The organism is Streptomyces sp. SX-6, assembly GCF_059089585.1.
The window spans coordinates 263,871-318,969 of the sequence record NZ_JBTHHU010000001.1 but is presented as its reverse complement, the minus strand read 5'-3'; the positions used below and the strand labels follow the sequence as shown (position 1 = coordinate 318,969).

Below are 55,099 nucleotides of genomic sequence, written 5' to 3'. Positions count from 1 at the left end.
TCGCCATGTACCTGGACCGGATGACCGGCGCGCTGGGCACCCGGGTCTCCCCGCAGGGCCGCCGCCGCGCGGCCAAGGCGGCGTCCCCGGCGCGCTCCGCCGCGATCCTGCGCTACCGGCCCGGCACCGCCGTGGCCACCGTGGGCATCGTCGTCCTCGCGCTCGTCGCGGGCGGCATGCACCTGGTGCGCGGCGGCGAGAAGGAGAGCGTGGCGGCCGGCAAGAACGTCGGGCAGGGCAAGACCGTCAAGATCGGCTACTTCCCCTGGGACGAGGCCGTCGCCTCCACCTACCTGTGGCAGAACGTCCTGGAGGCCCGCGGCTACAAGCCCCAGGTCAAGCAGCTCGACCCGGGCCCGCTGTACACCGCGCTGGCCCAGGGCCAGATGGACGTGCAGTTCGACTCCTGGCTGCCCACGACCCACAAGCAGTACTGGGACCGCTACGGCGACAAGCTGAGCGACCTCGGCTCCTGGTACGGGCCCACCTCGCTGGAGCTGACCGTCCCGTCCTATGTGAAGGACGTCGACTCCCTCGAGGACCTCAAGGGCAAGTCCGGTGAGTTCGGCGGCAAGATCGTCGGCATCGAGGCCAGCGCCGGCATGATGGGCAAGCTCAACGGCAACGTGCTCAAGGACTACGGGCTCGACGGCGAGTACAAGGTCGTCTCGTCCTCCACCTCCACGATGCTCGCCGAGCTGGACCGGGCCATCAAGAAGAAGGAGCCCATCGTCACCACCCTGTGGTCGCCGCACTGGGCCTACGGCAAATACAGCCTCAAGAAGCTCAAGGACCCCAAGGGTGCCTGGGGCAAGGGCGAGGAGCTGCACTCCATCGGCAAGAAGGACTTCGCGAAGGACTTCCCGCGCGTCGCGGAGTGGGTCAAGGGCTTCAAGATGTCCGAGAAGGACCTCTCCTCCCTCGAGGCCGAGATCCAGAAGGGCGGCAAGGGCCACGAGAAGGAGTCCGCGGGCCGCTGGCTGAAGGACCGTCCCGGCCTGCTCGACAAGATGGCACCGGTCACGTCCTGACCTCGGTGACGCGGCGTACGGTGGGGCGGTGACCAGCCGCCGTGCCGTACGCCGCGTCGTCTCGCTCGTCCCCTCGCTGACCGAGGCGGTGGCCGTCACCGCGCCGGAGTTGCTCGTCGGGGCCACCGACTGGTGCGGCCACCCGCCCGCGTTGGCCGTCGCCCGGATCGGCGGCACCAAGAACCCCGACGTCCGGCGGATCGCCGCCCTCGCCCCCGACCTCGTCCTCGCCAACGAGGAGGAGAACCGCGCCCCGGACCTGGCCGCCCTGCGCGCGGCGCGACTTGACGTGCTGGTGACCGAAGTCCACACCCTGGAGCAGGCGTTCGCGGAGCTGGCACGGGTGCTGGTGGACGGCTGCCGCCTGCCCGCGCCCGCGTGGCTGGCGGACGCGCGCGACGCCTGGCGGGACGTTCCCGCACTGCGGCCGTCCGTACGGGCCGTGGTGCCGGTGTGGCGCAGGCCCTGGATGGTCCTGGGCCGCGACACCTTCGCGGGCGACGTCCTGGCCCGGCTGGGCGTCTCACACGCGTACGAGGGGCACGCGGAGCGCTATCCCCGCATGCCCCTCGGCGAGTTGACCGCCTGCGGCGCCGAACTGGTCGTCCTGCCGGACGAGCCGTACCGTTTCACCCGCGACGACGGGCCCGAGGCATTCCCCGGGCTGCCGTCGGCGCTCGTCAGCGGCCGTCATCTCACGTGGTACGGGCCGTCGTTGACGCGGGCACCGCAGGTGCTGGGCGAGGCGCTGCGAGCAGCTTTCCGCTGAGCAGACCGGCCAGGGTACGGGTCCCGGCGACGGCCCAGGCGGCGACCAGCAGCACATACAGCGCCACCGCGAGCCAGGTGAGGGCGTGCAGGCCGGTGTGGCGGGCGAGCGCGGCGGTGCCGGTCACACAGGTGCCGATGGGGAACGTGAACGCCCACCAGGTCATCGCGAAGCCCATCCCGCCGCGTACGGCGCGCACCACCATCGCGGTGGCGAACACCAGCCACAGCAGCGCGAAGCCGATCACCGGCACGCCGTAGAGGACCGCGAAGGCGGCCATCCCCGCCGGGTACGGGGCCGGGAACGCGCCCTTGACCGCGTCGGCCAGGTTGTTGACGGCCGTCGTCGACTGGCCGAGGGGGCCGAGGACGAGGAACAGGGTGGGGGTCAGGACGAGCGGCAGCGGGCCGTGGTGCACCAGTCGCGAGAACACCAGCGGCAGCAGCACCATCGTCATCATCAGGCTCAGGCCGAACATCGCGTAGCAGCCAAGGAGCATGGCCTGCCGGCCCTGCCCGGCGGGCAGGTGCCCGGCCAGCGCGGGGCCGAGGGCGGCCGACACCATCGGGGCGACGATCGGCAGCAGCCACACGGGAGAGGCCGTGCCCGCCTCGACGCGGTGCCGGGTCACCATCAGGTACGGAATGCCCGCCGCGGCGATCAGCCCGGTGACCGTGCCCGCCGTCCACAGCACGGCGTCCACCGTCACGGCCGGGCCCGAGCCGATCACATCCGTCCCCACCGAGAGCGTCGCACCGCCGACGGCCAGCAGCGCCATCGCCAGGCAGCCGTAGAACGGCGCCACGGCCGGGTCGCCGAGGTGGCGGTACGCCTGGTCGCGGTGGCGAGCCCAGTGCACGGCCCGGGCGGCGAGGAGGACGGCCAGGGCCGCCACCGACAGCGCCCACACCGCCTGGAGCACCACGGCGGGCGGCCGCGACGGCAGCGCGGCGCCCGCGCTCGCGACGATCGCCGTGCCCATGACGGTGGCGTACCAGTTGGGTCCGAGGTGGCGCACGCCGCCGCGAGGAGTGCTCGCGAGCGGCCGTACACGGGGCGGGGTCAAGGTGCTCATGACTCCACGATCTCCCGCTGGGAACCTCCTCACCAGGGACGATGTGGTTATGAGGGCATAAGCTGGACTGATGAGCAAGCCGATCGCCGAGCGGGTTCCCGACCTCGGGTCGCTGGAACTGCTGCTCGCCGTGGCCCGGCTGGGCAGCCTGGGCCGGGCCGCCCGCGAGCTGGGCATCACCCAGCCCGCCGCGAGCGGCCGGATCCAGGGGATGGAGCGCATGCTGGGCGTCGCCCTGGTCGAGCGCTCGCCGCGCGGATCACGGCTGACCGACGCGGGCGTGCTCGTCACCGACTGGGCGCGGCGGATCGTGGAGGCCGCCGAGGCCTTCGACGCCGGGGCGCAGGCGCTGCGCACCCGCAGGGACTCCCGGCTGCGGGTGGCGGCGAGCATGACGATCGCCGAGTACCTGCTGCCCGGCTGGCTGATCGCGCTGCGTACGGAGCGGCCCGGCACGGCGGTCTCCCTGTTCGCCGGGAACTCGGAGGCCGTCGCGGCCCGGCTGCTCGCCGGGGAGGCGGATCTCGGGTTCGTCGAGGGCCTGGACGCGCCGTCCGGCCTCGACGGTGCCGTCATCGGCCACGACCGGCTGGTGGTGGTCGCCGCCCCCGCACACCCCTGGGCCCGGCGCCGGTCCCCGGTCGGAGCGGACGAGCTGGCGGCCACCCCGCTCGTCCTGCGCGAACGGGGCTCGGGCACCCGGCAGGTGCTCGACGCGGCGCTCGCCGCGCACGGCGGGCTCGCCGCACCGCTGCTCGAACTCGCCTCCACCACGGCGGTCAAGGCGGCCGTGGTGAGCGGGGCGGGGCCGTCGGTGCTGAGCGAACTGGTGGTGGGGGAGGAACTGGCGGCACGCAGGGTCGTGGAGATCCCCGTCGCGGGAGTGCGGCTGCGGCGCGACCTGCGCGCGGTGTGGCCGACCGGACAGCGCCCGGCGGGCCCGGCCCGCGACCTGCTCGGCCTCACCCGCGGCTGAGCCTCAGCTGCGGGACGCGCCCGTCGCCGCCCACACCAGGGTGCCGATCAGCCGCAGATCGTCCCCCACCTCCGGGTGCCACTGCACGCCGACCGCGAACCGGTCCGGGTACTCGACCGCCTCGACCGTGCCGTCCTCCGTGTGGGCCGAGGCGACGAGCCCCTTGCCCAACTGCCTGACGCCCTGGTGGTGATGGGTCGCGACCTGGCAGGGCCGCGGCATGAGCCGCGCCATGAGCGTGCCCGGCACCGCCTCGACCACGTGCTTGGCGAAGGTGCCGACGCGGGGATTGTGCCCCTTGTGGCCCACCGTCTCCGGCAGGTGCTGGTTGAGGACGCCGCCCGCGTGGACGTTCATCAGCTGCATGCCCCGGCAGATGCCCAGCACCGGCACGTCCTGCTCCAACGCGGCCTGCAGCAGCGCCAGTTCCCAGCGGTCCCGCTCGGGCACCGGCGTGCCCGTACGGGGGTGGGGCTCCTCGCCGTAGAGCGCCGGGTCCACGTCCTCGCCGCCCGCGAGCACCAGGCCGTCGAGCCGCCGGACCATGTCGCCCGCCGTGCCCGGGTTGCCCGGCGGCAGCATCACGGCCAGTCCGCCGGCCAGCTGGACGTAGCGCGGATAGTCGGCGGGGAGCAGTGCCGCGGGCATGTCCCAGTTGACGCCCCAGCGGGCCCGGGCGAGATAGGTGGTGACGCCGATCAGTGGCTGGGTGGGCACGGTTCTTCCCTCTTCGTCCGGCGGCGCAAAGGTCGTGGCAAAGGTCGTGGTCACCACCATTGCGGCTCCGGAGATCACCCCGCAACCCCCGGCCATGGCCCGCCCGTTGCTCAGCCGAGGAATCCCCGCAGCAGCGCCGCCGTACCCGCACAGTGTTCGCGCATCATCTCGCGCGCCGCATCCGCGTCGCCCTCCAGCACTGCCTCCACCAGTGCGGAGTGCTGCTGCTGAGAGTGCTCCAGGTTCCTGACCAGCAGGGGAATGCAGTCCAACATCCCGTTGACGGACGCCCGTACGGCGGCGTACTGCGCGGCCAGCGAGGGCGACCCGGACAGCTCGGCCAGCGTCAGGTGCAGCATCGTGTCCAGCCGGCGGTAGTCGGCCAGCGGCGCGTCGTGCGTCGCGGCCAGCGCATCGCGCAGCCGCTCCGCCTGGTCCGGGGTCAACTCCTGTGCGGCGCACAGCTCCGCCGCCCCCACCTCCAGCACCTCGCGGAAGCGCAGAGTGTCCTCGACGTCCACGGCCGCCGCCTCCTGTCCCGCCCGCTCCGTACGGGAACGGACGAACGTGCCCCCGTACCGGCCGCGCCGGCTCTCCACCAGCCCCTGCTCCTGAAGCACCTTCAGCACCTCGCGCAGCGTCACCCGGCTGATCCGCAGCCGCCCGGCCAACTCCCGCTCGGGCGGGAGTCGTTCGCCGTCCGGCACCAGGCCGAGCCGTATGATCTGGAGTATCTGCTCCAGTGCCTCTTCGAAGCCGTTGCCCGCGCGCACCGGCCGCAGCACGGGCGAGAGCCGATCCACCGAACTCCCGTTCACTGGCACCCTTCCCAATCAATGGTCTACCGGCATACCTTAAGGGCTCCGGCCGTACCGACAGGGAGGCACCACCGTGGCAGACCGCACGCCCCCGCTCACCGTCGACGAGCTGCGCCGGCTCGCCGGCACGGGGGAGATCGACACTGTCGTCCTCGCCTTCACCGACATGCAAGGGCGGCTCCAGGGAAAGCGGTTCGCCGCCGGCTTCTTCCTCGACCACGTCCTGGAACACGGCACCGAAGGCTGCAACTACCTGCTCGCCGTCGACACCGAGATGAACACCGTCGACGGCTACGCCATGGCCTCCTGGGAGCGCGGCTACGGCGACTTCGCCCTGCACCCCGACACCGCCACCCTGCGCCGCACCCCCTGGCATCCCGGCTCCGCACTGATCACCGCCGACCTCGCCTGGCACGACGGCTCGCCGGTCCTCGCCTCCCCGCGCCAGATCCTGCGCCGCCAGCTCGACCGGCTCGCCGAACGCGGCTGGAGCGCCCACGCGGGCACGGAGCTGGAGTTCATGGTCTTCAGGGACACCTACGAGCAGGCCTGGAACGGCGGTTACCGCGGCCTCACCCCCGCCAACCAGTACAACTGCGACTACTCCGTCCTCGGCACCGGCCGCATCGAACCCCTCCTGCGCCGCATCCGCACCGAGATGGACGCCGCCGGCATGACCGTCGAATCCGCCAAGGGCGAGTGCAACCTCGGCCAGCACGAGATCGCCTTCCGCTACGACGAGGCGCTCACCACCTGCGACCAGCACGCCGTCTACAAGACCGGCGCCAAGGAGATCGCCGCCCAGGAGGGCATGGCGCTCACCTTCATGGCCAAGTACGACCAGCGCGAGGGCAATTCCTGCCACATCCACCTCTCGCTGCGCGACGAGGCGGGCCGCCCCGTCATGGCCGGCGACGACGACCCGTACGGGATGTCGAAGACGATGCGGCACTTCCTCGCCGGACAGCTCGCCGCCCTGCGCGAGTTCACCCTCCTCTACGCCCCCAACATCAACTCCTACAAGCGCTTCCGCCCCGGCTCCTTCGCCCCCACCGCCGTCGCCTGGGGCCCGGACAACCGCACCTGCGCCCTGCGCGTCATCGGGCGCGGCCACGCCCACCGCCTCGAGAACCGCCTGCCCGGCGGCGATGTGAACCCCTACCTCGCCGTCGCGGGCATGATCGCCGCCGGACTCCACGGCGTGGAAGCGGGGTTGGAGCTGCCGCCCGCCTGCACCGGCAACGCCTACGCCGGCGACGCCGAGCACGTACCCGCCACCCTGCGCGAGGCCGCCGGCCTGTGGGAGCACAGCACCCTCGCGCGCGACGCCTTCGGCGACGACGTCGTCGAGCACTACCTCAACATGGCGCGGGTCGAACAGGAGGCGTACGACACCGCCGTGACGGACTGGGAGCGCTTCCGCTCCTTCGAGCGCATGTAAGGACCCCGCGTTGCAGCACGAGATCCTCAACCCCGCGACCGAAGAGGTCATCGCCACCGTCCCCGCCTCGACCCCCGAGGACGTCGACGCCGCCGTCCGCAAAGCCCTTACGGCACAGGCCGCCTGGGCCGCCCTGCCCCCCGGCGACCGCGCACGCCAACTGCGGCGCTTCGCCGCGGCCGTCGACGACAGGTTGGACGAACTCGCCGCCCTCGAGGTCCGCGAAGCCGGCCACCCCGTCGCGAACGCCCGCTGGGAAGCGGGCAACGTCCGCGACCTGCTCGACTACGCCGCCGGGGGAGTGGAACGGCTCGCCGGACGCCAGATCCCCGTCGCCGGTGGCCTGGACGTCACCTTCCACGAACCGCTCGGCGTCGTCGCCGTCATCGTCCCGTGGAACTTCCCCATGCCGATCGCCGCCTGGGGCTTCGCCCCCGCGCTCGCCGCGGGCAATGCCGTCCTCCTCAAACCCGCCGAGACCACCCCGCTCACCGCCCTGCGCCTCACCGAACTCGCCCGCGAGGCCGGGCTGCCCGACGGACTCCTCACGACCCTCCCCGGCGCCGGACCGGTAGCGGGCGACGCGCTCGTACGCCACCCCGGCATCGCCAAGGTCGTCTTCACCGGCTCCACCGCCGTCGGCAAACGCATCATGGCCACCTGCGCCGACCACGTGAAGCGCGTGACCCTCGAACTCGGCGGCAAGAGCCCGAACATCGTCTTCGCCGACGCGGACGTCGAACGCGCCGCCGCCACGGCCCCCGGCTCGTTCCTCGACAACACCGGCCAGGACTGCTGCGCCCGCAGCCGCATCCTCGTCCAGCGCTCCGTGTACGACCGCTTCATGGAACTCCTCGAGCCCGCCGTCCGCGCCGTCACCGTCGGCGACCCCGCCGATCCGGCCACGCAAATGGGCCCGTTGATCTCCGCCGCCCAGCGCGAGCGCGTACGGTCGTACGTCCCCGAGGCCGCGCCCGCCGCGATCCGGGGCGAGGCCCCGGCGGGCAAGGGGTTCTGGTACCCCGCCACCGTCCTCGAGGGCTCGCCGGACGACCGCGCCGCCGTGGAGGAGGTCTTCGGCCCGGTCGCCGTCGTCATCCCCTTCGAGGACGAGGCCGAGGCGGTGCGCCTCGCCAACGCCACGGACTACGGCCTGTCCGGCTCCGTCTGGACCCGCGACATCTCCCGCGCCCTGCGCGTCTCCCGTGCCATCGCGGCGGGCAACCTCTCCGTCAACTCCCACAGCAGTGTGCGCTATTGGACGCCGTTCGGCGGCTTCAAGCAGTCCGGCCTGGGCAGGGAGCTGGGCCCGGACGCGCTCGCCGCGTTCACCGAGACCAAGAACGTCTTCATCAGCACCGAGGAGTGCCAGTGACCGACCAGCCCCCCGTCTGCCGCCGCCTCGTCGGCCGTACCGCCGTCATCACCGGAGCCGGCGGCGGCATCGGCCTGGCCACCGCCCGCCGCCTCGCCTCCGAGGGCGCGCACGTCGTCTGCGCGGACATCGACGAGACCGCGGGCAAGGCGGCGGCCGACGAAGTCGGCGGCCTCTTCGTCCGTACGGATGTCACCGACGCCGGCCAGGTCGAGGCACTCTTCAAGGCCGCCTTCGACACCTACGGTTCCGTCGACATCGCCTTCAACAACGCGGGCATCTCCCCGCCCGAGGACGACTCCATCCTCACCACGGGCCTCGACGCGTGGAAGCGCGTCCAGGACGTCAACCTCACCTCGGTGTACCTGTGCTGCAAGGCGGCACTGCCCTATATGCAGCGCCAGGGCAAGGGCTCCATCATCAACACCGCCTCCTTCGTGGCCGTCCTGGGCTCCGCCACCTCGCAGATCAGCTACACCGCCTCCAAGGGCGGCGTCCTCGCGATGTCCCGCGAACTCGGCGTGCAGTTCGCCCGCGAGGGCATCCGCGTCAACGCGCTGTGCCCCGGCCCCGTCAACACGCCACTCCTGAAGGAGCTGTTCGCCAAGGACCCGGAACGGGCCGCGCGGCGGCTCGTCCACGTCCCGTTGGGCCGGTTCGCCGAGGCGGACGAGATCGCCGCAGCTGTCGCCTTCCTCGCCAGCGACGACGCGTCCTTCGTCAACGCCGCCGAATTTCTGGTGGACGGGGGTATTTCGGGGGCTTACGTCACGCCGCTGTAGGGTCCATGATCAACACCGGGGCCAGCCACTTGACCGTACCGGCCCCGGTGCACGACCCACCCCCGTACGTAAGAGGATCCATGCGCACAACGACGTCCGCCCTCGTCATAGGCCTCGCGGCCGCCGCGACCCTCGCGGCATCGGTACCCGCCGCCACCGCCGCCCCGGCCGCTGCCCGCCCCAACTGCCCGCAGCTGAGCAAGAACCTCCCCTGGTCCGGCGACAACCGCGCCAAGCTGCAGAAGATGATCGACGAGCGCGGCACCTGTTCCGGCAAGGGCGGGCTCCGCCCCGTCGCCGCCTTCGACTGGGACAACACCATCGTCAAGAACGACATCACGGACGCCACGCTCGCCTGGTCCCTCAAGCACGACAAGATCCTCCGCCCCAAGAGCTGGCGCGACACCAGCAAGTGGCTGACCCCGGCCGCCGACCGCGCCCTCACCCGCGCCTGCGGCACGTCCGTCCCCGTCGGCAAGCCGCTGCCCACCTCCCGCAACACCCGCTGCACGGACGAGATCTTCGAGATCCGCGAGAAGTCGCAGACCATGCGCGGCGAGGCGGCCTTCGCGGGCGACTGGAACCACCGCCGCACCGTCCCCGCGTACGCCTGGATCCCCCAGCTCTTCGCCGGTCACACCCCCGACGCCCTGCGCTCCTTCGCCCGCCAGGCCCGCACCGAGCAACTCGCCGCCCCGCTGGGCAGCAAGCAGAAGGTCGGCACTCACACCATCGCCGGGTACGTGCGCTACTACGCGCAGCAGAAGGACCTCATCCGCGCTCTGAAGGCCGCGGGCTTCGACGTCTACATCGTCTCCGCCTCCTCCGAGCCGATCGCCGAGGAGTGGTCCGGCGGCGTAGGCCTCGACCGCGCCCACACCATCGGCATCCGCAGCATCGTCAAGCACGGCCGCCTCACCACCGGCATCAAGGGCTGCGGCGGCGTCAAGGACGGCATGGGCGAGGCCCTGCCGTACATGGACGGCAAGCGCTGCCTCATCAACCAGGAGATCTTCAAGATCAAGGGCGCCAAGGCCTGGCAGCAGCAGGACTGGTCCCACCGCATCGCCCTGGGCGCCGGCGACGCCGACACGGACGTCACCTTCGTGAACGACGCCACGGGCGCCCACGTCGCCATCAACCGCAACAAGGCCGAGCTGATGTGCCGCGCCTTCGACAACGCGGACGGCCGCTGGGTCGCCAACCCGATGTTCATCGACCCCATGCCGCGCAAGCAGGGCAAGTACGCCTGCTCCACCACCGCCTACACCCGCCCGGACGGCACCCACGGCCCCGTCCGCCGCGCGAACGGCACGGTGATCCCGGACCAGTTGGACCGGGTGTAGTGGGCTGATGCGGGGCGGCGGCGCCGTGCGGTGTGGTCGTACGGCGCCGCCGCCGTGAACGAGCTGTGGTTACGGGCGGTTTGACGTGGTGGCCGCCCTCTCGGCCAGTTGCCCGGCCGCGGCTTCGAGGGCGTCACGAAGGTCCTCGGTGCCGGTGAGTGCATTCCACTGCTCGCTCTTCGGGTCAGGGGTGACCCAGACCCGGTCGCCGAGGAACTTGTCCGGGGGCGGGGTGAAGAGTTCCGACCCATGAGGGCGTACGCAGACACCGGGCATCCGGGCGAGCCGGTGCGCGGTGCGGAGCGGCAGCAGCCACCACATGAAGGGTTCCATGCAGCCCATTAGGTATGGGCCGATGCGCCGGTTGCGCTCCTTGAGCCAGGCGATGGCAGCGGTGGCAAGCGTGAAGTCGACCTGTGCCATGTCCCATTGCCGCCCGACCAGCAACGGGGCTGTCTGATCTGCTTGCCAGTGCTGGACGGCGTCACGAGGGTGACGGCTCGCTTGTGAGAGCCAGGTGGTCAAACGGGTCGGCGGCTCTTGGGCTGATGGCGTTCGGAACACTTCTCTCCTCTGGTTGAGTTCGGCCCAGACGACGGCGCCCTGTCTGGTCCGGTCGTGTCCGTACCGGTCCGCGTCAACGAGTCCAGCGAGGACGGCGCGGCGCGCCGGTTCGCTCAAGTCCGGGGGAAGGGCCACCTCGACGCGGATCCGGTCGGCGGTCTCATCAGTGCGCGGGGTGCGCCCGGTGGCTGCCGCGAATCGGGCGGCGATGGCCATGGCCTGGACTCTTGCGGTGCACACAGATGTCCTCGGGTGAGCAGTCGGTCACCTAGCGTATTTCTAATGCATTAGAATCCAGCTAATGCACTAGGTTGTCAACGCCGCCGCAACCGAGCCCTGGCAGGGCAGCACCGAGAGAGCTCCATGGCCGCACAACAACCGCCGTACATGCGAGTTGCCGACGACCTGCGTCGTCGCATCACCGCAGGTGAGTGGTCCGAAGGTGAGCGTCTGCCCTCTCGCGCCCAACTCGCCGTGGAGTACGGTGTCGGTTCGAACGTGCTGCAGAAGGCTCAGGAACGCCTCATCGTCGAGGGGCTGTTGGAAGGCCGTGCCGGGTCCGGTACGTACGTGCGCAGACCTCGTGAGCGCTTCCGCATGGTCCGTTCACGCCACCGTGAGCAACGGCATGACTCGCCGTTCCGCTCGGACATGCGCGAGAAGGGGCACATCGGCTCGTGGGAGTCCCACTCCGAGGCCCGCGTCGCGGCACCTGAGCGCATCGCGCGGCGACTTGCCATCGAACCCGGCGATCTGTGCGTCCGTACCGTCTACGAGTTCTTGGCCGATAGCCGGCCGGTACAGCTCTCCGAGAGCTGGGAGCCCATGGCCATCACCGCGGGTACCCCGGTGGTGCTGCCTGAACTCGGGCCGTTGGCGGGTACGGGCGTTGTCGAGCGGATGCGATCCATCGGGGTTCTCATCGCAACGGCCGTCGAAGTGCCTCGCCCCGCCCGCGCCACACAGGTGCAGGCGAACCTGCTGGGCATCAGTCTCGGCGACCTGGTCACGGAGATCGAGCGGACGTACTACGACACGGATGGTCGTCCTGTTGAAACCGCCGACATCGTTGTGCCGGACGCACGTTGGGAGATCGCCTATGAGATTCCGGTGGACCCGACGGGTGGTTGACCTCGCACCGACTGGCGCGGCGTAGTGACAGAAGGGCACCTCACCATGAGCACTGGAGCACCCCGGCCCGCGATCGGCGCCATCGTCTTGACGATGAACGACAGGCCGACCGAATTTCCCAGTGCCATGGCCTCGCTCCTCGCCCAGGAAGGCGTGGACCTCGACGTCGTTGTGGTCGGTAATGGATGCGAACCGGCCCAGGTGCCCGACGGTGTCCGGACGATCGCTCTGCCCAAGAACGTGGGCATCCCTGAGGGCCGCAACGTGGGCGCCGAGAACGTCAAGGGACAGCTCCTCTTCTTCTTCGACAACGACGCCGTCCTCCCCGAGCGCGACACCCTGGCCCGTCTCGCCGCAGAGCTCGAGCACGATGCACACCTGGCGTACGTCCAGCCGCGGATCGCCGACCCCATCACAGGGGTCACACTGCGCCGTTGGGTGCCCCGCCTGCGCGCCGCCGACGCCACACGGCCGGGAACCGTGACTGTCATGGCCGAAGGCGTCGTCATGGTCCGCCGCGACGTCTTCGAACTCGCCGGAGGCTGGCCGGGCGATTTCTTCCTCTTCCACGAGGGCGTCGACCTCGCGTGGCGGCTATGGGGCCACGGATACACCGGCCTGTACAAGCCCGACGTCATCGTCCACCACCCGGCGACCGACCCCGCCCGCCACGCCACCTTCTACCGGCTCAATGCCCGCAACCGGGTCTGGGTTGCCCGTCGCAACCTGCCCGCACCCCTGATCCCCTTCAACCTCGCCATCTGGGCGCTGATCACCCTGTGGCGCGTACGCGACCGCGGCGCCCTACGCACCTCGCTCGCCGGCTTCCGCGAAGGACTACGTACCGATCCCGGTGCTCGATTGCCGATGGGTTGGCGCACGGTCGCCCGACTGGCCAAGGCAGGCAGACCGCCAATCTTCTGACGGCCCACATCGATAGGGGGACATGACGCCTTTGCCGGTGTGGGTGGTATGCGCCGCCATGAACGCGTTGTGGCTACGGGCGACTTGGCGTGGTGACCCCTACCGCAATGCGTGCAGGCCGCCGATGATTACGGTGATCCCGAGCTCGAACCCGGCGTCCCGGACTTCCCGGGCGATGCCCGTCTTGCGGGCCTGCTCTTCGATCGTGAAGCCGTTGACGTAGCTGGTGAGTACGTCCGCACCGCCCTCGGCCTCGTCGGTGCTCAGGCCGAGGGCGGTGAGGGTGTCGACCGGTCGCCGGATGAACTCCAGGGCGATCGGGCCGGGAGTGCTCATCTGGGCCACGATCCGCGCCCCGTCGGGGTGGCCGAGCATCGCGTTCCGCAGGGCGTGGGCGAACGCCCGCAGGGACGCGTCCCCTTGCGGCTCCGGCACGGGTACGGCCATCGCCTCGCCGAGGATCCGTTCCGCGATCGCGTCCAGCAGTGCCTGTTTGCTCGGGTAGTGCCAGTACAAGGCGCCCACCCGGACCCCCAGTGAGTCCGCCAGTCTGCGCGTGGACAGGTCGTCCAGACCCACCTCGTCCAGCAGTTTCATTGCCGTGTCCAACACGACGTCCCTGTTCAGCGGCACGCCCGACCTCCTGTGTACGTCCGTGGCCAAGTCCATCATGCCTTGTCTTGAACACTGCTCAGGTATAACTTGAGCAGTGTTCAATTGAGCGGTGTTCAGGAGGGTGGGCGCATGAAGGTCATCGTGATAGGGGCGGGGCTGGGCGGTCTCTGTCTCGCGCAGGGACTGCGGGGTGCCGGGATCGACGTCGATGTCCATGAGCGTGATCCCGGTATCACCGCACGGTTCCAGGGCTTTCGGATCGGGATGAACGAGCGCGGCCTCGCGGGGCTGCGCGGGTGCCTGCCCGAGCGGTGGCACGCCCTGCTCGACGCGGTGCTCGGCGACCTGGCCGGGGAGAGTCATTTCCTCGACCCCCAGCTGAAGCCCGTCGAGACCTGGCTGTCCCGGCGGGCAGCCGCCGCCGACCGGCACGTGCTCCGCCGCCTCCTGCTGACCGGGCTGGACGGACATGTGCACACCGGCAAGGAGTTGACCGGCTATCAGGTGCTCCCGGATGGCAAAGTGCGCGCCGCCTTCGCCGACGGGACCGATACCACCGGCGACGTGCTGATCGGCGCGGACGGCGTCGGCTCGGCCGTGCGCCGCGTGCTCGCGCCCGAGGTGGTACCGACGGACACGGGGGTGCGCGCGGTCATCGGCCGGACCCCGCTGACCGAGCGGTTCGCCCGGCTGGTGCCTGGATTCGGCACCGGCATCAAGGGGCCGGACGCCACGCTCATGCTGGGCCCGATGCGATTCCGTACGCCGCCGCGAGAGGCGGCCGCCCGGTTCGCGCCGGAGGTGGAACTCCCGGACTCCGGCGACTACTTGCGCTGGGCGCTGACGCTGCCGCCGGGCCACCCCGGAGGCAGCGCGGTGGACGCCGCACTGGGCCTGATGGACAGCTGGCATCCCGAGCTGCGCGCACTCATCGAGGCCGCCGACGCGGACAACAGCATGCTGCTCTCGATCCGGGTGACCAGGCCCGGGGCGCGCTGGCCGGCCGGTCCGGTCACCCTGCTCGGCGATGCCATCCACGCGACCTCGCCCAGCGGCGGCAACGGGGCGAACACCGCCCTGCACGACGCGGATCTCCTGCGCCGCAACCTGATCAGTGCCGCCGAGGGCCGCACGACTCTTGCCGCGGCCCTGGACGACTACGAGACCCGGATGTTCGAGTACGGCCGCCAGGCTGTCGACGACAGTGTGGCCGCCATGGACAACTTCCTCCCCGCTCGGCGCGTTTGCTGACGAAAGTCAGTCGGCGGGACGGAGGTCGTACAGATACGAACGGTCGTCCTTGAAGCTGCGCCAGACCGTGGCAGGAGGCTCCGGTTCGTCACCGGAACCGTCCAGGGGGCGGCCGTTGACCACGCCGTCGGCATCCTCGCAGCGCCAGCCCTCGCCCGGCGCCCACACGCACCACACCTGCGCATCCGCCCGGCGATACGCGGGCCGGCCGTGACGTTCGCCGTCACGCTCGAACCGGTAGACGCGGCCGTCGAGTTGGCGTACGAGGGCAAATGTGGGAAGAGCTGTCGTCATGCCGGCACAGATTACGTGGACCACCTCACCCCCGTGGAGGCGGTCCACGACCGTACCGACGCTAACGAGGCCCCGTGTAAGCAGGATTGGAAAAATGTAGGATTCGCGGTGCGGGGACCCGATGTCTGTGCTTCCGAAGGGAGCAATGTGGACATCCAGGACGCTGCGCCCAGCATCCGGACGGCCGATGAGGCCGAACTCGCCTACCGAGCCCCCCATCCCCTCCTGGTCGGCTACGTGCTCGCGTACACAGGACAGGACTGGACGCTTGCCCGGCCGCTGTTGCGGCGGGTGACGGCGTTGGCGAGCGTTGTCCTCGTCATCGACTTCGAGCCGCCCGTACGGCGGTTCGGGCTGGGCCGGAATGTGGAGGTCTCCCCGGTGGCCGGGCTGAGGGAGCAGCCGGTGGTGATCGAGCAAGTCGGGCGGATGTACGGCGTGACGGTACAGCTGACTCCGCCCGGGGCCCGCGCGTTGTTCGGTCTTCCGCTGCACGAGCTCGCCAATACGACCGTCTGTCTCGCCGATGTGCTGGGCGTGGGCGCCCGACTGCTGGTGGAGCAGCTCGCCGAGGCCCCCGACTGGCACACGCGGTTCCGGATGCTGGACAGCTATCTGGTCAGCCGGATCACTGCCGGCCCGGAGCTGGCGGCGCCGGTCGAGTGGGCCTGGCGGCGGCTGATGGCCGTTTCCGGCGATGTGAGGATCGGCGCGCTCGCGGACGAAGTGGGCTGGTCCCGCCAGCACTTGAACGCCCGGTTCCGCCGGGAGATCGGCTTGCCTCCCAAGACCGTGGCCCGTATCGTCCGGCTGCAGCGAGCCCTGACCCTCATGCGCGGCACCGGGCTCTCATGGGCCGACACCGCAGCGGCATGCGGCTACACCGATCAGTCCCACCTCAACCGGGACTTCCGGTTGCTGACCGGCTGCACCCCGGACGGCATCCGGGCGCTCGCGGCCGATTGGCGCGGGGTGCTGACGGGCAACCCTGCCATGACCCACCGGCCTTGGCCCTTCGGCAAGCTCCTCGACCCCAAGCTCGCCTAGCTCGCATCGGCGCCGTCGTCTGTTGCGGACTCATAGGTTCCGTTATCGGCCAGGTAGTAGCTTCCGGTGGCGAAACCGTCGAAGGACCTGTGCTTGAGCCACTCCCTGGACATGCGGTGCAGAAGCTTGTACCGACGTTCCCAGACCATGGAATGGCCGGTGCAAGCCACCCGGAACATGAGCTTCTGCGGGCCGGGAATGGCGTCATAGAGCGCGGGAACCGAGAAGTGCAGCAAAGGGCCCGAGGACGGAGGTGTGTTGGCCTGGGTGTCGAGGTCGCCGTACACGATGAACACGGGCACTGTCCGGCCGAGCGTGGTGCCCAGAGGTACGGTGCCGTCGTTCCAGCCCCACCAGAAGGCGTTCCGGGTCCGCATCACGCCCTCGGTCGCTCCGGACCGCGTGGGGCCCCATTGGCTGCCGAGGACATCGTTGTCCATGATGGCCTGCCAGACGACGTCGACCATTCCCGGGTCCCGTTGCTTCGGGCATTGCTGTTCCCTGTCCCATGTGGCGGTGAAGGCATCCTTGCTGCCGATGTTCATCGGGAAGCCGAACACGGCGCGCGGAACGGAAACCGGCAACGGAACAGGTGGGTTGAAGGGGCCGGGGCTGCCGGCCCTGCCCTGGGGCGGGAAGATCGGCGCGAGCAGGAACAGGCTCCCGACCTTCTCAGGGTGCTGCAGCGTATAGGGGCCGAGCTGGAAGGCGGCCGCGGACCAGCCGATGAGCGCGAGCTGCGGCACGCCGCGCAGCCCCAGGATGTAGTCGACGACCGTGTTCACCTCGCTCCAGTCGCTCTGGGAGTTGTTCAACTGGTGCGGGTAGGCCGCGGCGCACGGGCCCGGCAGTGGGTTGGGGACGAGCAGGGTCGTCTGCTGAGCCGGGTTGGCATTGCACGGATTGTCCATCGTGGGCCGGGGCGAACGGCCGGATCCCTGGAGATCCATGATGAAGACGTCATGGCCGGCGTCCGCGAGGTCGGCGGCCCAGCTGTAGTCACCGTGCTGGAGATCGAACCCTGCGAGAGCGGGGACGCTCCTGCCGTGCAGCATGAGCACGGGATCGGGTGGATGGTTCGGTCTGGTGCCGTCGTATTCCCGCACGAAGAGGTCTACGGAATCCCCTGCGTTGGCGGGGACGGTGGAGGTGTGCGGGACCGCGTGGTCAAGAGGGGCGATGCTCATTGTCATCATCCGATCTCTCGGCTTCTCACGTGAGGTGGACCCAGCGCGCGCACGAAGGAAGGCGGTTGTGGTCCACGACCGTGAGCATCCACCATCCGGGCGGGGCCAGGTTCCGCTCCTGGGTCAGGGTGATGCGCAGCTCGCACAGGCCGTGCACCTGGAACGGCACGTCAACGATTCGCTGCTGGCTGTCGGTTGAGTGGGTGGTCGCCATCGGGCGCATCAGCTGGACCCACATGATGTCGCGGGCCTGCGGTGTACGGACGACGTACTCCCCGCCGTAGCCGACCTCCGCCGGCGCGTCCTCGATCTGCGGGCGCGTTCCGCGGAAGAGGTACGGGGGATGGAAGACCTCGATGCGCAGCTCGTCGTCGCCCCGGTTCGGGTTGGATCCGGCCGTGGCGACGCGGCCGTCCGGCAGCAGTGCCGCCACCGAGTGGTAGAGGCGGGGCACCGTGGCGGTCGCGGCGAGCGTCCACATGCCGGTGGCCGGGTCGTAGATCTCCGACTGCAGGACTGGATTCGACTCTCCCTGGGCGCCGCCGCCGCTGACGAAGACAGTGCGGTCGGGCAGCAGCACCGCGTTCAGCCGGGTCCGGCCGAAGTGCATGGGCGCGGTCGGGGAGTAGGAGGGGTGCGGCTGCGACAGGTCGGCGATGTCGGCGTTGGGGGTGGCACCGGCGCTGCCCAGGCCACCCATGACCATGACCTTCTGGTCCTGGGCAGGCGGCAGGAGCACGCTGGCGGCCTGGTCACGGTTGCCGGGCACGGTCAGCCCGGGCACCGGTGTGGTGGCGGCCGAGCCGAGGTCGATGATCTGGGCGGTCAGGTTGGTGTTGCCCAGCGAGGCACCGGTCCAGAAGATCCGCCCGTCCCGGAGCAGGAACAGGTGCGGATACAGCGGCCAGCCGGGCGTCCGCGCGGTGACGGCCGTCCACGTGTTCGCGGCGGGGTCGTACACCTCGGGCACGGAATTGACCGCCGTGCCGGCGGAGTTGGTGCCGGAGAGGGCGAGGACGTGGCCGTCGGCGAGAGTGACCAGCGTGGGGTACCAGCGGCCGTCGGCCATGTCGGCGACGTTCTTCCAGGTCCCCGTGGTGGAGCTGAGGATCGCCGCGTTGGGCAGGCCCTGGAAGGGGTCGTACTGGGCCGTGCCGCCGGCAGCGAGCAGATCACCGTTGGACAGCGTGGCCTGACCGCAGCAGAACGTGTCGTAGGAGATGGGGGGTTGGGTGAACGTGCCATTCCGGTAGTCCCACAGGACGGATCCGTAGGTGTGGGAGGTGTGCCGGGGGATGAAGTTGCCGGAACCCGAGAAGATGGCCAGTTGCCCGGTGTGCAACAGGGCGAAGTGGACGGCAAGGGTGATCGAATCGCAGGGCAGCAACTCCCACGCACCGTGCGCCGCGGCGTCCGCCAGGACCATGCCGCTGTCCATGGTGCCCATGTCCTGCGCGGTCATGCCGGTCATGCCCCCGCCACCCATGCCCGGCATCTCGTCCCTGCCCATGCCCGGCATGGTGTCCATGCCCGCCATGACGGCGCCCGGGCAGCCACGGGTGCCGTCCACATCGGGGCCGCAGTCGTCCGCGTCGGCGTAGGGGAGCACGATGTCGAGCGCGTCGACCGCCGCGGGCGTGAGCAACACCTGCTGGCGCGCCCGGACCAGGCCGGCAAGGCCCTGCATCATGTGTTCTTCGATGTGGCAGTGGAAGAGGAAGTCGCCGGTGACGGTCTCCAGGCAGGCGTCCGGCGGTGGTTGATCCTGCGCGGCGGCCACGACGGCAGGCAGGTCCGGCAGCGGCGTGGGGACGACGGTGTCGATGGTGAACCCCTCGGTGGGGCTCAGCGGATGCACATCGGCCGCGCCGCCCGGTGGGGTGGGAATCTGCCACCGCGCGGCGTGGGTGTGCACGTTGTGCCACTCGCTCGCGAGGTCGAGGTTGACCAGGTACCAGCGCAGCTTCTGGCCCGCGTCGGCGACGATGGTGGGCGTGTTGCCCACGTAGCCGCGTCCGTTGAGACAGAACGACTGGGCCCCGCCACCGGGGGCGTAGACGATGTGCTCGTGCTGGCCGTTGTTCGTCCATACGACCGTGCCACCGGGGCCGACCTGAACGGCGACCGGGGAGAAGAAATTGTCCTGGATGCTGACACCCACCGTGCTCGCCGCGCCCGAAACCACTTGTACGGTGCCGGACATGGTCGTGCCGTGGATCTTGCAGTGGTACGGGTAGGTGGTCGGCGTGCTGCCGAAGACGTGCTGGTACTGCTGCCCCGTGGCCAGGGTCGGGCTCTCGAAGCCGCTCACGGCCAGGTCCCCGGCGAGGGAGTGGACGAACAGCGGAATCTCGTGATCGACCCTTGGCGCGGCGGGATTTCGCACGATCAGCGCGCCGAACAGACCGCGCTGCACATAGCGCTGCACGCTTTGGCGGTGATCGTGGAACGCCCACACGCCGATGGTGTCCGCGGTGGCCGTGAACCGGTACGTCCAGTCCTGGCCGGGAAGGATCTCGTCGCTCCGGCGCCCGTCACGGCTGCGTACGCCGAGGGGCCAGGCGCCGTCGGAGTCGACTCCGTACGGCAGTCCGTGAAGATGGAAGCTGTGGCAGGCGTCCGGGTCGGCATTGCGCACGTGGACTGCCAGCGTCTCCCCGACGTCCGCGAACAGCACACAGCCGGGTACCCGCCGGTCCCATGGAGGCTCATTGATGTCGGCCTCGACAAGTTTGTCGGTGACCGGTTCGGTGTACTGGGCATTCTTGTACTGGCGGTACACCACCGCGTCGAAGGTCGAGGCGAAGATCTCTCCCGCTGTCACCCGCCCGAGCTCATGGCCGGGATTCCGCATGAAGTCGCGCCCGTAGCGCCGTGCGTAGAGTTCGGGAGCCAGCGGGCTGTATCCGGCCAGCGGCTCGATGCGCAGATAGACATCCCGATGAGCCATTGAAGATTCTCCTTCGCCCCTCGGGCCGGTAACCCCATCTTCTGCGACGCCCGGAAGTCGCGCATTTCGGGCGGCTTCACACAGCTCAGGTGATCGTGAGTGTCGTCACTCCGCTGACATCGGTGATGCCGGTGGTGAGGCACTGCAGCGCGCTCGGCTGCGGCAGGACGACGATCTCCAGCACGTTCCGGCCCTTGAAGAGGCCGTCGGTGACGGTGCCGGTGATGGTGGTGATCACCTGGCCTGCCACGGCCGTGCTGCTGCCTTGGACATCGGCGACGCTGAAGCCGCCGGTGTTCCATGCGTACGTCCGGCTGTCATGGAATCCCTCAAGAAGGTTGTTGCAGCCGGTGTAGAGGTTGAAGTGCTCGTGGTACCGCCCGCTCGCCACCTTGCCGCCGATACAGGACGTGAGCTGTCCGTCGACCGTGAAGCCGATGCGCCGTGCCGCGAAGGTGATGCCCGGGGTGTAGGAGACGGACTCGGTTCCCGCGCACTGCAACAGGGCGGCGGACGGGCCCTGATGAGCCGAAGCCGGGGCCGGTACGGCCGTACCGAAGACGGCGACGGCTGCCAGGGCGACTGAACGCATCCATGATCTGCTGACGGCCACGGCCGGCCTCCTTCGCTGCGTGCAGGGTGGCGTGAGGTAGGCCATGCCCCGCCCAGGTGCCCGGGAGACAGGCGCCCGGTTGCACACGGCCGCGCGAGCAGCATGCGCACGCCTGCCGGTGACGGCCGCGCCGCGCGTAGTCTCATGGGGTGACGGATGCGCTGAAGGCCGGAACACTGGCGGTGCCGGGCGCGAAGCTGTACTTCGAAGTGCGGGGCAGCGGGCCGCTGTTGCTGCTCATCCCGGGCGGTTCCTGCGACGCGGAAGTCTTCCGGCGTCTGGCGGGCATCCTCGCCGCGAACTACCGCGTCGTTTCCTACGACCCACGGGGCAATTCGCGCAGCACACTCGACGGGCTGTCTCCGCGGCAATGGGCCGAGGCGCATGCCGATGACGCGTACCGGCTGCTCGAACACATCGCCGGGACGGATGAGCCGGTGCGGGTGTTCGGTGGCTGCTCGGGCGGGCTGACCGCACTCGAACTCGTGGTGAGGCATGAGCGCAGGGTCCGGCTGGCGGTCGTGCACGAACCACCGGCGATGCGACTGCTGCCCGACGCGGAGGACCAACTGGCCGTCCTCGACAGCGTTCACGAGACCTACAACCGGCAGGGCGTAGCGGCGGCCCTGTGCAGGCTCCGGGCCGTCTTCAGCGGCCGCGCGGCACCGCCACTGCCTCAAGCCGCCGACAACAGCGCGTATTTCCTGGCTCATGTGATGCCGGAGTCCACCCGCTGCGTTCCCGACCTGGCCGCGCTCGCGGGCGTGGCGGACCGGCTCGTGGTGGCCGGAGGACGGGAGTCGCGTACCCACGTCGTCCACCGGCCGGCGGTCGTCCTCGCGCGGCGGCTCGGCCGTGAACTGGTGGAGTTCCCCGGCGGGCACGCCGGCTACGCCACCCGCCCCGCCCCCTTCGCCGAGCGGCTCGTCGAGGTCCTCGCCTGATGCGCATCCTCATGGGCGCCCAGAACTGCGGCTTCGGCCCGGCCGCCGAACTCGTCGCCGTCGCCCGGCTGCTCCGCGGACACGAGCGGGTCTTCGTGGGCGACGGAGTGGCGGCGTTGTTCGCACGCCGTCACGTGGACGCCTTCGATGACGTCGCGGACCCCCAGCTGCTGGACCACCTGCTGGAGAACAGTGATCAGGTGGTCTCCGTCATGGACGCCGACCTGGCCGTACGAGCCGCCGTGGCGCGGCGGCCGGTGGTCATGGTGGACAGCCTGTTCGGCTTCTGGCAGCTTCGGCGGCCGCTCGAGCAGATCCGCGATACCTCCATAGCGGCGGCCCGGCTCTCGCCGCACGAGCGCATCGTGGCGGCCCACTTGCTCGCTGAGCACAGCGTGGTCCAGAACTTCCCCGGAGTCGCGGAGCGCATGGCCGATTTCGCCGGTATCGGCGCCGGATCCGCGATGCACCTGACCGGTCCGATCGTCGACCTCGAAGGCCTGCGGGAGGCGCCTCGTGGCACCGGGCCGGAACCGGAGTACGAGCTCCTGATCAACATCGGCGGCTTCAAGAACTTCCTGCTGGACTTCGACGTCAACAACGACTACGTCCGTCTGATGCACCGGTGGATACCCGATCTGCTGCGTGACTGGCGGCAGTTCACCCGGGTCCTGGTGTGCGGTGGCCCCTTCGCCGGGCACAGGGAGACGTCGTTCTCGGCCGCAGGACGCCGCGCCGACTGCCGTTTTCTGCCACAGCGCGAACTGCTGCGCCACGTGGCGGGAACCCCGCACTACCTGCTCACCCCCGGGCTCACTGCGCTCCATGAGTCCCTGCTCCTCGGCCGGTTGCCGCTCGCGCTCCACGAACAGCACTACGCGCACGTCCACACCGTGCGGCAACTCGCCGGCACGGTCTTCGGCCGCACGGCCGCCCGGTTCGCGGACGTCCTCCCCGGCCATCCGCTGCCCGAGGACGACCACGCCGGAACCGTGGCCCTCGTGGACATCGCCGGCCGGGTCCGGGAGGACGAGGAGCTCTACGCACGCTTCCGCAGGACGTCCAACGAACGGATCGAACACCACCTTTCGCTCACGCGGGAACAGCGGAAGCAGGGCGTGGAGGAATTGCGTGACCTGCTGGACGGACCCCCGGTCTCCGAGGTGATCAACGGGATCGTCACGGCGTAGGCCGAAAAACGCCACCAGGCCGCCGGTCATGTCGCATTGCGGCCAGTTCGCCGGGCGCGAATGGTGCAGCATGCCGTCGAATCCGATCATGGCTGCGTCACTCCACCACAAATCACCTCACAGGGACGGCACTTCATGCCCACCGCCTTCGACCCCATCGCCCTCGGCCCGCTCACCCTCCCCAACCGCATCGCCATGGCGCCGCTCACGCGCCGCCGCGCCTACGGCGAAGGGCTGTCCGCCACGCCCCTCATGGCGGAGTACTACGCGCAACGGGCCTCTGCCGGGCTGATCGTCGCCGAGGCGATACAGCCCAACGAGGTCGGCCAGGGCTACACCGACACCCCCGGCCTGCACAGCGAGCAGCAGACGCGGTCGTGGCGGCAGGTCACCGACGCCGTGCACCGCGCGGGCGGGCGCATCTACGCGCAGTTGATGCACGCGGGCCGCAACAGCCACCCCGAGCTGCTGCCGGGGAACGGGAGCCTGTATCCGCTCGCCCCGTCGGCCGTGGCCGCGTCCGGGGTCGTACGGGTGTCGGGGGAACCGGCCGTACGCAAGTCGTACCCCGTGCCGTCGGCCATGACCGCACACGACATCCGGGACACCATCGAGGCGTTCGCCGACGCCGCGGGCAACGCCCTGCGCGCGGGTTTCGACGGCGTCGAACTCCACGGGGCGTACGGATACTTGATCCACCAGTTCTTCTCGGAGAACGCCAACGACCGCACCGACCGCTACGGCGGGAGCATCGCCAACCGCATCCGCTTCGCCCTCGAACTCGTCGACGCGGTTGCCGCCGTGACCGGGCCCGAGCGGCTGGCGCTGCGCATCTCGCCCGGCTGCACCCCCTTCGGCCTCACGGAAGGCGACACCGGTGCGCTGTACACCGCGCTGCTCGGCGAACTGCGCGACGACCTGTCCTATGTGCACGTCTTCGAATTCCCCGGCAACCGGGCGCTGACGGAGAAGCTGCGCGCCCTGTGGCCAGGGACGTTCATGCTCAACCCGCATGAGACCGACCAGTCGTGGCCCGCGGGCCATGGCGACCTGCGTCTGGTCGGGGACGGCCTGGCCGACATCCTGTCCTTCGGCACGCTGTTCATCTCCAACCCCGACCTCGTCGAACGGTTCCGCGCGGGCGGCCCGTTCACCCCGGCCGACGAGGAGACCTACTACCGCGGCGACCACCGCGGGTACACCGACTATCCGGTGCTTCCCGCGGTGGCCGCGTCCTGACCGCGTCAGCCCTGACCGCTTCAGCTGAGCCCGGGCAGGCCCTTGACGGGGACAGCGCCGGAGGCCGGCAGGTTCCGTGTCGGGAGGCCGCCGGGGGCGGGCAGCTCCTGGGTGGCCGACCTGGTGGTCTCGCCCAGGATGTCGCCGGCCGAGCCCGCCGTGTCGCCGACCGCGCGCCGGGCGGCGGCGGTTGTCTTCTTCACGACCGTGCCGCCCGTACGGCCCGTGGCGGGCACGGTCCGCTTCAGGGCGTTGCCCCCGGTCTCGCCCGCGACGTGCGTCGTCTTCTGCGCGGCCGAGTCGACCGTGTCACCCAGGCTGCCGGTGTCGAGGACGGTCAGCCCGCTCACGTCCGTGATCTTGGGCAGGGGCGCGGCCTGGGCGGAGGCCGCCGATCCCAGGGTCAGGGCCGTCGCGGCCATGGTGACCGCGGTGAGGACTCGTCGCATCAAGGCTCCTTCAGGGAGACGGGACGGGCATTCCTGCCACTAGAACGAGTGGGGAGATTGCCGGACACGTCCCGGTAGTGTCACGGCGCGTCGGCGTGCAGTCCTGCGATCAGCCACTCGACAGCCGTGCCCATGCCCGGATTCACCGGCCAGCCGTTGATCACCGAAATGAGCTGCCAGTACCGCTCGTAGCCCGACGTGTGGCCGATCTCCATCCGCTCCAGGAGCCACGCGCGGAACTCCGGTCCGTCCTCGCGGCCGGCCAGTTCGGCGCAGCGGCGCGCGAGTTCGTCGATCACGGGCCGTCCCGCTGCCGAGCCGGGGGCGATGCCCGCGTCCCGCGCGGCGGTCACGTGCTCCCGCACGAGCTCCGCCAACTGCCGTGCGGCGTCCGCGTCCGGCTGCCCGGCTTCCGCGCGGGCCCGGACCTGGTCGGCGGCGGCGCGGCGTATGCGCGTACGGAAGCCGTCGTCCTGGACGAGCCCGGCGAGCTCCACCCAGGCGTCGATCTGCTCCGGCGACGGGTCGTCCGGCAGGACGGGCATCGCGCCGCGCATCATCACCATGAACTCGCCGTCGACATCGAGTCCGTCGAAGGCGTGGTCGATGAAGTCGTGGATCAGACGGCGGCGTTCGTCGTCCGTGAGGTGGGCGAGTGTGTTCATGAGTTCCAGCTCCTCGGATGTCGACCCGCGGCCGGCCACCGCTCGCAGGACCGCCTGGCGCAACCGCAGCGTGCGGATGTGCGCGTCCAGCGCCTCGGCGTGCGCGGCGGCGACATCGGCGACGGTCACCTCGCGAGCCAGCACGCGCTGGACGGTGGTGAGGCCGACGCCGAGCTCGCGCAGCGTACGGACGAGACCCAGACGGGCCAGGGCGCCCTGGTCGTAGAGCCGGTAGCCCGCGGGAGTACGGGCGGTCGGCGGCACCACGCCCTCGTCGGACCAGAACCGGATGGTCTTGACCGGAAGACCGGTCAGCCGGGCCAGTTCGCCGATCGAGTGGAGAGTGCCGTCGTCCATGCCGCCCACTGTGGAGTCTCCCGTCGCTGGAGAGTCAAAGGCTATGGCGTGATCACAGGAAGGTGTGCCCCTCGCCCCGGTACGTCGGCGCCGTCCCCACCACCCGGTCGCCGTCGACGAGATGGAGCTCCGCGAAGCGCTCGCACAGCTCGCCCGCCTTCGCGTGCCGGAACCACACCTTGTCGCCGATCAGCAGATCGTCCGCCGGCGTGCCCAGCAGCGGGGTCTGGACCTCGCCCGCGCCCTCCCGCCCCGCGAGCCGCAGGCCCTCCGGGAGGTACGGCACCGGGAGCCGGTCCGCCCCGGCCGCGCCCGACGCCGGGTAGCCGCCGCCCAGGACGGTCACCACGCCGGGCCCGGGGCGGCGCACGACCGGCAGGGCGAAGAGCGCCGCGGGGCTGCCGCGGAAGGAGGTGTAGCCGTCGAACAGCCGCGGCACGTACAGCCCCGAACCGGCGGCGACCTCCGTGACCGCCTCCTCGGCGGCCGTGTGCTGCACGCTGCCCGTACCGCCGCCGTTGACGAACTCCAGCTCCACGACCGCCCGTACGGCCCGTACGGCCTCGGCGCGCAGGACGGCCAGCTGCCGGCGGGCGGCGGCCTGCAGCAGCCGGACCGCCCGCGAGGTGACCGGCCGGCCGGCCACGGCGTCGCCGACTCCGGCGATGTGCGCCTCGTACGCCATCAGCCCGACCAGCCGGAAACCGGGGCGGCGGTCGACGGCGCGGGCGAGCTCGGCGAGCCGGTCCGCGTCGTGCAGCGGCGAGCGCAGCGCGCCGACGCGCAGCCGGCCGCCGAACAGCCGCAGCGAGGTGTCCAACTCCAGGCAGACGCGCACCACTTCGCGGCCGCTCCGGGCGGAGTCGATCAGCGCCAGCTGCGCCGGGTCGTCGACCGTCACCGTGACCGCGCGGGCGAGGGCGGCATCGGAGGTCAGCTCGGCGAAGGCCGCGCGGTCGGCCGAGGGGTAGGCCAGCAGCACGTCGTCGATCCCCGACCGGGCCAGCCACAGCGACTCGGCGAGCGTATGGCTCATCACCCCCGCGAAGCCGTCCCGCGCCAGCACCCGCTCCAACAGGGCCCGGCTGCGTACGGACTTGGTCGCCACCCGCACCGGCTTGCCCCGCGCCCGCCGCACCAGATCGGCGGCGTTCGCGTCGAACGCCCGGAGGTCGACCACGGCCAGCGGGGCGTCGAGGCGGGCGGTGGCCCGGTCGTAGCGGGCACGGTCCATGACGGGGCCGACGGCGTGTGCTATCGCGGGCGACATGCGCGCAGCCTGCCAGAGCGCGTTACCGAGGGGTAGAGGTGTGCTGCCCCGCGAATGGCCGGGGCGGCGGTCCGGACCGTAAAGTGGCGCGGACGCCGTGGACCACGTGGATCGCCACGCCGTGGCGGGATGTCCGGATACGAGGGGGAAGCGCACGGTGACCACCGAAGCGGACCGGGCGCCTGCGTTCGTGCCCCCGCGTCCCGCCCACCCGCCGGCGGCCGTCGCGGCACCGGCCGGCGGCGCCCGGCGCAGGACGGCCGCGGCCGTCTGCGCGGTGCTCGGATCGGGCCTCATCGCCGGTGCGGCGGCCGGGAGTTGGCTGACCGGACCGCCCGAACGCACTGCCGCCGAACGCGCCTACGTACGCGGCGGCACCCAGTGGCACAACGTCCCCGTGGACGACATCTTCCCCCGCACCGTGCGCGCAGAGGACGCGGGGCCGGGCGGTGCGGCACGCGCCTGGACGCGCATTGGTGTCGCCCCCGACGACGGCTGCGCCGGCGCCTTCGACCCGCAACTCGCCGACGCGCTGGCCCCGGTGGGCTGCCGGCGCCTGCTGCGGGCCACGTACACCGACGCCACGTCGACCAGCGTCACCACGGTCGGCCTGGTCGTCACGGACGCCGAGGAGGACGGCATGCGCGACCTGCGCAAGCGGTTCGCCGCCGAACGGCTCGACGAACGTGCCGACTCGATGCCCCGCGCCTACGCGCCCCCCGGCACCGTCGCCGAACGGTTCGGCGACGCCCAGCGGGCGAGCTGGCGGATCGAGGTGCTCACCGACGTCCCGGCGGTCGTCTTCGCCGTGAGCGGCTTCGCCGACGCCCGTACCGGCGTCCCGCCGCAGCCCGCCGCGCAGGCGGTCGCCCCGGGCGCGACCACCGCCCCGGCCCAGGCGGGCCTCGGCCACGACGCGACGGCCCTCGAGGAGCGGGTCGAGCACGACTACCGGGCGGCGGCACGGGGGCCGGAGCGGCAGGAGGAGGACCGGTGAAACGGGTACGCCTGCTCGCGCTCGTCGTGGCCTTCGCCGCGGTCGGCACCGCCCCCGCGCGGGCCGACGCGATACGGATCCAGGAGTGGGCCCTCGACGCCCTGCACACCGAGGACGCCTGGCGCACGACCAGGGGAGCGGGGGCGACGGTCGCGGTCCTCGACACCGGGGTCGACGCGGGCCACCCCGACCTGCGCGGGAGGGTCCTGCCGGGCAAGGACCTCGTCGGGTTCGGCGCCGGGCGCGGGGAGCGCGCATGGGCGCGGCACGGGACCGCGATGGCCGGGATCATCGCCGGCCGCGGCCACGGCCCGGACAACGCGGACGGGGTGATCGGCGTCGCGCCGGAGGCGAGGATCCTGCCGGTGCGGGTGATCCTCGAGGACGCCGACCCCTCCCGGCCCCGCGCCCGCGGAGCCCGCGGCGGCGCGCTCGCCGAGGGCATCCGCTGGGCCGCCGACCACGGCGCCGACGTGATCAACCTGTCGCTGGGCGACGACAGCGACACCGCGCACCCCGACCCCGGCGAGGACGCCGCCGTGCAGTACGCGCTGCGCAAGGGCGCCGTCGTGGTCGCGTCGGCCGGCAACGGCGGCGAGCACGGCGACCCCGCCTCCTACCCGGCCGCCTACCCGGGCGTGATCGCGGTGACGGCGGTGGACCGCTACGGCGACCGGGCGCCCTTCTCCACCCGCCGCTGGTACGCGGCCGTCAGCGCACCCGGCGTCGGCGTCGTCATCGCCGACCCCGACCGGCGCTACTACGAGGGCTGGGGCACCAGCGCCGCCGCCGCGTTCGTCTCGGGCGCCGCCGCGCTCGTCCGGTCCGCCTACCCCGGCCTCGCCCCGGACAGGGTGCGCCGGCTGCTGGTCGGGACCGCGCGGAACACCTCGCCGGGCGGGCACAGCGACGAGCAGGGCGCGGGCCTGGTGGACCCGGCGGCCGCCCTGGCCCGCGGCATCACCGCCGAGGCCGCCCCGCAGGCGCCCCCGCCCGCGCCGCGGTACTTCGGCGGCGGGCCCCTTCCGGACCGCACCGGGCGCGGCGGCTTCGGGCCCGGCCCGGTGGCGCTCGCCGCGGGCGCGGCGGGGGCGGTGCTGCTCGCGGCCGCGGCGGTGCTGTGGCGGGGCGGGCGGCGGCGCGACCCCTGGTCCTGACCTCTAGGTTCCAACCCCTGGTCCTGGGCCGGACGGGGCCCCGATACCCTCGTCGCGTGGCGCTCAAGAACATTCCCGACCCCGGTTTCTCCGACGACGACGGCTCCGCCGACCCCGCGCTGACCGAGGCGCTCGCCGCCTGGTCCGCCGACCCGGCCGCCGAGCCGCGGGTGCTCGCGGCACTGCCCGGGGCGCGGCTGCTGGTGCCCGTGGTCGCCGTGCTCGGCGAGGTGGAGGAGGGGCCGGACGGTCTCAAGCGGGAGAAGACCAGCGACATGGCCGTCCCGACCCTCGAGGCGAACGGCCGCCGGGCCCTGCCCGCCTTCACCTCGGTCGCCTCGCTGGCCGCCTGGCGCGCCGACGCCCGCCCGGTCGCCGTGCCGCTGCACCAGGCGATGCAGGCCGCCGCGCACGAGAAGGCGGACACGATCGTCCTCGACCTCGCCGGCCCCGTCACCTACCAGCTGACCGGCCCGGCCCTGCTCGCCCTGGCCGAGGGGCGTACGAACACCGACCCGCTGGCCGACCCGGCCGTCAGGGAGGCGCTCCGGGGGGCGCTGGAGGCCGAGCCGGGCATCGTGCGCGCGTACCTCACCCCCGGCGGGGAGGCCGACGGCACGATCACGCTCGCCCTGGCCGAGGACGCCTCACCGCACCCGGTCGTCGAGCGCGTCGTCAACGTGCTGGCGACCGACGAGGTCCTGCGCGCCCGGCTCGTCCGGGGCCTCGACCTGGCCCTCCTGCACCCCGGCACGGAACTGGACCAGGAGCCGCTGCTGCGCCGCTGATCCGCCCGGCTCCGACAGGCGCTCCGGCTCCGACAGGCGCGGGGGAGTGGGCCGTCCGACAATGCGAGGACAGTCCACGAGTTTCCCCGGGAGGACGCCATGGACGTGAAGCTGGACACCTGGAAGCTGGACCCCGTGGAGACACGGACCGTGGCGGCGGAATTCATCGGCACCCTGCTGCTGGTCTTCTTCGCCGTCGGTTCCGCGGTCCTCGCCGCCGACTACATCGGCGCGCTCGGCATCGCCCTTGCCTTCGGTTTCACTCTTGTGGCCCTCATCTACGCGCTGGGCCCGATCTCGGGCTGCCAGCTCAATCCGGCGGTGACGCTCGCCTTCCTCGTGGAGGGCCGCATCGCGCTGCGCACGGCGATCGAGTACTGGATCGCCCAGATCCTCGGCGCCATCGTCGGCGCGGCGCTGCTGCTCCTGCTTGCCAAGCAGGTGCCGGGCCTGAAAACCCACGGCGCCTTCGGCACCAACGGCTACGGCGACCGGTCGGCGGTGCACCTCAGCACCGGCGGCGCGTTCCTCGCCGAGGTCGTGCTGACCTTCCTGCTGGTCTTCGTCTGGCTCGCGGTGACGCACAAGGTCGCGGTGGTGGGCTTCGGTGCCATCCCGATCGGCATGGCGCTCGTCGTGATCGAGCTGGTCGGGGTCCCGCTGACCGGGGCCTCCGTGAACCCGGCCCGCAGCCTCGGCCCGGCGGTCTTCGCGACCGGCGGGGCGCTGTCCAACCTGTGGCTGTTCATCGTGGCCCCGCTCGTCGGCGGCGTGCTCGCGTCCTTCGTGCACCAGATCACCCAGCCCCGGGGCGCGCCCGTCCTGATCGCGGACGAGCGCGCGGTGCCGCCCCACCACCGGCCGGGGGAACCGACCGTGAGGGGTGGGACGGACGAGGAGCCGGGGAAGTCCGCGGACTGAGGGCTCAGTCCTCAGTCCCCGGTCCTCAGCCGAAGACCGGCCCGGTGAACTTCTCGCCGGGGCCCTGGCCCGGCTCGTCCGGCACGAGGGAGGCCTCGCGGAAGGCCAGCTGGAGCGACCGGAGGCCGTCGCGCAGGGGCCCCGCGTGGAAGTTGCTGATCTCGGTGGCTCCCGCGGTGACCAGCCCGGCGAGTGCCGTGATCAGCTTGCGGGCCTCGTCGAGGTCCTTGTGCCGCTCGCCTTCCTCGGCCAGGCCGAGGTTGACGGCGGCGGCGCTCATCAGGTGCACCGCGACCGTGGTGATCACCTCGACGGCGGGCACGTCCGCGATGTCACGGGTCAGGTCGTCGAAGCCGGGGTTGCCGGCCGGCTCGGGGGTGGCGTCGGGGGTGGCGTCGCTCATCACTGTTCTTCCGCTGGTTTCCGCTGTTCTGTGACCGTCAGCCTAGGGCCCGCGCTCACTCGGGTGGGTACCGCCCCGGAGCGCTGGTATGCTGGAGTGCGACCGGCCGGTCACATGGTGTCCGGCCCACAAGTGGAGGCTCCGAACTCCCACCTCGCCGGCCCCCGGGCCGACAGGTCTCCGGTCAGGCGGCGCCCATCGTTCCGTACGGACGATGGAGCCGTCCGATGCGCCCCGCGGGTTCACCGTGGCGGTTCCGGTTTTCCTTGGAGCCCCGCCTGTGTTCCCGTCCGGGGCATTTTTCGTGTACCCGGCGCGGTTGGTCTCACTGAAAGACGTTGCGCGGCAGTCACCCAGGCAGCCGCGTGGTGCTACCGAGGAGGATCCATCAGCGCCGAGCCCCGCATCAACGACCGGATTCGCGTTCCCGAGGTGCGACTTGTCGGTCCCAGTGGCGAGCAGGTCGGCATTGTGCCGCTTGCCAAGGCCCTGGAGCTTGCGCAGGAGTACGACCTCGACCTGGTCGAGGTGGCGGCAAACGCACGCCCGCCGGTCTGCAAGCTCATGGACTACGGGAAGTTCAAGTACGAGTCGGCCATGAAGGCCCGTGAGGCGCGCAAGAACCAGGCGCACACGGTCATCAAGGAGATGAAGCTCCGGCCGAAGATCGACCCGCACGACTACGACACCAAGAAGGGTCACGTCGTCCGGTTCCTCAAGCAGGGCGACAAGGTCAAGATCACGATCATGTTCCGTGGTCGCGAGCAGTCCCGGCCCGAGCTGGGCTACCGCCTGCTGCAGCGCCTCGCGGAAGACGTCCAGGACCTGGGTTTCGTCGAGTCGAACCCCAAGCAGGACGGCCGCAACATGATCATGGTTCTCGGTCCGCACAAGAAGAAGACCGAGGCGATGGCCGAAGCCCGCGAGGCACAGGCCGCCCGCAAGGCGGAGCGCCAGGGTGTCGCCGCCGCGGACGCCGCCGAGGGATCCGCTGCGGACACCGCCGAGGAACCCGCAGAGGCGTGAGCCAAGGGCCCCGGCCCGGTTCGCCCCCCGCCCGGGGCCGCAAGGTCCCGGACAGCAATCGAAGAAGCTGACGCTCCCCTGCGCCCGCACCACGGGCAAGGGGAGCGCCACTGACGAGGAGATACGGCGCGATGCCGAAGAACAAGACGCACAGCGGTGCCAGCAAGCGCTTCAAGATCACCGGCTCCGGCAAGGTGCTGCGTGAGCGCGCCGGCAAGCGCCACCTGCTCGAGCACAAGTCGTCCAAGCTGACGCGTCGCCTCACCGGCAACGCCGAGATGGCCCCGGGCGACGCCGCGAAGATCAAGAAGCTTCTCGGCAAGTGACGCCACGCACCCCGCCCGCGGGGTGCGCGTCAAGACCGGGACCCAATCGTTTCCGGGCCGCATGAGAGACCACCGCGGCCCCGCTACAAGGAGTTAACAAGTGGCACGCGTCAAGCGCGCAGTCAACGCGCACAAGAAGCGCCGGGCGATCCTCGAGGCGGCCAGCGGCTACCGCGGCCAGCGGTCGCGCCTGTACCGCAAGGCCAAGGAGCAGGTCACCCACTCGCTGGTCTACAACTACAACGACCGTAAGAAGCGCAAGGGCGACTTCCGTCAGCTGTGGATCCAGCGCATCAACGCCGCTGCCCGCCAGAACGGCATGACCTACAACCGCCTCATCCAGGGTCTGAAGGCCGCCAACATCGAGGTGGACCGCAAGATCCTGGCCGAGCTCGCGGTCAACGACATGAACGCGTTCGCCGCGCTCGTCGAGGTTGCCCAGAAGGCGCTGCCGGCCGACGTCAACGCGCCGAAGGCCGCCGCCTGAGGCACCGAGCCGCAAGGCTTCCGCCCGGACCCGCAGGCCGTTGGCCTGCGGGTCCGGTTGTTCTCCGGTTCTTTCTCCGGTTGTTCTCCGCACCGCCACCGCTTTGAACGAAGTGAGCCGCCGCCCATGGGCACCCCCGAGCTGATCTCCCCGCGCTCCCCCCGCGTCATCGCCGCCCGCCGGCTGGCCAAACGCAGCTTCCGGGTCAAGGAGCGCCGGTTCATCGCCGAGGGCCCGCAGGCCGTGCGCGAGGCGATCGAGCACCGCCACGGCGGCGAACCCACCCTCCTCGAGCTCTTCGCCACCGTCGAGGCCGCCGAACGCCACGCCGACATCGTGGCGGCCGCCCATGCCGCCGGGGTCCGCGTCCACCACGCCGACGACCAGGTGGTCGCCGACATCTCGCAGACCGTCACCCCGCAGGGCCTCGTCGGCGTCTGCCGCTTCCTCGACTCGCCCTTCGAGGACATCCTCGCCGCCCGCCCCCGGCTGGTCGCCGTCCTCGCGCACGTCCGGGACCCCGGCAACGCCGGCACCGTGCTGCGCTGCGCCGACGCCGCCGGAGCCGACGCCGTCGTGCTCACCGACGCCTCGGTGGACCTCTACAACCCCAAGTCGGTCCGGGCCTCCGTCGGCTCCCTCTTCCATCTGCCGGTCGCCGTCGGCGTCCCCGTCGAGCGGGCCGTCGGCGGCCTGCGGGAGGCGGGCGTACGCATCCTCGCCGCCGACGGCGCGGGGGAGCGCGACCTGGACGCCGAGCTCGACCAGGGCACGATGGGCGGCGCCACCGCCTGGGTCTTCGGCAACGAGGCCTGGGGACTGCCCGAGGAGACCCGGGCGCTCGCGGACGAGGTGGTGCGGGTCCCGATCCACGGCAAGGCCGAGAGCCTCAACCTCGCCACGGCCGCCGCGGTCTGCCTCTACGCCTCGGCGCGTGCGCAGCGCGCGCACGGAGGGTGCCGCTCCGTGACCTCCAGCTAGTAGGGTGTCGCGCGCGGGGGCCGGAAGGGGGTGTCGGGTGTGACCGTCAGAACGTCGTCCAACAGTGTGGCCGCCCTGTTCGAGGACGGCGCCGCCCCATGCGGCCTGCACCCCGACGACCTGCCGGACGGCCTGGTCGTCGCCGATGCCTCGGGCCGCGTCACCTGCTTCAACGCCGCCGCCGCCCGTATCACCGCCGTCCGCCCGGCGGACGTGCTCGGCCGGCCGCTGGAGAGCGCGCTGCCGCTGGAGGACCTGGACGGCCGCCGCTGGTGGGCGCTGACCGATCCGTACGGTGGGCTCGCCATCCGGGCCGGCCAGCCCGAGCGGAACCTGCTGCTGCCCGGCGGCCGCGAGGTGCTGGTCTCCGCGCGGTACGTCCGTGAGCGGCCGACCGGGCCCGTGGTGCGCGTCGTCGTCCAGCTGCGCGGCACCGAGGCGCGGCGGCGCACCGAGCGCAGCCACGCCGAGCTGATCGCCACCGTCGCCCACGAGCTGCGCTCGCCGCTGACCTCCGTCAAGGGCTTCACGGCGACGCTGCTGGCCAAGTGGGAGCGGTTCACCGACGACCAGAAGCGGCTGATGCTCGAGACCGTCGACGCCGACGCCGACCGCGTCACCCGGCTCATCGCCGAGCTGCTCGACATCTCCCGCATCGACTCCGGGCGGCTGGAGGTGCGCCGCCAGCCCGTGGACATGGCCGCCGCCATGCGCCGGCACGTGGCGGCCCGGGTGGCACGCGGGCAGCGGGCCGACCGGTTCGCGGTCCGCGTCGTGGACCCGCTGCCCCCGCTGTGGGCGGACCCCGACAAGATCGACCAGGTGCTCGGCAACCTGCTGGAAAATGCGGTGCGCCACGGCGAGGGAACGGTGACCATGGAAGTGGCACCGGCACTGACACAGACCCGTACGGAGGGGACGGCGGTCACCGTGAGCGATGAGGGACCCGGCATCCCCGAGGACGCGATGACCCGCGTCTTCACCCGCTTCTGGCGGGGCAGCAAGCGCGGCGGCACCGGGCTGGGTCTGTACATCGTCAAGGGCATCGTCGAGGCGCACGGCGGCACGGTCACCGTCGGACGGGCCCCGCACGGCGGCGCCCAGTTCCGGTTTACCCTGCCCGTGGGAGCGCCGGCCTTCCTCTCCCAGAGCTGAAGCGCCAGCCCACGGGCTCATCAGGACACCTGCTCCCCTTAGACTCGACCTTTGGCACCTTTTTGGCACCAACGTCGTAAGCCAACGTCGTAAGGCGAGCTGCTCAGCGGAGCGAAGCCCGGGGGGTACCCCCCGGGACAATCGGAAGCACGGGAAGAGATGTCCGCACCCAACAAGTCGTACGACCCTGTAGAGGTCGAGGCACTGAAACCGGAAGAGATCGAGCGCATGCGGGACGGGGCGCTCGCCGCCTTCGCCGCGGCCGCCGACCTCGACGCCCTGCGCGAGGCGAAGGCCGCCCACATGGGCGACCGCTCCCCGCTCGCGCTCGCCAACCGTGAGATCGGCGCGCTGCCGCCGCAGGCCAAGGCCGAGGCCGGCAAGCGCGTGGGCATGGCCCGCGGCGCCGTGAACAAGGCCTTCGCCGCCCGCCAGACCGAGCTGGAGGCCGAGCGCGACGCCCGGGTGCTGGTCGAGGAGGCGGTGGACGTCACCCTGCCGTACGACCGCGTCCCGGCCGGTGCCCGCCACCCGCTGACCACCTTCATGGAGCGCGTCGAGGACGTCTTCGTCGCCATGGGCTACGAGGTCGCCGAGGGCCCCGAGGTCGAGGCCGAGTGGTTCAACTTCGACGCCCTCAACTTCGAGCCCGACCACCCGGCCCGCGCCATGCAGGACACCTTCTTCGTGGCCGGCGCCAAGAAGGACGAGTCCGGCGTCGTGCTGCGCACCCACACCTCCCCGGTGCAGGTCCGCTCGATGCTCGACCGCGAGCCGCCCGTCTACGTGGTGTGCCCCGGCCGCGTCTACCGCACCGACGAGCTGGACGCCACCCACACCCCGGTCTTCCACCAGGTCGAGCTGCTCGCCATCGACGAGGGCCTGACCATGGCCGACCTCAAGGGCACCATCGAGCACATGGTCCGCTCGCTGTTCGGCGAGGGCCTCACCACCCGGCTGCGCCCGAACTACTTCCCGTTCACCGAGCCGTCGGCCGAGCTGGACATGCAGTGCTACATGTGCCGCGGCGAGTCGATCGGCAACCCCGACCGCCCCTGCCGCACCTGCTCCAGCGAGGGCTGGATCGAGCTCGGCGGCTGCGGCATGGTCAACCCGCGGGTGCTGATCGCCGCCGGCATCGACCCGGAGCGGTACAGCGGGTTCGCCTTCGGGTTCGGTATCGAGCGGATGCTGATGTTCCGCCACAACGTCGAGGACATGCGAGACATGGTCGAGGGTGACGTGCGCTTCACCCGGCCGTTCGGGATGGAGATCTGATGCGCGCCCCGCTTTCCTGGCTGCGGGAATACGTCGACCTGCCGGCCGACGCGACCGGCCGCGACGTCCAGGCCAAGCTGATCGCCGCCGGCCTCGAGGTCGAGCGGGTCGAGCACCTCGGCAGCGACCTCACCGGTCCCCTGGTCGTCGGCAAGGTCCTCACCATCGAGGAGCTGGAGGGCTTCCGCAAGCCGATCCGCTTCTGCACCGTCGACGTCGGGTCGGCCAACGGCACCGGCGAGCCGCAGGAGATCGTCTGCGGCGCCCGCAACTTCACCGTCGGCGACAAGGTCGTCGTCGCGCTGCCCGGCGCCGTGCTGCCCGGTGACTTCGCGATCGCCGAGCGCAAGACCTACGGCAAGGTGTCGCGCGGCATGATCTGCTCCGGCGACGAGCTGGGCATGGGCGACGACGGCTCGCACGGCATCATCGTGCTCACCCCCGAGCACGAGGTCGGCACCGACGCGATCGCGCTGCTCGAACTGCGCGACGACGTCCTCGACATCGCCGTCACCCCGGACCGCGGCTACTGCCTGTCCCTGCGCGGCATCGCCCGCGAGGTCGCCACCGCCTACGGTCTGCCGCTGCGCGACCCGGCCCTGCTGGACGTCCCTGCGCCCAACAGCTACGGCTACCCGGTCAAGGTCGCCGACCCGGTCGGCTGCGGCCGCTTCACCGCGCGTACGGTCACGGGTCTCGACCCCGAGGCGCGCTCCCCGATCTGGCTCCAGCGCCGTCTGCAGAAGGCCGGCATGCGCCCGGTCTCGCTCACGGTCGACGTCACCAACTACGTGATGCTCGAGCTCGGCCAGCCGCTGCACGCCTACGACCGCTCGCGCGTCGACGGGACCATCGGCGTCCGCCGTGCCGAGCGGGGCGAGAAGCTCACCACCCTCGACGGCACCAAGCGCGTCCTGGACGCCGAGGACCTCGTCATCACCGACAACAGCGGCCCCATCGGGCTCGCCGGTGTGATGGGCGGCGCCGACACGGAGATCGCGGACCACACCGAGGGCCGCGGCACCACCGAAGTGGTCATCGAATCCGCCCACTTCGACGCCGTCTCCATCTCCCGCACCGCGCGCCGCCACAAGCTGTCCTCCGAGGCGTCCAAGCGCTTCGAGCGCGGCATCGACCCGGAGGCCACGTCCGCCGCGGCCCAGCGCACCGTCGACCTGCTGGTGCTCCTGGCCGGCGGCACCCCCGAGGCGGGCGTCACCGAGATCGTCGCCCCCGGCGCCCCCCGCACCATCGCGCTGCACGCCGACCACCCGGACCGCGTCGCCGGTGTCGAGTACGGCCGTGAGACCGTCGTCCGCCGCCTCCAGCAGGTGGGCTGCGACGTCTACGGGCAGGACGAGCTCATCGTCACCGTCCCCAGCTGGCGGCCCGACCTCACCGACCCGAACGACCTCGCCGAGGAGGTCATCCGGCTCGAGGGCTACGAGAACCTGCCCTCCACCCTCCCGCAGCCGCCCGCCGGCCGCGGTCTGACCGCGCGGCAGCGCCTGCACCGCCGGGCCGGCCGCGCCCTGGCCGGCGCCGGGTACGTCGAGGCCCTCAACTACCCGTTCATCGGCGACTGGGCCCTCGACCACCTCGGCCTGGAGGCCGACGACGCACGCCGGGTCACGGTGCGCCTCGTCAACCCGCTCTCCGAGGCCGAGCCCGCGCTGCGCACCACGCTGCTGCCGGGGCTCTTCGCCGCCCTGCGCCGCAACGACAGCCGCGGTGAGCACGACCTCGCGCTCTTCGAGACCGGCCTGGTCTTCCGGCCCACCGGCGAGGAGCGCCCCGCGCTCCGCCTGCCCGTGGACCGCCGTCCCACCGACGAGGAGATCGCCGGCCTCGACGCCACGCTGCCCGCGCAGCCGCGCCACGCCGCCGTCGTCCTCGCCGGGGCGCGCGAGCGCACCGGCTGGTGGGGCCAGGGCCACCCGGCGACCTGGGCCGACGCCGTCGAGGCGGGCCGCACCGTCGCCCGCGAGGCCGGGGCCGAGCTGATCGTCCGCCAGGACCAGCAGGCACCGTTCCACCCCGGCCGCTGCGCCGCGCTCCTGGTCGTCGTCGACGGCGAGGAGGTGGCCGTCGGCAACGCCGGTGAGCTGCACCCGCGCGTCACCAAGGCCTTCGGCCTGCCGGAGCGCACCTGCGCGATGGAGATCGACCTCGACCTCCTCGAGCGCGCCGGTGCCGGCGTCGTCGAGGCCCCGCGCGTGTCCGCCTTCCCGGTGGCCACGCAGGACGTCGCGCTCGTCGTGGACAGCTCGGTGGCCGCCGCCGACGTCGAGCGCGCGCTGCGCGCCGGCGCGGGCGAACTCCTCGAGTCGCTGCGCCTGTTCGACGTCTTCACCGGCGAACAGCTCGGCGCGGGCAGGAAGTCGCTGGCCTACGCCCTGCGCTTCCGTGCCGGGGACCGCACCCTGACCGCCGACGAGGCCTCGGCCGCCCGCGACGCCGCGGTGCGCGAGGCCGTCGAGCGCACGGGCGCGGTGCTGCGCGGCGCGTAACCGCACAGGCGTGTAACCGCACACAGGGTGAGGGGCGTTCCGGTCGGCCGGAACGCCCCTCACGCGTGTCACGAACCGTCACAGCAGCCCGTGCCAGCACGTTCCGAATATCACTCAATAGGGTGGAATCCGGTTAGTAGGTCCTTGCGCGCTCGTTACTGATCGCGAGAATCGTGCACGTCATTGCGCTGCATAGGGGGACCGACGGAAATGATCCGTGCCGGAGCTCTGTGGTGCCGACGGGCTTTCGTGTTCGTACTGCCCGGTCTCTGGGTGTTCGCAGTGGTGACCTGGGAGTTCGTCAGCCCTCTCGGTGCGCAGTTCGTTCAACTGCTGGCCGCCGCACCCGCCATCGCCTGCGCCGGAACCGGCCGCAAACGGTGCGTCCTCCTCGGCGGCGGCTGCGCGCTGTTCGCGCTCGTGCCGCTCGGCTCCGTCAACCCCGAGGGCCCCGTCAACCGCCTCGGCACCTGCTGCGCCATCCTCGCCGTCATCGTCGCCAGCTACCTCACCAGCGGCCGCGGCCTGAAGGTCCTCGAGGAGCTCGCACGCGTCCGCGAGGTCGCCGCCACCGCCCAACTCGCCGTGCTGCGGCCCCTGCCGCCCCGCCTCGCGGGCATCACCCTCGCCAGTGTCCACCTGTCTGCCAGCCAAGGTGCCCTCATCGGCGGGGACCTCTACGAGGCGCTCTCCACCCCACATGGGGTGCGCCTCGTCATGGGCGACGTCCGCGGGCACGGCATCCCCGCCGTCGCCACCGTCGCCGCCCTGCTCGGCACCTTCCGCGAGGCGGCCCACGACGAGGCCGAACTGCCCGGCGTCCTGCGCCGCTTGGAGCGCGCACTGGACCGCCACCTGCGCGACCGCATGCACACCGACCCCCCGGACCGGCAGGACACCGAGGAGTTCGCGACCGTACTGCTCCTCGAAGTACGCGAAGAGGGCCAGGTCATGGCCCTCAACTGCGGTCACCCCTGGCCCCATCGCCTCTGCGGCAGCACCGGCACGGCCGTCGTCCTGGCCTCCGCCGAACCCCTGCCCCCGCTCGGGCTCTTCCCCCTCCCCGCCGACCTCCCCCTGATGTCGCTGACCCAACTCCTGCCCGGCGACGCCCTGGTGCTGCACACGGACGGCGCCGAGGACGCCAGGGACGCGGCCGGCGAGTTCTTCCCGCTCGCCAGAACCCTCGCCGAAGCCGCCCGCCACGCCCCGCTCGTCCCCGCCGCGATCGTCGAGCGCGTCAAGGCCGCCCTGCTGCGCCACACCCGCGGACTGCTCACCGACGACTTCGCCCTGCTCGCCCTGCGCAACGACCGCCGGCGCACCTCCGCACCCCTGGCCCTGCCCTGCGCCGCCCGGCAGTAACGCTTGTTCGGCGATGGCGGCCGCCCGGCCCGATTCGCACCCGGCCCGATTCGCACCCCGTGCGAACGGACCCCCACTACGCTGAGTCCACCGAGCGCAACGGAGGGCGGGCAATGGAGCCCAACACACTGCTCGACGCCATCCTCGACGAGGCCGGGATCTCCCACGCCGGCCTGGCCGCCCACGTCAACGCGGCGGGCCGGGTCCGAGGACTGGCGTTGCGTTACGAACACACCGCCGTGGCCCGCTGGTTGAAGGGCCAACGCCCGCGCGGCCAGGTGCCCGACCTCATCTGCGAGGTCCTCGGCGAACGCCTGCACCGCGCCCTGACCCTCGACGACATAGGCCTCGGCACCCCCGGCACCTCCCGGACCCCCGGCACCCCGCTGTCCGGCTTCGTCGAGCGGGCCACCGCCCTGTGGCGCTCCGACCAGCAGCAGCGCGAACACGTCGTACGCGCCCCCGCGGTGACCGGCACCCACGCCGTGATCCCCGTCTGGGAGTGGGAGAACCCGCCCGAGGACGCCGACGTCTCCCGGCGCGGCCTCACGCGGGTCTCCATGGACGACATCGACATGCTGCGCGCCGCCCGTACGCACTACGAGCAGATGTACCGCAAGGCCGGCGGCATCGGCACGCGTGCCCGCGTCGTCGGATTCCTCAACGCCGAGGCCGCGCCCCTGCTGCGCGGCAGCTACTCCGACGCCGCCGGGCGCCAACTCCACCGTGCCACCGGGGGGCTGGTGGCCGTCGCCGGTATCTGCGCCTACGACTCCGACGCGCACGGTCTCGCCCAGCGCTACTTCCACCAGGCGCTGCGGCTCGCCAAGGCCAGCGGCGACCGGGGCCTCGGGGCGTATGTGATAGCCCTCATCGTCAACCAGTCGCTGTTCCTGGGGGAGTACCGCCAGGCCGTCGCGTTCGCCGAGTCCGCGCTCAGATCCGCCGGCCCCCACATGACCCCCGCTCTCTCCGCGGACCTGTACGCGATGCAGGCCAAGGCCTACGCCCGCCTCGGCGACGGCGCCGGAGCACTCGCTTGCATCCGCCGCGCCGAGTCCGCGGCCGAGCGCATCCACCGCGGCCAGGAACCCGCCGAGACCGGCTATGTGCAGCCCGGCCTGGTCAACGTCCAGGTGGCGGAGGCACTGCTGAGTCTGGGCGATCTGAGGCCCGCCCGTGAGCACGCGGACCGGGCCGTCGACACCCCCGCCCACGACCGGGGCCGTGTCCACCGGCTTGCCATGCTCACGCATATCGAGCTGCGTCAAGGAGACGCGGACAAGGCGGTGGCCACCGCTCAGGAGATGACCGAGCAGGCGCGGGGCATGGAATCGCAGCGCTTACGCGACCGCCTCCGCGCGGTGCGCGAGCACCTGATCGAAAGCAGGTGCGCGGCCACCGCCGAGGCCGCCGAAATGATCGACGGGGCGTTGCGCGTGCCCTGGTGAGGGCCATGGCCGGCCAGCGCCCGGGTAGGTGGCCACCTCGGCGGAAGGTGGCAGACACGTGCGTTGGAAAAACCTCAACGAAGCAACCGTCTACGAGAACCGCTGGTTCCAGGTCAACCTCGCGGACGTCGAACTCCCCGACGGCCGGCACCTCGACCACTTCCTCATCCGGCTGCGGCCGGTCGCCGTCGCCACGGTGGTCAACGCGGCCAACGAGGTCCTGCTGCTGTGGCGGCACCGGTTCATCACCGACACCTGGGGCTGGGAGCTGGCGGCCGGAGTGGTCGAGGACGGTGAGGACATCGCCCGCGCGGCAGCCCGCGAAATGGAGGAGGAAACGGGATGGCGGCCCGGCCCGTTGCAGCACCTGATGACGGTCGAACCGTCCAACGGGCTCACCGACGCCCGCCACCACATCTACTGGACGGACGAGGCCGAGTACATCGGTGACCCCGAGGACGGCTTCGAATCCGACCGTCGCGAATGGGTGCCGCTCAAGCTCGTACCCGACATGATCGCCCACGGCGAGGTACCGGCCGCCAACATGGCGGCGGCACTGCTGCTCCTGCACCACATCCGGCTCGGCTGACCCGGGCCCCCGCCGCGTTCACCGGCTCATGGCCGCCTGCCACAGGGCGAGCACCAGCGCGGCCACGCCGGTGAGCGCGGCGATCGACGGCAACGGCCACCTGCCGTGCTCCAACGCCTTGACCCGATCCGCCACTTCGGTGATCTCGCGCTCCGTCTGATCGCTGCGCTGGGTCAGCAGGGCGAGATGCCCGTCGATGCGGACGACGCCCACATCGACCCTGCGCCGGAGCTCCGCGAGCTCACCCGCCTTGGCGGCGTGCTCGGGGTGGATGGTCACGGTCCGTACTCCTTCCGGGAAGCCCCCGTACGCTGTGTTGCCTTGGTTGCCTTACGGCATGAGTCAACCGTGTGGGGGCGCGCGGCGGGAGCGTGTGCGGAGGGTATCTGCGAGTCACATGCGCACACCCCGTGCGAACTCCCGTGTGCGGCGGTCGTATTCGTCGTATTCGGCGAGGAAGTCCAGGACGAGCGGCCCGGCCGTGGCACGGAACTCCTCGAAGTAGGCATGGCGCGCACCGGATATGAGATGGAGCCGCGCACCCGGAATACGCCCCGCGAGCAGCGGGGCATTCGCCACGGGATTGAAGACGTCGTCGTCGCCGTGCACCACGAGCGTGGGCGCCTCGATGCGCGGCAGTACATCCCACGCGTCGTGCGCGTTGCTGGCCGCCAGATGCCGTCGCCGCGCGTACGGCGGCATCGCGGGGTCACCGAGCGTGGTGAACGGCCCCGTACGGGTTGCCGTCCAGGCCGGCGTGTACATCAGCCCGAGCAGCGCCTCCCGTGCCGCCGGCCCCGGTTGGGCCAGCGCCCTGCGTACTTCGTTGCCGCGCTCCACGCCGTGCGGACCACCCGGCGACGTACACCCGAGCACCAGCGCCCGCACCCGATCCGGGTACCGCGCCGCGACCCACTGCGCCACCCGCCCGCCCATGGACGTGCCGTAGACATGAGCGCGCTCCACACCGAGATCGTCCAGCACCGCGATCACATCCCGCGCGAACCCCTCGGTGCTGTAGGGCTCGTCGGGCTTGTCGCTGTCCCCGGTGCCCCGGTAGTCGAGCGTGACGGTGCGGTGCGTGTCCTCGAAGTCCTCCCGCACACCGTCCCACCAGCGATGGCTGTTCGCCTGCCCCGCCAGCAGCACGAGCGGCACGCCGGTTTCGGCTCCCCGGGGCTGGTAGGCGATACGGATTCCATCGGTGCTCTTGGCATACAGCGGCATGCCTGCCACAACCCTGCTGCCCGCACGCTAATTCCGGGACAGCACGAGATGCGATAGTTGATCATGAACCAGCCGCCCTGCCGCAGCACGACAAGGAGCCGATCACCATGCCGCTGATCCCCGCCGACCCGACCGTCCTGCACCCGATGCCGGAACAGCCGCGCGTCGTTCTGCTCAAGCCCCTGGTCACCTCACCGCTGATCGAGGTGGGCGAGTTCACGTACTACGACGACCCGGACGACCCGACCGCCTTCGAGACCCGCAACGTCCTCTACCACTACGGCCCGGAGAAGCTCGTCATCGGCAAGTTCTGCGCCCTGGGCGAGGGCGTCCGGTTCATCATGAACGGCGCCAACCACCGCATGGACGGCCCCTCCACGTTCCCCTTCCCGGTCATGGGCGGCTCCTGGTCCGACCACTTCGACCTCATCACGGGCCTCCCCGGGCGTGGTGACACCGTGGTCGGCCACGACGTCTGGTTCGGCTACCGCTCCATGGTGATGCCGGGTGTCCGCATCGGCCACGGCGCGGTCATCGCCTCCGGCGCCGTCGTCGTCGACGACGTCCCCGACTACGCCATCGTCGGCGGCAACCCGGGCCGCGTGATCCGCCGTCGCTACAGCGACGAGGACATCGAGCGCCTGCTGGCCGTGGCGTGGTGGGACTGGCCGCTCGAGCACATCACGAAGCACGTCCGCACGATCATGTCCGGCACGGTCGAGGAGTTGGAGGCGGCGGCGCCGGGGGAGCGGTAACCGCGCTGCTCAGCTGGAGCGCAGGTCCTCGACCAGGCGGAAACGCTCCAGGACCACCATGGTCCGGTCGTCGACCGTGAATTCCGGGTCCCCCAGCGCGTCCCGCACATCCGCGCCGTGCCAGAACTTCTCGTGGTTGGCACGCCATTCGGCGATCGACGCGTCCCCCTCTCCTTCGTCCACGACATGGGCGAAGTCCACATCGGCCAGCGGGACCACGCTTCTGCCCGTCACCTCGATGACACCGACCGGCCGGTTGCCGGAGTCCACGACGACGTAGCGGTCGCCGGGCTCCGGCAACGGCTCGCCGGTGTACTCGTAGTCGGCGACCAGGCCGGTGGTGGAGGTCTTGGTGCCGTCGAGGACGGCCGCGACGAGGCGGTCGCGGAGGGGACCGGGGAAGGCGAATTCGACGGTGGGAAGGGACGATTCGGATGTCATGTGCACACGCTAGCCGTCTGCGGCACCAGCCGCTCCGCTGATTTATGCGTTGTACAAGCGGAGCAACAGGCCGTGGAGAAGAGCGCGTTCGTCGGGGTTGAGAGGCGCGAGGATCGCCTCCTGAACGGCTACGGCGTCGTCGGTGAGGACGGCGAGAGCCTCGCGACCCTCCGCCGTGATGGCGACCAGAAGCCGGCGGCGGTCCGCGGGATCGCGTTCGCGCGTGACGTGTCCGCGGCCGTCGAGTTCGTCGAGAAGCTTGGCCATGTCGCTGGCGTGGATGTCCAGCCGCCGCGCGAGGTCCCGCTGGGGGTGCGGGCCGAAGTCGGCGAGGGCGGCGAGAGTCGCCATGTGCCACAGCCTCAGATCCTTGGCCGCGAGGCGTTCGGCGAGCATCCCTCGGGCGTTCTTGCCCACCTTGGACAGCAGATAGCTGGTGAGCGAAGTGAGGCTCGGTGGCGTCGTGGACATGTGATTAGGATAGGTCACCACCAATCGTTGGTGTGTTCCTATCGTTTGGGGGATGTACATGGATGCCATGCACCCGCGCCTGCTCGTGACCCGGTTCGGCGCATGCTTCCGGTTCTACGACACCGTCCTGCCGAAGCTGATCGGCGCGCACCTGGCGCGCGGCAGCGAGGAGGGGCCGTACGCGAGTTGGGATGTGGGGGAGGAAGGCGTGGTCAGTCTCTTCGACCGCGCCGCGATGGCCGCGGCGGTGGGGACCTCCGATCTGCCCGGGTCCTGGCCCGCCCAGGACGCGGTGATGCTGGTCAGCAGGGTCCCCGATGTCGACGCGGCCCACGCCCTGTGCCTGGCACACGGCGCACAGGACGTCGCCGGGCCGACCGCGCGCCCCGAATGGGGGTCGACGTGCCGTACGGCCCATGTCCGTGACCCCGAGGGCAACTTGCTGGAGTTCCAGTCCTATTGAGGGAAGCATCCGGCTCAGGGTTGAAAAAACCTTTTGAGTTGTCTTTTACCTCTTTGTAACGTTGACAGGGTGGATATCACCCCAAAGCCTCTCTGTACGGCCGACGCCCAGGACCTCGCAGCCTTGCGCGAAGAGGTCGAACGAGCCGACAGGACGGGCCTGCACGAGGACGAGGCGGATGTCCTCCACGAGCTCACCGACCCCAAGGTGGACTTGGCGCACAACACCGTCGGCCTGTGGCACGGGCCGCGGCTGGTGGCGTACGCGATGGTCTACGGGCCGGAGCACGTACAGGACATCGCCCGCTTCGGGACCAGCGCCGCCGTCCATCCGGACTGGCGCAGGCAGGGGATCGGCGCCCGGCTGGTCGACTGGATGCGCAGCCGCGCGGATGCGATCCGGACGGAGCGCCATCCCGGCGTACCGGCAGAGCTGTTGATCGACGGGGCGGCCGCCAACGCAGGGCTGGCGGCCCTGGCTCGGCACACCGGATTCGAGCCCCGCCGCTACTGGTTCGGTATGACGCACGGCTTGCGCGCTGACCGGCTGCCCGCTGCGGAGGTGCCGGACGGGCTGCGCCTGGTGCCCTTCGAGACGTCTCTCGACGAGGCGACCCGCAGCGCGCACAACGACGCGTTCCGCGACCACTGGAATCACACGGAGACGGACAAGACCGACTGGGAAACGTGGTTCACCGGGGACCGTTCGTTCCGCCCCGCTCTGTCCGCCCTGCTGCTCGATGCCGACGGCCGCGTCGCGGCGTACCTCCTCGCCGACGAGTACGCCGCCGACAACGCTGCCACGGGACACCGCTCGTGCACGATCGGCCACTTGGGCACCCGGCCGGCCCACCGGGGCCGGGGCGCGGCGCGCGTCCTGCTGGCGCACACGCTGGCCGAGGCCGGGAACCAGGGGTACGACAAGGCGGAATTGATCGTCGACGCCGCCAACCCGACCGGCGCACTGGGGATCTACGAGACGATGGGCTTCGTGGCGGAGCGGAAGTTCGTGACGTATGCCCGGCCGTTGGGCTGAGCGGGAAGGCGGCCTTACCCGACCGTGATGCTTCCCGTCATGTCCGGGTGGATCGAGCAGTGGTACGGGACTGTCCCGCTCTGCGTGAAGTCGTGGTCGAACGTTCCTTTCGGGGGGATGTGGCCAGAATTGAGGGTTGTTCCGACGTTCGACGTCACCGTGTGGTCGGTGCCGCCGTTGTTGGTCCAGATGACCTTGTCGCCGACCGCGATCGACAACTGGTCCGGCTGGAAGGCGAAGTCCACGATGGATACGTTGAACGTGGCCATGGGAGGCCCCCTTCGTCTTGGGGTGGAAGGCCTCGGGACAGCGGGGAATTGCCCTGGTCCATGCGGTTCAATCACCGTTTCACCCGGACGTGTTAGGTATCTCAGCCGTTTAAGGATGAGCGGTACGAAGACGGACGTAACGACTACACGGCTGCTTCGCCGGTGACGTGGACGGCCGGTTCGAGTACTTCCTCGCACCATTGACGGAAGCCGGTGGGGCTCGTGGACTCCAGGGTTCGCGGCTCGGCGTCGTAGATGCCGTGATCGATCGCCGTGAGCAGGTCGGCCACGCCCTCGGCCCAGGCCTCGCTCACCCCGTGCCGCATCAGGTTGGCCTTGCAGGCCTCGGCGGGGATCTGCCGGAAGCGGACCGGCTGTTGCAGCACCTCGGACATGATCTGCGCCATGTCGTCGTAGGACAGGTCTTCGGGGCCGAGGACCGGGACGTCCTCCTGTCCGCTCCAGGAATCGTCGAGCAGCAGCCGGGCCGCGACGGCCGCGATGTCACGGGTGGCGCAGGTCGGGAACTTGCGGTCCCCGGGCACGGGGGCGAACACGGTGCCCTCGCTTCTGATCGACTGGAGGTGTCCGAGCATGTTGTCCATGAACGGCGGTAGGCACAGCGCGCGGTAGCTCACGCCCGTACTCTCGACCAACTCGTCCATGGCCAGCGACACCGAAACCTGTCCTGCATTCTTGGCGATCCCGCGCCCCAGGCTCGACACCGCGACCACGCGCTTGATGCCCTGGCTCGTGATCGTCTCGCACAGCGGCCGTGTGAAGTCCAGGAAGTGTTCCTCGACGCTCACGGCGCGCGGGTTCGGGGGTACCAGCCAGAACACGGAGTCGGCGCCCGCGAACGCCTCGGTAAGGACAGTGGAGTCGGAGTGCGACCCTGCGAACACCTCGACGCGATCGCGTACTTGCGCGCTCAGTCGGCTGGGATCGCGCGCGATGACCCGGATAGGGGCGCTGCTGTCCAGCAGGTGGTCGAGGAGCTGGCAGCCGATCTGGCCGGTGGGGGCGGTGACGACGATCAAAGGAAACTCCACGGGATTGTTCGGGATTGTCATTGCCTGTGCTGGCGTTTCCCAGTCAACTCGGCGTAAACGTCAGACCTGAAGGACCGATCCGATCGCCATTGATACCCTGCGGCTATGAACGACCTGGAGGCGCGGCAGCTCCGCTACTTCGTCGCCGTCGCCGAGGAACTGCACTTCGGGCGCGCGGCGCAGCGACTCGGCATGGCGCAGCCTCCACTGTCCCGGGCGATCCGGGAGCTGGAACGTCAACTGGGCGTGCAGTTGCTCGAGCGCACCACACGCAGGGTTGCTCTGACGGCCGCCGGAGAGGTCCTCGTACGGGACGCCCGTACCGCTCTCGACGCGATCACCGCAGCCGCCCGGCGGGCCCGGCAGGCCGGTCGGCCCGCGCCGCGCCTGCGGCTCGCGCTCAAGGCCGACTACGACGCCGGGCTGCTGCCGCAGATCCTCGCCGCGTACCGAAACGAACAGGCGTCGATTCCAGTGGAGTTGCTGATGGGCGGACGGGGCGAGCAGAGCCGGGCGCTGCGCGACGGCCGGGCCGATGTCGCGCTGTTGCCCCTGCCCTGCGACGAACGCGGCCTGGACACCGAACCGCTGCTGACCGAACCCTGCCTGGTCGCCCTGGCGGCGACCGACCCCCTGGCCGCCCGGCCGGACCTCCGCCTGGCGGACCTGGCCGGCAGAACCCTCCCCGACGGCACCCCCGCGGACCACGCCAACGCCACGCCTCATCCCGGCACTCTCACCACGACCCACCACGGGCCCGTGGCCGAGACCCGTCAGACCATCACCGACCTGTCCCAGATCTTCAAATTGATCGAGCTGGGCAACATCATCTGCTTCCTCCCCGCCTCGGTCGCGCACCGCAACCCGCGCCCCGGCATCGCCTACCGGCCCGTGGGCGACCTCCAGCCGGCCACCCTCACCGTCGCCTGGCCGCAGGACGCGCACTCGCCGGCCGTCGCTGCCTTCGTACGCGCGGCAACGACCGTCGCTGTCACGGGCGACGGGGGACGCGGTGGGCTCCCGTCACCGACGTCACCAGTGAGTACAGGGATGTAGTGGCGGTGATGAAGAGGCGGTTGTTCTTCGGGCCGCCGAAGGTGATGTTGGAGACGGGCTCGGGGACGAGGATGCGGCCGATGAGAGTGCCGTCCGGGTCGTAGCAGTGGACGCCGTCGCCGAGGGCCGCGGCCCAGAGCCGGCCGTCGCTGTCGAAACGGATGTTGTCGAACCGGCTGTTGGTGGCCTTGGCGAAGACCTTGTCGTTGCCGAGGGTGTCGTCCTCGCGGATGTCGAAGACGCGGATGTGTCCGGCCCTGGTGTCGGAGACGTAGAGCCGCTGTTCGTCATGGGAGAGAACGACTCCGTTGGGCCCGGCGAAACCGTCGGCGGCGAGGCTGACTTCGCCGCTGTGCGGGTCGATCCGGTAGACGTTGCAGGCGCCGATCTCGCTGTCGGCGCGGTGGCCCTCGTAGTCGCTGATGATGCCGAAGTCCGGGTCGGAGAACCAGATCGAGCCGTCGGAGCGAACGACCGCGTCATTGGGCGAGTTGAGCCGCTTGCCCTGGTAGCGGTCGGCGAGAACGGTGATCGTGCCGTCGTGCTCGGTGCGGGTGACGCGGCGGTTTCCCTGCTCGCAGCTGATCAGACGGCCCTCGTGGTCGAGGGTGTTGCCGTTGCTGTGCCCGGCCGGGGAACGGAAGACCCCGACCGCGCCGGTGGCCTCGTCCCAGCGCAGCATCCGGTCGTTGGGGATGTCGCTCCAGACGAGCTGGCGCCAGGCGGGCAGGTAGAGAGGCCCCTCGGCCCAGCGGCAGTCTCCGTGCAACTGCTCCAGCCGTGTGTCCCCGAGGGCGCACCGGCGGAAGCGGTCGTCCAAGACCTCGTACAGCCCGAACTCGACCGTGCCAGACATCATCCACATCCAATCGCTGAACGCCGAACGTGATCCAGATGATCTGGAGTATTGCAGAACGAGATATGGTTCCACCATGGCGACTGGGAACCTGGACGACACCGACCGCGAACTGCTGGCGCTGCTTCAGCAGGACGCCGGGCAGGCGTATGCGGCACTGGGCAAAGCGGTGGGGCTCTCCACGGCGGCCGCCCATGAGCGGGTGCGCAAGCTGCGGGAGCGCGGCATCGTCCGCCGTACGACGGTGGACGTCGATCCGAAGAGCCTCGGGCTCGCCGTGCTCGCCTTCGTGATGGTCGAGTCGTCGGCCTGGATGGGGGATTCGGCCGAGGCGTTCGCGGCCATCCCGGAGATCGAGGAGGCGCACATCATCGCCGGCAGCGCGTCGGTGCTCGTCAAGGTGCGCACGACGACCACCGAACAGCTCCAGGACGTGCTCCGGCGCCTCTACGCGATCGACGGCGTGAGCGGCACCCAGGCCACGGTCGCCCTGGAGACCTTCTTCGAGCGCCCGCCGTCGCCCGCGCCGTGATGGTCATCGCCCTGAATGGCGTTTGCTCGGCGTCGAGTTGGTGGTCGGCCCAGACGTAGCTTTCGGTCAGCAAGTCGGCGATGAGGATGGTTTGGATTTATCCGAACCTATGGCGCTCGTAGGGCCGCAGGGGCTCGACCACCTACCTCAGCCCGGCTCTCGCCCTCCAGGCGATCGTGCGGGAGCAGAGACAATCTTGGGCCCCGTGCCGTCCAAGCAGGACACTAGACGTAGAGGTTCATTCAAAACGTCTCCGCCTCGTATCGAGATTTGGCCCAAAAAAGGAGGCGGCTATGTCAGATTACGACGATCCCGCCACTTGGGAAGAGATGGCTAAAAGGCTCCGAGAACGAGCTAGCAAGCTTCAAGCAAAGAACGATCTGAGCTATTCAGAGAAGAGAGAGGTCGCTCACTGCGAGGAGGAAGCAAAAAGGGACGAACAAATAGCCTTCAACATGCGTTATGGCGGCAATGCAACCAGCAACACGAGCTATGCCGCAAAGCAGGCGGCCAGGTTCACGCAAGAGATGCGCAATCTAGAGCGTGACCAGCAGCGCAATCGGCAGATGCGCGATTACTAAATTGGTTCGGTCAACATGATGCGGCCGCCTTCGCCGACGATGACCTTGAGGGAGGGAAAGTAGTCGAGAAGAACCTGGCGGCACCGGCCGCATGGAGGAACAACCCCCGATTGTGGTCCCCACGGCGACGATCGTGTCCAGGTCGTAGGCGCCCTGGGCGGCCGCCTAGCTCGGCCCGGCCGCCTGCGGTATGCCCATCCCGGCGAACTCGATCTGATGGCGCAGCTGGCCGAGCTGCGCCTGGAGGAGCGCTGGGCGGATTGGGAGGGGGCGCCGTTCACCGCGTCGAGCACCCGCCATGTGTCCGTCTACCGGCCGCTGCCGGGGCAGGCCCCGGTGGAGGATCACTGGCGTGAGCGGCAGGGCTATTCGTTCAGCGCCGTGTCGAGGTATGCCTGGACCGGCTCGAAGAGGCCGTAGGGGACGTATGCGGGGATGTCGGTCAGGCGGGCCCAGGCCAGGTCTGAGAGTTCGTCGGTGTCGGCAACGTGAGCTTCTCCGGAGACGAGGGCGCAGGCGACGTAGGCCATGCGCCGTCCGGTCTTCGGGTGCGTGCGCTCGCCGAGGAGCTCGGTGGGCTTCACGGTCACGCCGGTCTCCTCGAGCGCTTCGCGTGCTGCTGCTTCCTCGGGGGATTCGCCGGCCTCGACTTTGCCCGCGGGGAACTGCCAGAGCAGTTCGCCTTCTTTCGCTCTGCGCTGCACCATCAGGACGCCGCCGTCGTGCACCACGATCGCGGCGGCGATGGCGGGCTGCTCGGGTGCCGGCTGGGTCATTGTTCCTCCAGGGCTGCCAGGATCGGGGATAGATCATGTCGGTCGGTATGAAGCGGGTCACTATGAGGAGGGAGAACCGTTCGCGGGTCTCGGGCGTGGCCTTCTCGAAGGCCCTGTCGAGCACTTGCTGCATCTCGGTACGCGGGACGACATTGGGGTTGGCGTGCCAGGTAGCAACCGTGCGGACGGCGACGCCCAGGTGATCGGCGAACTGCTCGTTGATCATGCGCAGGGCGGTCTGGAGCGTACAGGCCAAGGCGCCGATCCACACGCCGACCACTTTCATGGGACCCCCGGCCCGTCATTGTCGATGAAGTGCAGGGCAAGTGCACTGGATCTGCTGCCCCGTTGCACTGCGCGTTCCTTGCCGTACCCAACAGCTCCCGGTTGACTCAACCGTGACGCTGACCCGACGAGGGCCGGTAGGCGCACCAGCGGGTTGCCGAGCAGGCCGGTGCTTTGAGGGTGCGGATGATGGAGTGCCTCTCGGCCGAGGAGTACGAGGTGTTGATGGGGCTGCTGCAGCGGGTCTCCGGCCGTCTTGATGCCCTGGCAGCCCAACAGTCTTGAGCGCACTTCCCTTTGCATGAGTGGCAATGCGTGGCCGTACTCTGGGCGTTGAGCGCTTGTGCCCAGCAAGGGGAGCCCATGAACGACGCATCAGTCATGACCACCGGGCAGCGGATCAGGTACCACCGCAACCGCAAAGGGATGCCGCAGGCGGTCCTCGCCGGTCTTGTCGGCCGGTCCGAGGACTGGCTGTCGAAAGTCGAACGCAACGTCCTTCAGATCGACAGCGTGTCCATGCTCGTCCGTATCGGCCGTGAGCTCGGTGTCGACAATGTCGCGGATCTGGTCGGGCCCTCCTTCGACTTGAGTATCGCCAGTGGTGCGGAGCACCCATCGGTCCCTGCGATTCGCCGGGCGCTCAACACCCCGCCGTCCCTCCTCGGGCAAGGGCTGCCCGGTGATGCGCTCACTGCCGCACAGCTCGGGGATCGCGTGGCGGAGGCGTGGAGTATCTACGAGACGCACACCGAGCGGTACGGGCCGGTGGGCCAGATGCTGCCCGGGCTGCTCAACGAGGCGTACGCCACGCTCAGGCGAGCCTCGGGTGAGCAGGAACTGTTCGCGACCCGCTCGCTCGTTTCCCTCTTCCACCTGCATCAGGTCTTCCTCCGGCGCGTCGGCGAGCGCAAGTTGTCGCTTCGGGCAGCCGACCGCGCCATGCAGATCGCGGACGAGACCGGTGATCCCGCGCTGATCGCCGCCTCGGCGTGGAACGTGTGCGGCATCCTCACCTCGAGCGGCGAGGTCGCGGACTCGCTCGACCTCGCACGTCGCATGATCGAGCACTGCCGTCCCGACGACGGTGCGGCACCCGAACACCTCTCGGCCTACGGTGCGTTGCACCTCGCCGGATCCATTGCCGCCGTACGGGACAGCAAGGCGCCCGCGGCCTGGGACCTGCTGCGCAAGGCACAGGACATCGCCACCCGCCTCGGCGAGGACCGCAACGACTGGCACACCTCGTTCGGCCCGACGAACGTCGCCATGCACGGCGTGCACCTCGCGGCCGAAGAGGGCGACGCACACGAGGCGTTGCGCCTCGCCGATGACGTCGACGTGCCCGCGTCCGACGTATTGCCCCTGGAACGCACGACGCGTTACCGCGTCGAAGTGATGCACGCCCACCGGCTGACGGGCGACGACTTCGGAACGCTCTACATGCTCAAGAAGATCATGGAGGTTTCTCCGGAGGAGATCCGCTACTTTCCTCTGGTCAGGGAAGCCGTACAGTCGTTGCTCAAGCGGCCTCGCGCGGAGATGCAGCATGATCTGCACGTCATCGCCGAGCACGTCGGGGTGCTGGCCTGACCCACCCGGAGTCGGAAGCGGCCCGGAACCCTCCTCCGGGTAGCCGCACACGATCCGTTCTACCGTCCACGGTCATGACGAGGACTCATCGGCCGTCGCGCGAGGCCGACCGCCAAACGGCCAACCCCATGCAAGGTGTACGGATCACGCGAGCGACCAGCGGCAGTGCTTTGCGGCGTACGGAAGCCGGAAGGATCGCCCTGCCGCTGTCGGTTGGACATGACGGCGCGCATGTCGGAGACGGCGATCTCGTCATGACATACGAGGAGGCCGTCGCTCTCCACGCCGAACTCGACCATGTCCTCGGCAAGTCGGGCATGCCGACCGGGGCTGAGGGGAGCACGCCATGACGCGTCGATCGCCCGCCGACCGCAGGCGCCGATCAGCCCTTGCCGATGCTGCGAGCGGGTTCGGTGAGAAGCGCGATGTGCGGCCTGTCGTCATGGCCGCTGCGGCGGGCCAGTGGCTCGTGTCCCGCGAGGTCCACCCTCGCGTCGCCCGTGAAGAGTGGATGCGGGACAGGCCCGCGATGCTGCGTATCGGCGTTCACTTCGACGCAATTCGTGTGGGCGCGCCCGTCATTCACTGCCTCGCGGGCAGCGAGGACCGTGAATCCGTCGAGAATGTCTTCCGTGGGGCCGGTATCGACGGGGCTGTCATCGCCGACCCACCGCGCAGCTGGTACTACGCACTCGTGCCGCCCGGCACCGCAGCGACTTGGCACGGGCACGGCATCGAGGCCCTCGGCGAGAACTGCTATCTCGGCGTACCGTCACCACACCGGGCCGAGCCACCTGGGACGTACTGGCTCCTGACGCCTCCTGATGGTGCGGAAGCGCTGTGTGATCCCGGTGATGTACGGAGGTTGGTCTCCGCGTCGAAGCCACTGCTTGAGCGTCCTATTCGGTGGCGGTGACTTGTTCGACGCGCGCGGGTGACTGCTTGGGGTCGAGGCTCTGGCGGGCGGCATTGACGAATGCCAGCTGCGCCGTGGCGAGCTGTCGCTGTACTTGCCGCCACTGGGCTTCGTCCCTCCGGCCTGAGTGAGCCTGCTCTCCCACCCGGGCCACGGCATCGGCCATGGTGTTGGCCGTGATGATGACTTCGTCCTCAGCAACGAGACTCGGACTTGCCAGGGCTTCGCTCCAGGCCGCCCAGTCGACCTCGGCAGCCCGCCGGTCGAAGTAGGCCAGCCGCAAGCCGAATTCCACACGTGTGAACTCCCTCAGCACCGCCGCGTACGTGGCCGCCTT

At 70.6% G+C, this 55,099-nt stretch carries 59 protein-coding genes and 1 pseudogene (2 of these 60 only partly in view); 37 read left to right on the top strand and 23 right to left on the bottom strand.

The features are described from left to right. Together ACV530_RS01600 and ACV530_RS01595 are read left to right on the top strand one after the other, a co-directional pair. Nucleotides 1-1,031, top strand: the 3' portion of a protein-coding gene (locus tag ACV530_RS01600) for an ABC transporter permease/substrate binding protein (RefSeq protein ID WP_494330345.1). Its footprint begins 772 nt before the window's first position; only the last 1,031 of its 1,803 coding nucleotides appear in the window; the start codon falls outside the window, past its left edge; its stop codon occupies nt 1,029-1,031. Nucleotides 1,032-1,059: 28 nt separating this feature from the next. Beyond that, entirely contained in the window at nt 1,060-1,800 is a 741-nt protein-coding gene (locus ACV530_RS01595; RefSeq protein WP_494330344.1) for a helical backbone metal receptor, read from the top strand. Here ACV530_RS01595 and ACV530_RS01590 read toward each other — a convergent pair. Continuing rightward, nucleotides 1,727-2,875, bottom strand: coding sequence for a TDT family transporter (locus tag ACV530_RS01590; protein ID WP_494330343.1), 1,149 nt, complete (start codon nt 2,873-2,875; stop codon nt 1,727-1,729). The genes ACV530_RS01595 and ACV530_RS01590 overlap by 74 nt on opposite strands. Before the next feature lie 70 nt (nt 2,876-2,945). On the opposite strand from ACV530_RS01590, the gene ACV530_RS01585 reads away from it, so the two are divergent. Further along, complete coding sequence (locus ACV530_RS01585; RefSeq protein ID WP_494330342.1) at nt 2,946-3,851, top strand: LysR family transcriptional regulator; 906 nt, start codon at nt 2,946-2,948, stop codon at nt 3,849-3,851. A 3-nt stretch (nt 3,852-3,854) separates the two neighbouring features. On the opposite strand, the gene ACV530_RS01580 is transcribed toward ACV530_RS01585, so the two are convergent. Beyond that, nucleotides 3,855-4,568, bottom strand: coding sequence for a gamma-glutamyl-gamma-aminobutyrate hydrolase family protein (locus ACV530_RS01580; protein ID WP_494330341.1), 714 nt, complete (start codon nt 4,566-4,568; stop codon nt 3,855-3,857). A gap of 110 nt (nt 4,569-4,678) precedes the next feature. After that, nucleotides 4,679-5,371 carry a FadR/GntR family transcriptional regulator gene (locus ACV530_RS01575; RefSeq protein ID WP_494330340.1) on the bottom strand — a complete coding sequence of 231 codons (693 nt, stop codon included), beginning with the start codon at nt 5,369-5,371 and terminating at the stop codon, nt 4,679-4,681. 88 nt (nt 5,372-5,459) lie between these two features. Between ACV530_RS01575 and ACV530_RS01570 the strand changes: the two genes are divergently transcribed. The 4 genes from ACV530_RS01570 (at nt 5,460) to ACV530_RS01555 (ending at nt 10,330) form a co-directional block, all read left to right on the top strand. Beyond that, nucleotides 5,460-6,827: a glutamine synthetase family protein gene (locus ACV530_RS01570; protein WP_494330339.1), complete on the top strand. Its 1,368-nt coding sequence runs from the start codon at nt 5,460-5,462 to the stop codon at nt 6,825-6,827. A 10-nt stretch (nt 6,828-6,837) separates the two neighbouring features. Next, complete coding sequence (locus ACV530_RS01565) at nt 6,838-8,202, top strand: aldehyde dehydrogenase family protein (RefSeq protein WP_494330338.1); 1,365 nt, start codon at nt 6,838-6,840, stop codon at nt 8,200-8,202. Beyond that, nucleotides 8,199-8,984 carry a 3-oxoacyl-ACP reductase gene (locus ACV530_RS01560; protein WP_494330337.1) on the top strand — a complete coding sequence of 262 codons (786 nt, stop codon included), beginning with the start codon at nt 8,199-8,201 and terminating at the stop codon, nt 8,982-8,984. The genes ACV530_RS01565 and ACV530_RS01560 overlap by 4 nt, the downstream gene beginning before the upstream one ends. 80 nt (nt 8,985-9,064) lie before the next feature. After that, a complete protein-coding gene (locus ACV530_RS01555) occupies nt 9,065-10,330 on the top strand; it encodes a haloacid dehalogenase-like hydrolase (protein ID WP_494330336.1) in 1,266 nt (421 codons plus the stop codon). Nucleotides 10,331-10,399: 69 nt separating this feature from the next. Here the strand turns inward: ACV530_RS01555 and ACV530_RS01550 are convergent, their stop codons facing one another. Further along, the gene (locus ACV530_RS01550) at nt 10,400-11,110 is read right to left on the bottom strand and encodes a hypothetical protein (protein WP_494330335.1); all 711 of its coding nucleotides are present in this window, start codon (nt 11,108-11,110) and stop codon (nt 10,400-10,402) included. A gap of 147 nt (nt 11,111-11,257) precedes the next feature. Between ACV530_RS01550 and ACV530_RS01545 the strand changes: the two genes are divergently transcribed. Both ACV530_RS01545 and ACV530_RS01540 read left to right on the top strand, forming a co-directional pair. Next, nucleotides 11,258-12,025, top strand: a complete 768-nt coding sequence (locus tag ACV530_RS01545) for a GntR family transcriptional regulator (RefSeq protein WP_494330334.1) — start codon at nt 11,258-11,260, stop codon at nt 12,023-12,025. A gap of 45 nt (nt 12,026-12,070) precedes the next feature. After that, nucleotides 12,071-12,949, top strand: coding sequence for a glycosyltransferase family 2 protein (locus ACV530_RS01540; RefSeq protein WP_494330333.1), 879 nt, complete (start codon nt 12,071-12,073; stop codon nt 12,947-12,949). Nucleotides 12,950-13,048: 99 nt separating this feature from the next. Here the strand turns inward: ACV530_RS01540 and ACV530_RS01535 are convergent, their stop codons facing one another. Further along, nucleotides 13,049-13,582 (bottom strand): TetR/AcrR family transcriptional regulator C-terminal domain-containing protein, encoded by a 534-nt coding sequence (locus tag ACV530_RS01535; protein WP_494330332.1) that lies wholly within the window; start codon nt 13,580-13,582, stop codon nt 13,049-13,051. 111 nt (nt 13,583-13,693) lie between these two features. On the opposite strand from ACV530_RS01535, the gene ACV530_RS01530 reads away from it, so the two are divergent. Further along, entirely contained in the window at nt 13,694-14,815 is a 1,122-nt protein-coding gene (locus tag ACV530_RS01530; protein WP_494330331.1) for an FAD-dependent oxidoreductase, read from the top strand. A gap of 6 nt (nt 14,816-14,821) precedes the next feature. On the opposite strand, the gene ACV530_RS01525 is transcribed toward ACV530_RS01530, so the two are convergent. After that, the gene (locus ACV530_RS01525; protein WP_494330330.1) at nt 14,822-15,109 is read right to left on the bottom strand and encodes a hypothetical protein; all 288 of its coding nucleotides are present in this window, start codon (nt 15,107-15,109) and stop codon (nt 14,822-14,824) included. Between the two features lie 147 nt (nt 15,110-15,256). Here ACV530_RS01525 and ACV530_RS01520 point away from each other — a divergent pair, with 147 nt between their 5' ends. Beyond that, on the top strand, nt 15,257-16,156 hold the full coding sequence (locus ACV530_RS01520) for a helix-turn-helix domain-containing protein (RefSeq protein ID WP_494330329.1): 900 nt from the start codon (nt 15,257-15,259) through the stop codon (nt 16,154-16,156). Here ACV530_RS01520 and ACV530_RS01515 read toward each other — a convergent pair. The 3 genes from ACV530_RS01515 to ACV530_RS01505 all read right to left on the bottom strand — a co-directional run bounded on the left by ACV530_RS01515 (nt 16,153) and on the right by ACV530_RS01505 (nt 20,906). Next, complete coding sequence (locus ACV530_RS01515; RefSeq protein ID WP_494330328.1) at nt 16,153-17,343, bottom strand: alpha/beta fold hydrolase; 1,191 nt, start codon at nt 17,341-17,343, stop codon at nt 16,153-16,155. The genes ACV530_RS01520 and ACV530_RS01515 overlap by 4 nt on opposite strands. A gap of 25 nt (nt 17,344-17,368) precedes the next feature. Beyond that, nucleotides 17,369-20,293, bottom strand: coding sequence for a galactose oxidase-like domain-containing protein (locus ACV530_RS01510; protein WP_494330327.1), 2,925 nt, complete (start codon nt 20,291-20,293; stop codon nt 17,369-17,371). Between the two features lie 85 nt (nt 20,294-20,378). Then, on the bottom strand, nt 20,379-20,906 hold the full coding sequence (locus ACV530_RS01505) for a hypothetical protein (RefSeq protein WP_494330326.1): 528 nt from the start codon (nt 20,904-20,906) through the stop codon (nt 20,379-20,381). 149 nt (nt 20,907-21,055) lie between these two features. On the opposite strand from ACV530_RS01505, the gene ACV530_RS01500 reads away from it, so the two are divergent. The 3 genes from ACV530_RS01500 to ACV530_RS01490 all read left to right on the top strand — a co-directional run bounded on the left by ACV530_RS01500 (nt 21,056) and on the right by ACV530_RS01490 (nt 24,279). After that, entirely contained in the window at nt 21,056-21,850 is a 795-nt protein-coding gene (locus tag ACV530_RS01500; RefSeq protein WP_494330325.1) for an alpha/beta fold hydrolase, read from the top strand. Beyond that, a complete protein-coding gene (locus ACV530_RS01495; protein ID WP_494330324.1) occupies nt 21,850-23,040 on the top strand; it encodes a hypothetical protein in 1,191 nt (396 codons plus the stop codon). Before ACV530_RS01500 ends, ACV530_RS01495 begins: the two co-directional genes overlap by 1 nt. A 135-nt stretch (nt 23,041-23,175) precedes the next feature. Then, the gene (locus ACV530_RS01490; protein ID WP_494330323.1) at nt 23,176-24,279 is read left to right on the top strand and encodes an alkene reductase; all 1,104 of its coding nucleotides are present in this window, start codon (nt 23,176-23,178) and stop codon (nt 24,277-24,279) included. A 20-nt stretch (nt 24,280-24,299) separates the two neighbouring features. Here ACV530_RS01490 and ACV530_RS01485 read toward each other — a convergent pair whose 3' ends face one another. The 3 genes from ACV530_RS01485 to ACV530_RS01475 form a co-directional block, all read right to left on the bottom strand. Beyond that, nucleotides 24,300-24,728 carry an ATP-binding protein gene (locus ACV530_RS01485; protein ID WP_494330322.1) on the bottom strand — a complete coding sequence of 143 codons (429 nt, stop codon included), beginning with the start codon at nt 24,726-24,728 and terminating at the stop codon, nt 24,300-24,302. Nucleotides 24,729-24,808: 80 nt separating this feature from the next. After that, on the bottom strand, nt 24,809-25,750 hold the full coding sequence (locus tag ACV530_RS01480; protein WP_494330321.1) for a helix-turn-helix domain-containing protein: 942 nt from the start codon (nt 25,748-25,750) through the stop codon (nt 24,809-24,811). 52 nt (nt 25,751-25,802) lie between these two features. Beyond that, the gene (locus ACV530_RS01475) at nt 25,803-27,020 is read right to left on the bottom strand and encodes an amino acid deaminase/aldolase (protein WP_494330320.1); all 1,218 of its coding nucleotides are present in this window, start codon (nt 27,018-27,020) and stop codon (nt 25,803-25,805) included. A 157-nt stretch (nt 27,021-27,177) separates the two neighbouring features. Between ACV530_RS01475 and ACV530_RS01470 the strand changes: the two genes are divergently transcribed. The 4 genes from ACV530_RS01470 (at nt 27,178) to ACV530_RS01455 (ending at nt 30,883) form a co-directional block, all read left to right on the top strand. Next, nucleotides 27,178-28,017 (top strand): hypothetical protein, encoded by an 840-nt coding sequence (locus ACV530_RS01470; protein WP_494330319.1) that lies wholly within the window; start codon nt 27,178-27,180, stop codon nt 28,015-28,017. After that, nucleotides 28,014-29,174 (top strand): type VII secretion-associated serine protease mycosin, encoded by a 1,161-nt coding sequence (gene mycP / locus ACV530_RS01465; RefSeq protein WP_494330318.1) that lies wholly within the window; start codon nt 28,014-28,016, stop codon nt 29,172-29,174. Before ACV530_RS01470 ends, mycP begins: the two co-directional genes overlap by 4 nt. A gap of 56 nt (nt 29,175-29,230) precedes the next feature. Continuing rightward, complete coding sequence (locus ACV530_RS01460) at nt 29,231-29,962, top strand: SseB family protein (protein WP_494330317.1); 732 nt, start codon at nt 29,231-29,233, stop codon at nt 29,960-29,962. Between the two features lie 99 nt (nt 29,963-30,061). Beyond that, complete coding sequence (locus ACV530_RS01455) at nt 30,062-30,883, top strand: aquaporin (RefSeq protein WP_494330316.1); 822 nt, start codon at nt 30,062-30,064, stop codon at nt 30,881-30,883. 25 nt (nt 30,884-30,908) lie between these two features. Here ACV530_RS01455 and ACV530_RS01450 read toward each other — a convergent pair whose 3' ends face one another. Beyond that, nucleotides 30,909-31,286 (bottom strand): DUF1844 domain-containing protein, encoded by a 378-nt coding sequence (locus tag ACV530_RS01450; RefSeq protein ID WP_494330315.1) that lies wholly within the window; start codon nt 31,284-31,286, stop codon nt 30,909-30,911. Nucleotides 31,287-31,673: 387 nt separating this feature from the next. On the opposite strand from ACV530_RS01450, the gene infC reads away from it, so the two are divergent. The 10 genes from infC (at nt 31,674) to ACV530_RS01400 (ending at nt 42,454) form a co-directional block, all read left to right on the top strand. Continuing rightward, nucleotides 31,674-32,312 carry a translation initiation factor IF-3 gene (gene infC, locus ACV530_RS01445; RefSeq protein ID WP_494330532.1) on the top strand — a complete coding sequence of 213 codons (639 nt, stop codon included), beginning with the start codon at nt 31,674-31,676 and terminating at the stop codon, nt 32,310-32,312. 131 nt (nt 32,313-32,443) lie between these two features. Next, nucleotides 32,444-32,638, top strand: coding sequence for a 50S ribosomal protein L35 (gene rpmI, locus ACV530_RS01440; RefSeq protein WP_171085849.1), 195 nt, complete (start codon nt 32,444-32,446; stop codon nt 32,636-32,638). A 100-nt stretch (nt 32,639-32,738) separates the two neighbouring features. Further along, a complete protein-coding gene (rplT, locus tag ACV530_RS01435) occupies nt 32,739-33,125 on the top strand; it encodes a 50S ribosomal protein L20 (protein ID WP_071964710.1) in 387 nt (128 codons plus the stop codon). Nucleotides 33,126-33,251: 126 nt separating this feature from the next. After that, entirely contained in the window at nt 33,252-34,106 is an 855-nt protein-coding gene (locus ACV530_RS01430; protein WP_494330314.1) for a TrmH family RNA methyltransferase, read from the top strand. A gap of 39 nt (nt 34,107-34,145) precedes the next feature. Continuing rightward, on the top strand, nt 34,146-35,261 hold the full coding sequence (locus ACV530_RS01425; RefSeq protein WP_494330313.1) for a sensor histidine kinase: 1,116 nt from the start codon (nt 34,146-34,148) through the stop codon (nt 35,259-35,261). A 159-nt stretch (nt 35,262-35,420) separates the two neighbouring features. Continuing rightward, the gene (gene pheS, locus ACV530_RS01420; protein WP_494330312.1) at nt 35,421-36,539 is read left to right on the top strand and encodes a phenylalanine--tRNA ligase subunit alpha; all 1,119 of its coding nucleotides are present in this window, start codon (nt 35,421-35,423) and stop codon (nt 36,537-36,539) included. Continuing rightward, complete coding sequence (gene pheT, locus ACV530_RS01415; RefSeq protein ID WP_494330311.1) at nt 36,539-39,049, top strand: phenylalanine--tRNA ligase subunit beta; 2,511 nt, start codon at nt 36,539-36,541, stop codon at nt 39,047-39,049. The genes pheS and pheT overlap by 1 nt, the downstream gene beginning before the upstream one ends. A gap of 249 nt (nt 39,050-39,298) precedes the next feature. Then, a complete protein-coding gene (locus ACV530_RS01410; RefSeq protein WP_494330310.1) occupies nt 39,299-40,414 on the top strand; it encodes a PP2C family protein-serine/threonine phosphatase in 1,116 nt (371 codons plus the stop codon). 113 nt (nt 40,415-40,527) lie between these two features. Further along, nucleotides 40,528-41,865, top strand: a complete 1,338-nt coding sequence (locus ACV530_RS01405; protein ID WP_494330309.1) for a tetratricopeptide repeat protein — start codon at nt 40,528-40,530, stop codon at nt 41,863-41,865. A 58-nt stretch (nt 41,866-41,923) separates the two neighbouring features. After that, nucleotides 41,924-42,454 carry an NUDIX hydrolase gene (locus ACV530_RS01400; protein ID WP_494330308.1) on the top strand — a complete coding sequence of 177 codons (531 nt, stop codon included), beginning with the start codon at nt 41,924-41,926 and terminating at the stop codon, nt 42,452-42,454. Nucleotides 42,455-42,472: 18 nt separating this feature from the next. Here ACV530_RS01400 and ACV530_RS01395 read toward each other — a convergent pair whose 3' ends face one another. Together ACV530_RS01395 and ACV530_RS01390 are read right to left on the bottom strand one after the other, a co-directional pair. Beyond that, a complete protein-coding gene (locus ACV530_RS01395; protein WP_494330307.1) occupies nt 42,473-42,733 on the bottom strand; it encodes a hypothetical protein in 261 nt (86 codons plus the stop codon). 114 nt (nt 42,734-42,847) lie between these two features. Next, nucleotides 42,848-43,681: an alpha/beta fold hydrolase gene (locus ACV530_RS01390; RefSeq protein WP_494330306.1), complete on the bottom strand. Its 834-nt coding sequence runs from the start codon at nt 43,679-43,681 to the stop codon at nt 42,848-42,850. A 107-nt stretch (nt 43,682-43,788) separates the two neighbouring features. Between ACV530_RS01390 and ACV530_RS01385 the strand changes: the two genes are divergently transcribed. After that, nucleotides 43,789-44,436, top strand: a complete 648-nt coding sequence (locus ACV530_RS01385; RefSeq protein ID WP_494330305.1) for a CatB-related O-acetyltransferase — start codon at nt 43,789-43,791, stop codon at nt 44,434-44,436. A gap of 9 nt (nt 44,437-44,445) precedes the next feature. Here ACV530_RS01385 and ACV530_RS01380 read toward each other — a convergent pair whose 3' ends face one another. Both ACV530_RS01380 and ACV530_RS01375 read right to left on the bottom strand, forming a co-directional pair. Next, on the bottom strand, nt 44,446-44,877 hold the full coding sequence (locus ACV530_RS01380) for an ASCH domain-containing protein (protein WP_494330304.1): 432 nt from the start codon (nt 44,875-44,877) through the stop codon (nt 44,446-44,448). Between the two features lie 42 nt (nt 44,878-44,919). Further along, nucleotides 44,920-45,348: a MarR family winged helix-turn-helix transcriptional regulator gene (locus ACV530_RS01375; protein ID WP_494330303.1), complete on the bottom strand. Its 429-nt coding sequence runs from the start codon at nt 45,346-45,348 to the stop codon at nt 44,920-44,922. A gap of 52 nt (nt 45,349-45,400) precedes the next feature. Between ACV530_RS01375 and ACV530_RS01370 the strand changes: the two genes are divergently transcribed. Continuing rightward, nucleotides 45,401-45,811, top strand: coding sequence for a VOC family protein (locus tag ACV530_RS01370; RefSeq protein WP_494330302.1), 411 nt, complete (start codon nt 45,401-45,403; stop codon nt 45,809-45,811). A gap of 69 nt (nt 45,812-45,880) precedes the next feature. Continuing rightward, nucleotides 45,881-46,846: a GNAT family N-acetyltransferase gene (locus ACV530_RS01365; protein ID WP_494330301.1), complete on the top strand. Its 966-nt coding sequence runs from the start codon at nt 45,881-45,883 to the stop codon at nt 46,844-46,846. 14 nt (nt 46,847-46,860) lie between these two features. On the opposite strand, the gene ACV530_RS01360 is transcribed toward ACV530_RS01365, so the two are convergent. Together ACV530_RS01360 and ACV530_RS01355 are read right to left on the bottom strand one after the other, a co-directional pair. Then, the gene (locus ACV530_RS01360) at nt 46,861-47,115 is read right to left on the bottom strand and encodes a plastocyanin/azurin family copper-binding protein (protein WP_494330300.1); all 255 of its coding nucleotides are present in this window, start codon (nt 47,113-47,115) and stop codon (nt 46,861-46,863) included. Nucleotides 47,116-47,258: 143 nt separating this feature from the next. Next, on the bottom strand, nt 47,259-48,155 hold the full coding sequence (locus ACV530_RS01355; protein ID WP_494330299.1) for an NmrA family NAD(P)-binding protein: 897 nt from the start codon (nt 48,153-48,155) through the stop codon (nt 47,259-47,261). Between the two features lie 117 nt (nt 48,156-48,272). Between ACV530_RS01355 and ACV530_RS01350 the strand changes: the two genes are divergently transcribed. After that, nucleotides 48,273-49,223 carry a LysR family transcriptional regulator gene (locus ACV530_RS01350; RefSeq protein WP_494330298.1) on the top strand — a complete coding sequence of 317 codons (951 nt, stop codon included), beginning with the start codon at nt 48,273-48,275 and terminating at the stop codon, nt 49,221-49,223. Here ACV530_RS01350 and ACV530_RS01345 read toward each other — a convergent pair. Then, on the bottom strand, nt 49,159-50,079 hold the full coding sequence (locus tag ACV530_RS01345; protein WP_494330297.1) for an SMP-30/gluconolactonase/LRE family protein: 921 nt from the start codon (nt 50,077-50,079) through the stop codon (nt 49,159-49,161). The two genes, ACV530_RS01350 and ACV530_RS01345, sit on opposite strands and share 65 nt — an antisense overlap. Nucleotides 50,080-50,170: 91 nt before the next feature. Here ACV530_RS01345 and ACV530_RS01340 point away from each other — a divergent pair, with 91 nt between their 5' ends. Both ACV530_RS01340 and ACV530_RS01335 read left to right on the top strand, forming a co-directional pair. Further along, on the top strand, nt 50,171-50,611 hold the full coding sequence (locus ACV530_RS01340; RefSeq protein ID WP_494330531.1) for an Lrp/AsnC family transcriptional regulator: 441 nt from the start codon (nt 50,171-50,173) through the stop codon (nt 50,609-50,611). Nucleotides 50,612-50,904: 293 nt separating this feature from the next. Next, on the top strand, nt 50,905-51,192 hold the full coding sequence (locus tag ACV530_RS01335; protein WP_494330296.1) for a hypothetical protein: 288 nt from the start codon (nt 50,905-50,907) through the stop codon (nt 51,190-51,192). On the opposite strand, the pseudogene ACV530_RS01330 reads toward ACV530_RS01335, so the two are convergent. After that, nucleotides 51,189-51,357, bottom strand: a pseudogene (locus ACV530_RS01330) (cytidine deaminase); the annotation flags it as partial. The gene ACV530_RS01335 and the pseudogene ACV530_RS01330 sit on opposite strands and share 4 nt — an antisense overlap. A 200-nt stretch (nt 51,358-51,557) precedes the next feature. Then, entirely contained in the window at nt 51,558-51,968 is a 411-nt protein-coding gene (locus ACV530_RS01325) for an NUDIX hydrolase (RefSeq protein WP_494330295.1), read from the bottom strand. Nucleotides 51,969-52,616: 648 nt separating this feature from the next. On the opposite strand from ACV530_RS01325, the gene ACV530_RS01320 reads away from it, so the two are divergent. The 3 genes from ACV530_RS01320 to ACV530_RS01310 all read left to right on the top strand — a co-directional run bounded on the left by ACV530_RS01320 (nt 52,617) and on the right by ACV530_RS01310 (nt 54,762). Continuing rightward, a complete protein-coding gene (locus ACV530_RS01320) occupies nt 52,617-53,846 on the top strand; it encodes a helix-turn-helix domain-containing protein (protein WP_494330294.1) in 1,230 nt (409 codons plus the stop codon). 74 nt (nt 53,847-53,920) lie between these two features. After that, nucleotides 53,921-54,196 carry a hypothetical protein gene (locus ACV530_RS01315; protein WP_494330293.1) on the top strand — a complete coding sequence of 92 codons (276 nt, stop codon included), beginning with the start codon at nt 53,921-53,923 and terminating at the stop codon, nt 54,194-54,196. Nucleotides 54,197-54,288: 92 nt separating this feature from the next. Beyond that, a complete protein-coding gene (locus ACV530_RS01310) occupies nt 54,289-54,762 on the top strand; it encodes a hypothetical protein (protein ID WP_494330292.1) in 474 nt (157 codons plus the stop codon). Here the strand turns inward: ACV530_RS01310 and ACV530_RS01305 are convergent. Then, nucleotides 54,746-55,099, bottom strand: the 3' portion of a protein-coding gene (locus ACV530_RS01305; protein WP_494330291.1) for a hypothetical protein. Its footprint extends 126 nt past the window's final position; 354 of the gene's 480 nt are visible here — the last part of the coding sequence; the start codon falls outside the window, past its right edge; it ends in the stop codon at nt 54,746-54,748. The two genes, ACV530_RS01310 and ACV530_RS01305, sit on opposite strands and share 17 nt — an antisense overlap.

What these genes read in the sequence shown, in the direction of transcription:
- ACV530_RS01450 (WP_494330315.1), bottom strand. Translation starts at nt 31,286, where the DNA reads ATGAGCGACGCCACCCCCGACGCCACCCCCGAGCCGGCCGGCAACCCC.
- ACV530_RS01320 (WP_494330294.1), top strand. Translation starts at nt 52,617, where the DNA reads ATGAACGACGCATCAGTCATGACCACCGGGCAGCGGATCAGGTACCAC.
- ACV530_RS01310 (WP_494330292.1), top strand. Translation starts at nt 54,289, where the DNA reads ATGGCCGCTGCGGCGGGCCAGTGGCTCGTGTCCCGCGAGGTCCACCCT.
- ACV530_RS01590 (WP_494330343.1), bottom strand. Translation starts at nt 2,875, where the DNA reads ATGAGCACCTTGACCCCGCCCCGTGTACGGCCGCTCGCGAGCACTCCT.
- ACV530_RS01380 (WP_494330304.1), bottom strand. Translation starts at nt 44,877, where the DNA reads ATGACATCCGAATCGTCCCTTCCCACCGTCGAATTCGCCTTCCCCGGT.
- ACV530_RS01550 (WP_494330335.1), bottom strand. Translation starts at nt 11,110, where the DNA reads ATGGCCATCGCCGCCCGATTCGCGGCAGCCACCGGGCGCACCCCGCGC.
- ACV530_RS01515 (WP_494330328.1), bottom strand. Translation starts at nt 17,343, where the DNA reads ATGAGCATCGCCCCTCTTGACCACGCGGTCCCGCACACCTCCACCGTC.
- ACV530_RS01455 (WP_494330316.1), top strand. Translation starts at nt 30,062, where the DNA reads ATGGACGTGAAGCTGGACACCTGGAAGCTGGACCCCGTGGAGACACGG.
- ACV530_RS01530 (WP_494330331.1), top strand. Translation starts at nt 13,694, where the DNA reads ATGAAGGTCATCGTGATAGGGGCGGGGCTGGGCGGTCTCTGTCTCGCG.
- ACV530_RS01475 (WP_494330320.1), bottom strand. Translation starts at nt 27,020, where the DNA reads ATGTCGCCCGCGATAGCACACGCCGTCGGCCCCGTCATGGACCGTGCC.
- ACV530_RS01480 (WP_494330321.1), bottom strand. Translation starts at nt 25,750, where the DNA reads ATGGACGACGGCACTCTCCACTCGATCGGCGAACTGGCCCGGCTGACC.
- ACV530_RS01495 (WP_494330324.1), top strand. Translation starts at nt 21,850, where the DNA reads ATGCGCATCCTCATGGGCGCCCAGAACTGCGGCTTCGGCCCGGCCGCC.
- ACV530_RS01405 (WP_494330309.1), top strand. Translation starts at nt 40,528, where the DNA reads ATGGAGCCCAACACACTGCTCGACGCCATCCTCGACGAGGCCGGGATC.
- ACV530_RS01325 (WP_494330295.1), bottom strand. Translation starts at nt 51,968, where the DNA reads ATGACCCAGCCGGCACCCGAGCAGCCCGCCATCGCCGCCGCGATCGTG.
- ACV530_RS01315 (WP_494330293.1), top strand. Translation starts at nt 53,921, where the DNA reads ATGACGAGGACTCATCGGCCGTCGCGCGAGGCCGACCGCCAAACGGCC.
- ACV530_RS01540 (WP_494330333.1), top strand. Translation starts at nt 12,071, where the DNA reads ATGAGCACTGGAGCACCCCGGCCCGCGATCGGCGCCATCGTCTTGACG.
- ACV530_RS01430 (WP_494330314.1), top strand. Translation starts at nt 33,252, where the DNA reads ATGGGCACCCCCGAGCTGATCTCCCCGCGCTCCCCCCGCGTCATCGCC.
- ACV530_RS01585 (WP_494330342.1), top strand. Translation starts at nt 2,946, where the DNA reads ATGAGCAAGCCGATCGCCGAGCGGGTTCCCGACCTCGGGTCGCTGGAA.
- ACV530_RS01555 (WP_494330336.1), top strand. Translation starts at nt 9,065, where the DNA reads ATGCGCACAACGACGTCCGCCCTCGTCATAGGCCTCGCGGCCGCCGCG.
- ACV530_RS01335 (WP_494330296.1), top strand. Translation starts at nt 50,905, where the DNA reads ATGTCAGATTACGACGATCCCGCCACTTGGGAAGAGATGGCTAAAAGG.
- ACV530_RS01390 (WP_494330306.1), bottom strand. Translation starts at nt 43,681, where the DNA reads ATGCCGCTGTATGCCAAGAGCACCGATGGAATCCGTATCGCCTACCAG.
- ACV530_RS01370 (WP_494330302.1), top strand. Translation starts at nt 45,401, where the DNA reads ATGTACATGGATGCCATGCACCCGCGCCTGCTCGTGACCCGGTTCGGC.
- ACV530_RS01510 (WP_494330327.1), bottom strand. Translation starts at nt 20,293, where the DNA reads ATGGCTCATCGGGATGTCTATCTGCGCATCGAGCCGCTGGCCGGATAC.
- ACV530_RS01525 (WP_494330330.1), bottom strand. Translation starts at nt 15,109, where the DNA reads ATGACGACAGCTCTTCCCACATTTGCCCTCGTACGCCAACTCGACGGC.
- ACV530_RS01350 (WP_494330298.1), top strand. Translation starts at nt 48,273, where the DNA reads ATGAACGACCTGGAGGCGCGGCAGCTCCGCTACTTCGTCGCCGTCGCC.
- ACV530_RS01490 (WP_494330323.1), top strand. Translation starts at nt 23,176, where the DNA reads ATGCCCACCGCCTTCGACCCCATCGCCCTCGGCCCGCTCACCCTCCCC.
- ACV530_RS01545 (WP_494330334.1), top strand. Translation starts at nt 11,258, where the DNA reads ATGGCCGCACAACAACCGCCGTACATGCGAGTTGCCGACGACCTGCGT.
- ACV530_RS01375 (WP_494330303.1), bottom strand. Translation starts at nt 45,348, where the DNA reads ATGTCCACGACGCCACCGAGCCTCACTTCGCTCACCAGCTATCTGCTG.
- pheT (WP_494330311.1), top strand. Translation starts at nt 36,539, where the DNA reads ATGCGCGCCCCGCTTTCCTGGCTGCGGGAATACGTCGACCTGCCGGCC.
- rpmI (WP_171085849.1), top strand. Translation starts at nt 32,444, where the DNA reads ATGCCGAAGAACAAGACGCACAGCGGTGCCAGCAAGCGCTTCAAGATC.
- ACV530_RS01385 (WP_494330305.1), top strand. Translation starts at nt 43,789, where the DNA reads ATGCCGCTGATCCCCGCCGACCCGACCGTCCTGCACCCGATGCCGGAA.
- pheS (WP_494330312.1), top strand. Translation starts at nt 35,421, where the DNA reads ATGTCCGCACCCAACAAGTCGTACGACCCTGTAGAGGTCGAGGCACTG.
- ACV530_RS01485 (WP_494330322.1), bottom strand. Translation starts at nt 24,728, where the DNA reads ATGCGACGAGTCCTCACCGCGGTCACCATGGCCGCGACGGCCCTGACC.
- ACV530_RS01360 (WP_494330300.1), bottom strand. Translation starts at nt 47,115, where the DNA reads ATGGCCACGTTCAACGTATCCATCGTGGACTTCGCCTTCCAGCCGGAC.
- ACV530_RS01345 (WP_494330297.1), bottom strand. Translation starts at nt 50,079, where the DNA reads ATGTCTGGCACGGTCGAGTTCGGGCTGTACGAGGTCTTGGACGACCGC.